Here is a 57671-nt window from a genome sequence, read left to right as displayed (position 1 = left end):
GGTTTCTTCTCCAAATCCTGTTTCAGTGCGCTTCACTCCTGTTCCGTACGCCCAAAGTGCTCTTTTTACCGTAGGTTCTGAAACTTTTACTTTCGCTTCTATTTTCTTCCCATCGGTATAATCTCCTGTTAAATAAGCTGAAATCGTGTATTCTCCAAGATCATTGAATGTAATGGTTCCGTCTCCGTTATTGGTCACTTTATCCGGTACTTCAATTTTTATGGTTTCATTTCCGGACAACGTAGCAATTCTTGCTGTTGCTGTATATTTTATTTTTGTTCCTTTTGGAATATTGGCTGCCGGAAAAGTGAATTTATCTATTACATTTTGAATCACCTCAAAATTAAAACAGTCTGAACCTGAGAATCCGGGCTGCTTTCCTGCTCCTATCGGATTAGCATAGGCTTCAAGTATATATTTCCCGAAATACTGATTACTGGCCAGTTTTGCATCGTTATACAGTAATTCTGCCACTCTTTTATTGATTGCGCCAGTTCTGAACGAAGGAGAGTTTTCAAATAAGGCAACTCTTCCCACTCCTTCTTTTTTAAGATACCAATATACAGATGTCCCGGAAGGCATATAATTAACATTGAACCTGGAAGCCTGTACTTTAATCGTATCACTGAATCTCACCAAACCGGGTTCGCCTTTGACTCCCATTACGCCCAGACTATTCTCGATTTTCACTTCTACAGACTGGGGTTTTGGATCTGTAGGATCTGTAAATGCTTCTATGGTATATTTACCTGCATTTTTAAAGGTGAGGATAACACGATCACCAGCCCCTGCCACAGAAACAAGGTGTGAAGAAGATGCACCGGAAGAACTGTTATACAGCACTGCTGTTCCCTGTTTCACAGTCCATTGAACCGTATTTACAGGCATAAAAAACCCTCGGTTCAGTATTTTTGCCTGATCTGTTGTACTGTTGAGCTTACGTTCAATAGATAATGGCAAAGGAATATTAATCAAGGTTGACGATCCCGGGCTGACAATTTTCTTTACAAAATCCTGTATGACCTCTACATTGAGAGAGCATTTGGCATCACCTGCTTTTTTACCATAAGCTTCCAGTCTGTATTTTCCTTCTGTAAGTCTGTCGAATATTTTACTCATGGATTGGCTGAAATTGCTTCCCAATCCAATAAATGTTTTTATTTTATCTTTTGTTCCTTCTCCTTTAAACAGTGCCCAGATTATCTTTTTCTCATCGCCTTTGAACAGAGCTTTCAGATCCAGATTATCTCCGCCAAAAGGATTCATAATAGGAAGAAGCGGGCCATTCATTCCTTTGATATAATAGTAAGTACCATTAAGTTTATCCGTTGGTATAGGTCTTATCATTGAAATGGATGTCACTGCTATACTTGCCTCAGAAGCAGAAGATGAAGGCCACTGTGGGGAAGTATTGGCAACAGAAAATTCATCGGCTTCTTTCACATCAATCTGTGAAACATTGTTGGCCTGCCCGGTGGTTGCAAAAGCAATAGTTCCGGGAACGCCATATCCCGGACAATTTCCTGTAGAAGCATCCAACAGTATTTTCATACTCTTGTTGAATTCTACGTTTTCATAATAGTCTTTATATTTTATGTTGCATTTACCTTTACATGGATAAGTTTTCCCGTCTGAGCCTTTACAGTTTCCAAACCCGTTGCCTCCTCCGAAGCTGTCGGCTTTGTCATCAAGATAGGTAGCAACAGGCTTGTTCTGTGCAAAATATTTGTTTTTGCCCAGCTTTTTTTTCTGGCTTTTCACTTCCATCGGAACGGCGGTTCCATTGGAGTTATTGGTTACAGAACTGCTGCAGTACGCAGTAGCTCCTTCTATAATGATGTATCCTTTATCCGCCATGTCATTTGTTCATAAAGTTTAAGTCATTGTGATCGTTTCCCGGTATACTGTTTTTTCTCCGTCTGACAATATAAAGTCAGCTTTCTTTTTGGAATACTGTTTTTTACGGGAGTTGTATTCCATTTCTATATATAATCTTACCTGGTACTGTCCCGGCTGGTACAGATATTTTTTTTCCAATTCTTCTTTTATGATAGCAGGAACTTTAATTTCGGAAATAAAAGAAGATTCAAATCCGTACTCTCTCTGTTCGGCTCTGATAATTCCGTGACATTCAATATCTCCGATTCCTTTAATATTCCATACAACGGATTCATCACTTTTTCCTCCGTTATCTACATAATAAGGAGCAAACAAGAGAAGATTCCAGAAAGGTTCTTTCAGTTTATTTTTATAAAAGCCCGTTTCATCTTCAAGAGCTGACAAATATTGGTTTCTGAAAACATCTACATTCTGATACTTTTCCTGAAGCCCAGCTGTTTTGAGTTTCCAGTTTTCTATATTTTTCTGATGATCTACAGCTCCCAGAAAGCTTCCTTTTTCATCCACTTTTATTTCCAGCGGATAAGAGCTTTGTTCCAGGATATGCAGGATTTCCATAAATTTATTTTCGGAGGGAAAAGAGGAATCTTCTACTTTTTCTATCAACCAGTTTTTGGAATGATCTTCATTTATCTTTTCCTGAACAGTAATTTTAAAGGATGAATAAAATCCTTTTTCTTCCCCGAACTGTATTTCAAGAGCATTTTCCACCTGATAATCATGGATCCCCGATGTATATTTCTGAAATGGTTTTACTCTTGTTTCTACCATACTTTGTTATTATTTATAAAAACAAGATGGTATTATTTACCACAGTTTTTGTTTGCTACAGTCTCTTCCGGCAGGTTGTAGAGATAAATTTTTTCTACAGTTCCTTTTTCACATTTACTTACCAGATAATTGGCTATATAATCCTGCTGATAGTGTGATATTTCTTCACCTAACAGCTCGCCGGCACTTTCTTTATTCGTAATAAAATATGAAGTATTGTCCGTTTTTCTATAAAAAACAAAGTTGAGTGAAGCTGTTTCCGGCTTTGCAAGTAACTTGTTGTTTTTCAATTTATTTTCTACATATTTTGTAATTTCTTTTTTCAGATTACTTTCAGTAGGTTCAGGATGATCTATAAGAATATAGTATGAAATTTTCACTGCGTTCTTATCATAAGCATTGGTAAAAGTCATATGATCAAGTGGAATAAAGTCATTCTTTTTCTTATCACAGCTCATAGCTATTAAAAGAAAACATACAATAGTGATAATTTTTACAGATGGTAAATACTTCATTTTTTATAATTATAATAAGGCTCATTAAAATGTAATGGCTATTCATTGTTAATATTCTCCAGGTCTTCTTCTTCCCATATTTCGAAGATGATCCTGTCTTTCCTTTTCTGCTCTTCTTTTACTTTGGCGTTCCGCTTTGCCGATGGTGATACTTTCTTTAAATGTTTTTTCAAACTCAACTTTAGTGATAAAAGGTTTATATCCTCTGATATGCTGCAAAATAAACCAATATCTGAAACCAAGCAGATAGTAGTATTTCTTTTCAATATCCGGCATATCCAACCCAAAATGATCATATAAAACAACTTTATAGGTTGCATCATAAGTACCGTTAGCAGATTTATTGAATTTTGTCAGCTTCACTTCATATGCCCAGGTATCATTCATACAAATGGTGAGCCCTCCCATAAAAGTATCTTTCATCGTTGAAAACTGGGGATGTCCCCATCCTCTTCTTCCAAACTTTCCTACCTCATCATCTGTAAAGTGTATTTCATCATCTTCAATGGATGCAATGCTTCCATGGTTTTTCTTAATTCTGTCCGCAATTTCATCTTCCATACTTAGGCAGAATCGTTGATTTGAAGGATGGTTCAGCACATGTTTTGTGAGAATAGAATTGGTATATTCACCTCCTTCACTTCGTTTAAATTTTTCAATCATATCAAAGGCAACCGTTTCCAGTTCTCCGACTGAAAAAAGTGTTCCCACCATACGCTTGAAACCTGCCCATAATTCTTCGTCTGTTTTATCTCTGATCTCTGATTTGATCCAAATTCCCTTGCTTTCCACATCCTGCAAGGTGTACCGTGAAGGATACTGATTGGAAACTCCCAGACCATAGCACAGATCATCCGCCATGTTAACGCCTTTCCTGTCTTTTCCTTTTATTTTAAATCGGTCAATATAAAGAGGTAATGGATTGGTTATTTTGACTTCAACACTGACCTTGTCTATCGGAGTTTTAAAATAGGCATATACACGCATATCATAACAGGGAAGTTTCACCTGAATGGTCTCCGTATTTCCGGTGATTGAAGAGTAATCGAAAAAAAAGGGTATAGAAATTCCATTTATTTTTTCCTGCCATTGAAGTTTTTTATACTCGCTCTTCGTTGCAGATCTGTTAAAAGTCGCTTTGAACCAGTATTTTTCGCCTTCTTTGGGTTTTGCTATTTTCCCTCCATTATCATCTAAAGGGCCTTCTACCTTTGTTACTAATAATGTATTGTCTTTTTTCGCCTGATACTCATCGAATTTTTTGCCTCCTTTTTTCCCGTAAAAGGTATTTTCCTGAGGAGATTTAAAATCCAAAGTCCCCTTGGAAGCATCTTTCATAATATGTTCTGCTTCCTTGTAAGATTTCCCAAAGACATTCCGTACGATATTTCCTCCTTCACCTGCCATATTACTGCATTTTTACCTGTTTACCGCTGTTAATAAGCACTTCTTTGGCACTTTCTACATTAATCGCTTCTTTGGTACTGATGTAAGAACCGGCTTCCATATTTTCCGTAATATTCTTTGCCCTGGAGCTTCTTCCAGCCTCAGCAGTTTCAATAATATTGCTTGCTGTCAGATTGTAATCATCATTGGCGGTTTCCGTGATATCTTCTCCTGCCATAATATTTACATTTCTCTGGGCAGAGGCAATGATATTTTTTCCGGCATTAATCTGCACATTTTCTCCGGCTGTGAAGGTTATATTTTTGGGTGCATTCACCACAATATTTCCTTTTCCGTCCATGAGGTAAGTATTTCCACTAGGATCTTCAATAAAAATACTTCCTTCCTGATCGTTAAAAATCACTTTATTACCACTTCTCGTTTGAATAGACTTAAGGTGGTTATTGATACTTCCTCCCAATGCTACCTGTCCATGGAACATTCCTCCCATAGCAAATGGAAAGTCGGGATGATGATATTCAAAACCAACCATAACCTGATCTCCAACTTCAGGTACCGCAACAAAACCTCTGTTTTGAGTAATCATATCTGTACCTCCGGCATCAGGACTCATCATTCTGATAAAATGGGTGGTATCCGGGTTTTTCTGCCAGTCAAATCTTACCTGTATTCTTCCCTGATTAAGGGGATCTGTATTGGAAATGACGGTAGCAACCTGTGGTTCGGCCTTGGGTTGTATAAAATCCGGTTTTGGCATAAAGCCTGTTCCTTCAGCAATCGCTTCAAAACTACCACTATAATAACCTCTGGCATTGACTTCATGGGTCACTTCGGTAACTGTAATTTTTGTAAAGTAAGAAGTCTGACTGGTATCCGGTTTCCTCATTTCAATATCAGCAAGGCATCCGGGATACAGAAACGGAACGGTGGTATTTCCCGCAACTGTAAATACTTCCACAGCAGCACTTCCTGCAGCACTTTTCTGAGAATCGCTTACATCAACAAACATATTGGCATTAATGGGTACGGGAGACAAAGAAGGTGTTTTAAAGATATTACTGTTAAGTTCATAAGCTTTCGAAGGGATTTCTCCCAGATGTCTGATATTATTCTCCGAGCCCTCCATTTTAGTGTGGCTGCTGCTGTTATATCCAAAAAACTGAGGATTGGTATGAACGGCATTCAATTCTACCTGAACATCTGTTGCGTTGCTTCCATAGACGAGCTTGATCGGTTTTTCTGAAGGCGGAAGTTTTCCAAAATGAAGTACTTCACCATCATAGTAAAACTGTTCTCCGTAGGCTTCGGCTGTTCTTGCAAGATAGTTATAATGGGTCTCGTTATATTGTGAACTATAATTGATATAGCTTTTATTCTGTGTATCTACTCTGAAATCAAATTTTTCTGTTCCCAGGGCTTCTTTAAGTATTTTGTTTGCAATAATTCCTGTATTCACAGCCTGATCACCTCCAAAACTTTGGGTATGGGGAGCGGCATCCATGAGAATAGTAGGACTTTGACCCCGCAATACTATATTTCCCAGGCTCATTTTTTCCTGGCTGAATGCGGCTTTGGTGATTACCCCTACAAAGGTTCTTTCCGGGCTTTCGCTTTCATAATCTTTATATTTGAAAACAATAGTAATCCTTTTTCCCAAAAACTGGCGGGCTTGTTCCAGGGTGTGGTTTTGAGCTTCCCCAAGAGAATCATGGGCGAGAATAAGTTCAAAATTGTGATGGCGTCTCGCACTTTGCTGTAGGCGAAAATGCTTGAAGTGTTTGATAATCTTGCCTTCAATCACAATATCCAGTTTCACCACACGGTTGATTCCGGGAATATGATTCTCTGAAATCTTATCGGAATTCGAGGCATTTTTATTCATAGTGATTAGGTGTTTTTTTCAGAACTTTATTTGGAATAAACAATCGTTCTATAAGGTTAAAAAAGGCAGAACAGCTTTCCTTGAAGGATGTACTATTCTGCCTGATATTTAAATTCTGAATATGCTTAAGAAGGCCATGCTCCGAAGTAAGAAGAATTCCCCAGATCTATCTGTTCTGCACTTACCACAAAACTGATATACATACTGTTTTCATCCACAGCATCGAAATCTACCTCATGCTGGATTACATAACCATTGTTCCACTTTAATGTTGTTAATGTTCCTTCTTCGTGAGATTTGTTGAAAGTGATCTCTCCTACAGTAGGCTTATATTTTCCGTTCAGTAAACTTTCCAGGATGTCTGATTTATCAGTAGCTTCCACTGTAATTTTGATAAGCGCGTTGGAAGGGTCTGATGCTACACGCCCTGATACGTCTGTAGCTCTTGATACGCTATAGTTAAGTTTTAATAGCTTTTGTCCTTCTCCGTTGTTGAATTTTAAAATTCCTCTTGAATTTCTTTCTGCCATGATTGTAAATTTTAATGGTTAATGTATTGTGATTGTTTGTTTTCTATATCACCAAATATAGATGTATTTATAAAAAACAAATAGCGTTTATTATTAAATTTAAAAAAGTGTAGTAATAGTACGACTAACAATCGTTAGGTTGATTATCCATTATAAATCAAGTGTTTGCTGTTTTTCATGACTAAAAATCGGATTATTTTATTGCCTGTTTAAAATTGTTTAAAGAAGCAATAATATTATTCCCAAAATAGTCTTACAGAAAATCTTCTGCTTCATCCTTTAGAAGTACAACATTTTTTTGAGAAAAATTCTAAATATCAGGACTGAAAACCTTTCAATAACCTCCTGTGGAAATTATATTCAAAAAAAACAGGAAAAAATAAAACATATCAAAACACTGATGAACAAGACATTGAAGATATAACCCAGCTGAAACAACATATTTATTCAAAAAAATTAACTGAAAAACTTGCGCGGTATTATAAAATGTTATACTTTTGCATCACTTTAAAACAACGAAGTAATAAACGAAAACATAAATGGTTTCTTAGCTCAGTTGGTAGAGCAATGGATTGAAAATCCATGTGTCCCTGGTTCGATTCCTGGAGAAACCACAGAAGTTAAACACAACTTAACTTAGTCAATCAAGAAAATCCCTTTTAAACAATGTTTAGAAGGGATTTTTGTTTTAATGATGTTTAATAATGTTTCGTCAAATTTAGTCCTTTTTTGTCCCTATGTTGTCCCTGAGGACAATTTAAAAAGATTTTCAGTTTAAACGAGGATTAATTTTGAACCAAATATTTAAACAATGAACATCGCATTTTTTTTAAAAGAACCCAAAAAGACAACCGAAACAATGATATATGTTTCGGCAACCCTAAAAGGTAAGAGATTGAAACGTTCCACAGGGGTAAAAGTAAAACCCTCACAATGGACAGGGACAAAAGTGAGACAACTCGCTCCCGAATCGGCAACTAAAAATCTGAAAATAGAAAACACCGTCAAAATCTTAAAAGAGATTGAAAGGGATTATTTATTGAAAGAACAACCCCTATCTAAAGAAATTTTAGAAAAAGAGTTTGAACACAAAATCACTCCTATCACTACAACAACCGCTAAGAAGAAAGGAGTATTAAGTGTTTTTGATGAGTTTATTGACGTTAGAAAACAATCTGCGTCAGAAAATACCATAAAGACATATAAAACGTGTAAAAACCATCTTAAAGCATTTTCAGATGAGATAAAATTTGATATGTCATTTCAAAATATTACACTTAATTTCTATGATGAATTATTAGCATACTTCATTGAAAAAAATTTCTACAATTCTACTATCGGGAAATATGTAACAATACTTAAAACATTTATGAATTGGGCAGGAGAAAGGAAGTTTCATAATAACATGGAATTTAAAAAATTTTTAGTTTTCAAGGATGATTCTGAAAAAATAAAACTTACTCCTGAAATCGTAGAAAAATTGAGAACAACTGATTTTGAAGATGATTACAGTAATGTCGTAAGGGATATTTTTATTTTTAGTTCCTATACAGGTTTGAGGTTTGTTGACATTCAAAATATGAGACCAGAGGACGTTACAGAAGACTTCTTACGCTTACATATTAAAAAAGCTAAAGAAATGCTTGATATACCTTTATTGGATGTACCAAAAGAAATAATCAAAGCTCACACAGAACGTTATGGTAGGCTAAAAGTCCCCACTAATCAATTCTGCAATAGAGAAATCAAAAAACTTTTTGAAGCGATTGGTTTTGGCGATAAAATACGATTTGTAAAATATTCAGGTAAAAATGAGATTACAGTAGAAAAAAATGCTCACGATTATTTGACAATGCACTACGGTAGGGTATTTTTCATTACCAACTCATTGATTAACGGAATGAATGAAGAATTTATTCGAGAAATTACTGGGCATAAAGATTATAAGTCTTTTAAAAAATACGTTCAGTTTTCCCGTGAAATGGTGGCTGATAGTCTGCATTCTGCATGGAAGAAATAAAACAGTATTTTATTAACAAAATAACATTTTATCTAAAAAATCAAATAACAAAAATATTCATATAGATATTTTAAAAGCCTGATTATTTGCAATTGCATAAATCAGGCTCTTTTTATGGGTATTCAAAACCTTAAAAATAGCTGAATGTTATTATTTTGAAAGATCAACAGGTAGCTAAATAGAGGACCATATTAACTATATAGAATAATAAAAGCAACTACCAAAACTCCTATAGTAAAAACAGCTCCTTTTACCTGCTTTCTGATTTGTCGATAGTGATAATTTCATTTTCTTTGAGTGGGCTACCCTCGTTTCATTTTACATATAAAACTTATAAACCCAATAAAAAAATATCTTTATATTTGGACTTATACATTATTTATATGCCCATTTCAAAACCTCAAAAAATCCAATCTAATATTCTAGATTTAGAAGCATCTCGTAATAATCAATATAACAGATATTTACTAAACAAAATTTCCGTTATTATCGAAGGACTTGTCAAATCTAAAGATAAAATTCATGGAGAACGTTATAAAGAAATACAGTTGATTTTAGCTGGTTTGCGTGAACCACATGATATTAGTACAGGAAACCTAGTTAATGCTGAGGCAAAAGCTATTATACTTGATCTTTATGATGAGTTAATTGAAATTTTAAAATCTTATTAGTAAACTTTGGAAAACATTAATCATTCAGAATGGTATGGAAGAGGGTTTAAATCCCATAAAATACAAGAATGGGAAAATCTCCTCTCTAAAAATTTGTTAGAAAATAATTATCAAAGGTATTTGACTGATAATGCAGGGATTTTTTTAAGCGATGATGATTGTCATTTAGTTATTTCCAAACTAAAACTTGGCAGTGAGCTAGAAACTGATTTTATAACTTTATCAGATGGTTTTAGTAATGGAAACATTTTTGAATTTATTGAAATCAAACAACCGTCAGCCAAATTATTTACGGATAAGGGATTAATGACTGCAGAGTTTAATAGAGCTACACAACAAATAAGAGATTGGAAAAGATGGTTAATGGATAATCGCAATTGGATGGGGAAATATTTGCCCACTGTCAATACAAGAATATCAAACCCAACCCATTTTAAATTCAAGATAATAATAGGTAGAAGACTATCAAACCATTATGAAGTCGAAAAAAGAAATCAAATAGCCGAGGAAATTGGAGCTGAAATTAGATCCTTCGACTATTTGACAGATAAAATTAAAAGGCGAGAATTTTATCCTATTGCTTGGTTACGTGATGGAACACCTGAACATTATGAAAAGGAACTTGCAAATCCATTTTACAAAGCTTTTACAGATTCTGAATGGAAAAAATTTTGCAATAGTCAAAAGGTTGCATCATCCCATTTTTATAGTGATCATTTTGAAGAAGTCTTAAAAATGAGGGAATACAGTTCTTATTAATCTATTTAATATTATTTTTGACTTTCTGCACAGTTCCAATACTGACAGAACAAATTTTTGCCGTATCTCGGATTGAATTTCCTTTTTTCAGGTTCTTAATCACTTCTTTATACTTGGATAGAAAGTCGTCTATGCTCTCCGTAGAACCTTTTTCACGCCCTTTATAAGTTCCACGAGCCTTTGCAAGAGCAATTCCCTCTCGTTGACGTTCTAAAATGGTTTCTCGCTCCATTTCAGCTATGTTAGCCATAACAGAAATAATAAGTTTGAAGGCTTGATTTTCTTTGCCTTTTATTAAGCTTTCTATTCCAAGATTATCTACTTTGAGAATAACGCCCTTTTCTTTGAAAAATTCCAGAGTCGTAAGAATGTCATACAGATTTCTTCCTAGCCTATCGATAGAACTTACAGAAACGTAATTAAACTCATTATTTTCAATTGCTTTTATCAGTTCCTTCCCTTGTTCTCTATCTTTGAAAGATGTAGAACCGCTAACAATATCAATAAAAACCTTTTCGTCTTTTGCTTGGCGTTCCTCCTGTCTTGCTGTGTTTTGTGCCCCTGTAGAAACTCTAATATATCTTGCTTTCATCATTAAAATAGTTATAAAGCACCCTGCATTTAAGCAAGGTGCAAAGGTTGCTATCTTTATTAGTTTCGGAAATAATACCCGTTAGAACTCATATAGTCGTACATTAAATGTCTGGCAGTTGCTTCCCAATCAATGTAAATGTAAGATGGTAGGTTTTCAGGTATTGAGCCGTCCTGTTCTAAAGTAATCTGAGCAAAATCTTCATCCGAATCGTACTCACCATAATAAGAATCTGAAAGACTGTCTAATAGGTCGCTTACGTCCTCATGATAATAACTCATACACTCTGCATAGGCTTCTATAACCTCGAAATCATAATCTGAATTATTAATCTCTTCGGCTATGTCATAAATTTTTACTGAAAGATGACATTCACTGATTAGCTTTTGTTTGATAAAGAACTCCGAACATTCATAATCCTGAAACATGATCTCTGCTTCGGGTTCATCAGAATGAAGCTCATACATTGCTGTAAGTAGCTCGTCATAATCTGAATAATCTGAGAGGTTTAACCATGCACCATAGATTGACCCTTCATTGTACTTTTTGTACGTTCCGACATAGATACTGAAAGTATCAAGACAATTTGTTAACTTTGCCATTGTAAATAAGTTTTAATTAGCGTTAGAATTTTTTACACTCCCCGTTCAATATTGGTAGTATTGACGGGGTTTTTTGTTGGTTTTTATCACTCGAAAACCATGCCAAATGTTATAAAAATAGGTTGATAATCAATGAAATAGCAAAAATATTTTGAATGCGTAGAAAATCTCTTGAAACCTGTTCTAACTTTGGATTGTAGTCTAAAAATGTTCAAAAAAAGTACTGAGGTTTTTAGACCGTCCGAAAACTTTTGACCAGTTTTCAAGTGGTGGGGGTACTACCAAAAACATGTCCTATGGTGGGGTACTTTTGTATAGATACCTATTCTATAGAGACATGTACACTCACTTCATTTATATCTTAATTATCCAATATAAATAGGTCTACTTTCAAAAAATTTAATTATATTTTTGCACTACTGATTATTGAAGAATGAAAAATTTAACTATACAAGAACGGGAATTTTTAATGGAATGCTTAGCCAGTGGCTCATCAATTCCTGATGATTTTAAAGAAAAAATATTTCCAACTATTCATAAAGAATATGAATTGCGTTATGCTGGGAAAATGAGGAAGGAAGACCTTTTATCTGATCAGGATGGTACTTTTGCAGTTCCATTACAAGTGGAAAAAATTTATAATGGAAAAAGAGAAAAGTTTGAAGATGATTGGAGAAACTTGCTTGTATTCGGAGATAATTTGCAATTTTTAAAAACTATATATAAAAACGAGGATCCACTAATAAAGGATAAAATTAAAAGAAACGTAAAACTTATATATATAGACCCACCATTTGCAACTGAAAATGATTTTAATACACAAAGTGGTCAAAAAGCTTATTCAGATAAAGCAAAGGGGTCGGAATTTATTGAATTTATTAGGAAAAGATTAATTGTTGCAAAAGAAATTTTGGCTGACGATGGTGTTATTTTTGTTCATTTAGATTGGAAAAAGTCACATTATATAAAAATAATTTTAGATGAAATTTTTGGTGAAAAAAACTTTAAAAATGAAATAATTTGGAATTACGATAAATGGACTAGTCCATCATCATCATCATTCCAAAAAAACCATGATACAATATTTTATTATTCAAAATCCGCAACAAACTACTTTGTACCACAGCTTGAAATAACAAAAAATTTACAAGAAAAGTATGAAAAAGGATATTCTTTAGGCGGCGGCGGCGGAAGTACAGGATTAGTAGTTTATGATGAAAATTCTCCAAAAGTTAAAGAATTAATCCAATCTGGGAAATACAAAGTAGTATATGCTGGAAAAAAGGGTAAGCCTGTGAGTGATGTTTGGAGAATTCCATTTATAAATCCAGTTGCCAGTGAAAGAACAGATTATCCAACGCAAAAACCAGAAGAATTACTTAAAAGAATAATTGAATCTACAACTGCACCAGGAGACATAGTCTTAGATTTTTTTGCAGGAAGTGGAACAACAGCAGCTGTTGCTGAGAAATTAGGACGCAGATGGATTAGTTGTGATATTGGAAAATATAGTTTTTACACAATTCAAAAACGCTTATTATCAATTCAGGATAGCAAAGATTATGAAAACCCTAAAAAGAAATACAGTAAGTTTGCAAAAACATTTGCTACTGTAAATACGGGTATATATGACCTTGCTAAAATGCAAGATCTTAATCAAGATACATATATAGAATTCGTGTTACAGTTATTTGAAGTAACCCCTAAGAAAACTGTAAAAAAAGGCTTTACATTTCATGGAGAACGTAAGGACGGTTATCCTGTTATTGTTTGGGATTATTGGAGCAATAAAGAAAGTAATATTGATATTTTCTTCTTAGAAAACTTACACAAAAATTTATCTAAGAGCATTTCTAAAAGAGTATATATTATAGCCCCAGCAAATGCAGTAGACTTTATAAGTGATTTCCATGAAATTGATGATATTAGATATTATTTTTTAAAAATACCATATCAAATAATTAAAGAACTTCATCCTAAAAGTTTTGCTAAAATTCGTCAACCTAAAAGTAAAAGCCAGGTTAATGATCTTGATAATGCAATTGGCTTTTATTTTAGTCTACAACCCGAAGTAGAGGTCGACTATAAAGATAATAAAATTATTATTCGCAAATTTATTTCAAATTTTAGAGAAGAGGAGACAAATAAAGAATTAGATAATTTTGAAAGTTTAAGTATGGTTATTATTGATGAAAACTTTGATGGATCAGACTTCATAATGACTCAATGTTTGTTCGGCGAGGACATTAAACGCTCAGAAAATATACTTACAATACCTTTATTTACTAATTCTTCACAAGTTTGCGTAATTTTTATAGATGTATATGGCAATGAATTTAAACAAGTTATCACTACAGAATAATGGCTGGAAAAAAAATATTTAATACACAGGATCTTGTCTTAAAAGTTAATGATAAAAATTTTGATCCTATAAAATTCCCCTTAGATGATTGGGAAAGATTTCTAAATATATTATGTGGTAATAGACATTATCAAAAGGAAGCGATAAAAACAGCTATTCATTATCTAATATCCACCAAGTATCAAACTATTGATGATCTAGTTAAAGAAAACTATAAGTTAAATGATCAACTAAAATTAAGATATAAAACCGAACAAGAATATCTTAATAAAATCCAAATACCTCATAAACTTTCTGCTTGTTTAGATTTAGCTACAGGTACGGGGAAAAGCTTTGTAATGTATGGAATTGCTCAAATTGCTCTTGGGTTGGGAATTATTGACAAGGTTTTGGTGTTAGGTCCACCAAGTTTAACAATTGAGAAGGAACTCACTAAAAAATTTGAAGAGCTTTCCGCAAATATAAATTTAATAAACTCCATACCAGATAGTTCAGTTAAAAGAAACCCCTCTATTATTAATGCAAATCAAACTATTACTGATGGGGTAATATGTATTGAAAATATTAATGCTGTTTATTCAAGAACAGGATCTTCAATATTTGATAGTCTAGCTTTTGGAATGGGACAAAGATGTTTAGTTTTAAATGATGAGGTTCATCATGCTTATAATAAATCGGAAGGAAGAACAACTGAAAATATAAGTATAAAGAAATGGAAAGAGTTTTTGTTAGATAATTCTTGTCAATTTAGGTATATCCTAGGATTTACGGGTACTTCTTATATTGATAATGAATATTTTAATGATGTGATTTATAGATACTCCTTACGTTCTGCAATCGAACATCGCTTTGTTAAAAGCGTTAATTATATTATTGAAAATGAAGACAGTAATGAAAATGAAAAGTTTCAAAAAATCCTTCATAATCATAAATATAATAAAGCTCTGTATTCTAATATCAAGCCTTTGACAATTCTTATTACTAAAGACATTAAGATAGCTAAGCAATTAAAAACACGATTAGTAGAGTTTTTAGCAGAAAAAGGAGAAGGAAGCGAAGAATACCTTAGTAATGAAAAAGTTTTATTAGTCACTTCAGATCGAGAACATAGACATAATGTGTTAAAACTTCCATATGTAGATAATCGAGATGAACCTGTTGAATGGATAATTTCTGTAGCTATGCTTACAGAAGGATGGGATGTTAAAAATGTTTTTCAGATAGTACCAATGGAAGAAAAAGCATTTAACTCTAAACTATTAATTGCACAAGTACTAGGTAGAGGTTTACGTATCCCTAATAATTATCCAAATGCGGAGGTTACAATATTCAATCATTATAAATGGAGTGAAAGAATAAAGGATTTAGTAGAAGAAATCCTTGAAATGGAAACAAAAATTAAGAATAGTTCAATAACGCAAGGGGATAGATCAAGTTTCAATTTTACAATTTACAACTTAGATTATACAAAAGAGAAAAAAGAGGTTCAGATTGAAAAAAATACTGAAATTTTTAACTATAGAGATCATATTAATTTTGTTTCAGAAACATTTGAACACATTACTGAAACAAAATATGTAAAATTTGGTGACAAAGAATACAAGATTTCTTACCCTATTGAAAAAGAAAGATTTTCAATCAATGATATTGCTAACAAAATTCACGACGAATTTCAAATAAGAAAATTAGAAGGAATTATTTTGAAAATGGATGAAAGTGAATATTCCAATGACAATCTTCCAAATAAAGATATTATTGAAAAACTCATAAGAAATTCAATGCAAAAAGTGGGAATGACAGGTGATTATCTTGGTAAAAAAAACAGACAAGCTATATTCTCTTCATTTAATACTTTGCTGCGAAAAAAGCCTAAAAGCATTATCCTTTCAAAAGTACCCAACTCAATTATTGAAATTAGAACAGAAAGTAAAGAACATGAAAACATCTCTGTTTTAGGTCTCAAAAATGATTCAACAATTTTTTATTCTGATGATTATCAAAATGAAATTGTAATTCCTGATTCTTTAATTGCTTTTGAAGAAATAAAGGAAGATCTGTCTTTACCTCGCTCTGCATTTTCTGATAGCCTTAATAAATTTCTATTTAAAACTCCGATAGATTTAGTGTTTACATCAAGAGAACCTGAAAGAAAGTTTATAAATGAGCTTGTTAAAAAAGACAATGCAAGTCAGATCTGTGCTTGGATTAAATCTAATAATCATAGCTTCTATTCTTTAGAATATTCCTATACCTTAGGTAGTCATACAAGCACACATTTTTTTAATCCAGACTTTTTTATTTTATTGAGAAAAGATGATTTTGATTATGTCTCAGTTATCGAAGTTAAGGCAGATAATGATAATAGTGATGAGAATAAAGCAAAAAATAAATATGCTATAGAACATTTCAATGAACTTAATAAACAATTGGAAGAAAAAAAAGTTAGGCAAAAGTATTTCTTTAATTTTTTAAGTCCTTCCAATTACAGTGATTATTTCACATATTTGAAAGATGGAAGATTACTTGATGGAAATTATACAAGTAACTTAGATACTGAATTATTGAAATAATAGGCACAAATTTTGTATTTTTGGACTCAGACATCAACGGAAAAATAAAAGTGTAAAACTTTTGCTTTTGTCTTGTGAATCGGCAAAATTCTTAATACTACAAAATGCAAACAGTTTAGCGCACTTGTCATATGGGCAAGTGGCTTATCCTGTTTTTATGTAGTATAGGCTTTGCCGAGCCTTCAAGACTAAAAGCAAGTGAGAACCACTTGCTTTTTTGTTGCCAAAAACTAAACAAAATTTATAAAAATATGAGCAACACAAATGACGGCGGATGCCTACCTGTATTAGCATTTATTCTTTATGCAGTCGTAATTATCGGTTCAGGAGTTCTCTCATGGAACTGGACAGAACCAGAATCTTTTGTCGGAGCAATCGGCTTTATGATTCTTTGGGGGATTCTCTCCTACATCGGTCACTTCATTCTACTTGGAATCATAGCATTACTGTCTGAAAAATAGCCGATGAGAAGGATTTACCTATTAATGGCTTTTTACGCAGTAACTGGCTGTAAAAGGCAAGACACTTTGCAGGGGACTTATACAGATATAGATTCTACAAGCATAGATTCTACTGCTTATAAGGCTTCCACACCTACTTTTAGCGATTCCACAAGTCACATTCAGGACACTGTATCAAATATTTCATTAAAGCCAAAGTACGCCATTATACTGGCAGTAATAGCTCCCGATACTGATTCAGCACTTGTTAGAGAGAATATTTCCCGATATCAAAGTATAGGAAGTGATATTATTGAAATGATGGATGTAAGCGAAGATGCAAAGTACAGGAAAATGGATGAGTTTGAGAAGACACTCTATAAGGACGGTGCAGTTCCTTCAGGAATGAGCGTAAGAAAAAGAAAGATTCTTGTATTTGATTCTTACGCCGAAGCCTCAAAACAAAGAGAAGAATTTATTAAATAATAACAATCAAATAATTTACAATGAAAAAATTGATTTTTACTGTACTGCTTGCAGTACCAACACTTTATTTTGCGCAGGAAACACAAAAAGACAAAAAGTGTGATTTACCCGCAAACTATCAAGAACCACAACCGGATAGAAAAATCCAATCTTTTTTGAAAAAAGTTGATGCAACAATCGAAGACCTGAGAAAACACGTTGCCATAGACAATGATTGTAACGAAAGTGATGTTGTTTTTTTGCGAATTTCAGAGCAGAAAGGAAATGGAATTTACGATTTATGTGCCAACGGTAAGCCCATGAAGTATAAAAGGATGGGATCTGTGTTTATGAAAAATAACGAAAACCCTTTTGATGTAGCAAAATGATACTGCAATTACATACGCAAACAACTTGTTTTCCAGCAATCAAATTTAAACCATACAGCATTTGGGATGATATCCTATTTTTATTGATAGTGTCCGCACTGCTTATATTATACGCAGGCAGTAGCTATTACTTCATGTATATTTTAAAACTTCTCACAACTAGAATTAAAAGCTTATTTAATAAAAATAATTTATAACACGTCAAGTTTTGACGCTTTCAGAGTATATCTTTGAAAACAAAGAAAGATCAATAATAATATCTTTATATTTGCGCAATTTTTTAAATTAACATTAAACAACAAAGGATGACAAAACTGTACTTCAGTGCATTTACCTTATGCACCTCCCTCACAATGTCCGCCCAACAAACTCTCTGGCAACGGGACATCAAATCCACCACCCAGGATTTTTTAAGCCAGATTACAACCACTATTGATGGTCAGTACCTGATCACAGGAAGCTCTATACAGCCACCCAAAGCAGGGAGTAAGCAGAACAACGGCTATGATTTTCACTTGATTAAACTTAACCAAGAAGGAAACCCCATATGGGAAAAGTACTTTTCTGGAAACAATCACGACTACCTGTCTTCAACAGTTACCACCCAGGACGGAGGATTCCTTATTTCAGGCACTTCCTATTCAGGCAAGGGACTGGATAAAAAAGATGATTCCAAAGGCGGTGCGGACATTTGGCTCATAAGAATTAACGAATTTGGAGACGAGCTCTTTCAAAAGACCATAGGAACTTCAGCAGATGAAGAGGCAAGAGCAGTGATTCAAACAACAGACCAGGGATTTATTGTAGCAGGGACTATCCAGACCCTTCGACAGGCTCAGGATTCTAAAGGCTACGGCTCTAAAGATGTGCTTGTCATAAGGCTAGACAAAGACGGAAAGGTTCTGTCCGAGCAAACATTTGGAGGACGTGGGCAAGACGAAGTAGAGAAGATGATTCCAACCCGTGATGGCGGGGCAATATTGGGAATATATTCCAGAAGTTCTATAAGTGGTTCTAAGAAAACAGAAAACTACGGTGAAGGAGATTACTGGATCGTAAAACTCTCAAAAGACGGAAAAGTTCAGTGGGAGAAAAACTTCGGAGGCAAAGGCGATGATCATGTAAGAACTTTGGCTTTAACTTCATCTGGATACCTCATAGGTGGAGAATCAAGATCCGAAAGATCAGGTAATAAAACGGTAGGAATTGAAGAAGGTACAGACCTATGGCTCATATCTTTAAATAACAAAGGTGAGGAAATCTGGCAGAAATCCTACAGCTTTGGAAACAGGGATATTCTGATGGGAATGAGCGTGATTCAGTCTTCGGATGATAAGTTATCTAAAGGCGTATTATTAGGTGGCTACACTCAGGCTGAAGGCAGAATACAAACCGATGATGAAACCTTCTGGATGCTATACCTTGACCAGAATGGAAATGAACAGTGGAGAAAGCATATAACAGGAGAATCCAGAAAAAAAGAAGAGAGATTATCTGACCTGAAGCTTAATAAAGACGGTTCGATTTTAATTGCAGGTACGAGCGCAGAAGAACTGGGAAAAGAAAACTGGAAGATTGTAAAGCTTGGAGATAAGCAGGTAAATGATCTGATTGAAAAGTCTGACATCAAGATCTATCCGAATCCAGTATCTGATTATGCTTATGTAGAAATAGGATATGAATTCAAAAATGCAGATATTCTATTGTATGATATGTCTGGAAGACAGCTACAAAGCCTTACAACTAAAAACAGAGTTACCAAAATCAATACCCAAAACCTAGTCCAGGGAGCTTATCTGGTGACCATTAAAACTGATACTAATAAAACCGCCAATGCCAAACTAATTAAGAAATAACTATGAAGAAAGAAAAAATAAAAGTTGCATTAATTTTATCATTTTTATCTGCAAGCACTATCCAATTTAATGCGCAGACCTATTGGCTTGACATGCAAACCATTAATGCTAACAGACCTAATGTAAGCAAACCAGAGACCAGCGGACTAACTCAATTCAAAATTTCTGATCAGCAGGTTGATTTGAGTACAGGAATTGTAAGACCATCAATAGCTATTGCTGATATCTCAACAAAGTCATTAAGTGAAAATGTATCCTTAATATATGACAAAGGTAAAGGAATAAGAGTAAATGATATCGCTTCAGATGCAGGATTGGGATGGGAAATTGAAGCTGGTGGATATATTAGCCGTAAAGTCAATGGTTTTCCTGATGATATTACTATATACACGAATGCAGCCGTAGGGGTCGCAGGCACCATAAGTACTCCAATGCCCAATAACCAGAAAAGTATTAATGGCTGGCTGGACTATGCCAACTGGAACCCTAAAATTTTTGCAACACCTTATAACGGAACTTTCATTATGGCTGAAAAGCCTTATAATAATCAATCACTTGGTGGTGCATTGCAAGGGCTTGCTATAAATATTAAAAATGGTATTAATGTCGATAAATTCCGTTCACTTCTCGCTCAGCCCGTTGGTGGGCCTGCTCCCAATATATCAGATGGATACCTTATTGCTGATTTAGCGGCTATGCTTGGAGTAGGCTGGCAGATTCTTAATGTTGATGGTGAACCTGATGAATTCTATTTTAAGGTAGGAAAATACTCAGGCAAATTTATTTTTGATGGAGACAGAAACCCCGTTACCATACCACACATACCAGGATTAAAAATAAAAGCACCTTTTGGCTCTACAGACAACAAATGGGTGATCACTACCCCCGAAGGGATCGTTTACACACTTCCAAATACCCCTGAATATACAGAAAGGCTGTATAGCGAAACGGAAACAACCCCAGAACATGATGACAGTTGGGGGCTAAATACCCCTGACAGAAATGAAGGGATTGACGCTAATGAATACACTTCTAAATGGTATGTAAGTAAAATGGAAGGTATAAGTGGAGATTATATGAACTATGCCTATGAAACTTTACCAGATCTTATTTACAATGAAAAATCTTTTATAAAGCAAAAATTCTTTCCTGGAGGTAGTTATACAGCAAATCCCCCAAACTATTTTATATTTTCAGGAGATCCAGGCTTTACAGAACGTGAAGTTCCAAGAAATACAGACTTTAGACTCAAGTCACCAAAAAGAATTTCTGTAATCACAACGTCAGATCAAAATAAGATCAGTCTTTTTTACAATGGTCTTGAAAGACAGGATATTGACCAAAGCCAGAATGGAAACAGCAAGAGAAAAAGTCTATCATCGGTAGAAAAGTATGATTTTAATAACAATAGAATCTCAAAAATGGAATTTGTTCAGTCTTATTTTACGGGATCATGCAATGATTATAAATGTAAAAGATTAAAACTTGGTAGTCTTAAATCTATCGGAACGTCAAATGATCAGATTGCTTCGACAGATTTTGAATACAACATGACAGAGAGCCTTCCTTCACGAAACGCTTTTCAGCAGGATTTCTGGGGATACTTCAATGATAATACTGCTATGACCTTAGTTCCCGAGGTAATAAGCGCATCCTATGGCTGGAATTATGCTGGCGCCAATAGAAGACCTTCTGAAAACAGATCAAAAGCAGCAGTATTAACCAAGATTGTTTATCCCACAAAAGGCAGTATATCTTACGAATATGAACTGAACGACTTTAATACAGGTGGAGCATCTTATATTACCAATAATAAAACAGGCGGACTTCGTATTAAGAATATCGTTAAAAAAGAAAATAGCCAATCCCAAGCAATTACTACTACTTATAAGTACCTCCTTGCTAATGGACAGACCAGTGGAGAAATTCATCCAGAACTTCTGCAAGTAGCTGCATCCTTCAATAATAATGGAGCAGGAAGGCTGTCTGAAATTCAAAAGATCACAGTAAATGAAAATAATGGGAACAGAAGCCGATATATGGTTATATATTCTAGTCCCAAATACATGTACACAGATGATCTGATCAGATATTCAAGAGTAGTGGCTGAGACTGATGGAAAAGGTATAAAAGAATATACATTAAGTGCATTCTCCACTCATCCTGATGATAACAAAGTAGGAAAAACATGGAAAAATGCAGGTACAAGTAATGGAGGTTTTACTCTCGATCCTCTGTATTTTTCTCCATATTTTTCAAAATATGATACATGGTCTGCTCCTACTATTCATCATCCAGACAAAAGTTATCTAAGAGGACTTATTCTAAATGTTAAAGAGAAAGATAATAACGGAATACTTCTAAAAGAAATAGATAACCATTACCAGATCAATCCTTCGGGATTTACTCCTGCTACTGTCTACTCTTTGGGAGTTAATTCAAAAGATGTATTCCTTGCAGAAAACTCTGAAGTTAGTGAGATCAGCTATGAGGTCAGCAAGTTTACTGGAGATTATGTGTTTATGAATGATTCGACAGTAAAGGACTATATGAATAACACGACAGTAAGTTCGCTGGAAAACAATGCATTTAACAGCCTTTGTTTCCTGGCAAATAAGAATATAAAATATTCTGATAATGAACTCATGGAGGTTAACTTTAAATACCCTACAGATAAACAAATCAATAAACTGATCCTTGCTAATATTATTAGTGAGCCAGTAGAAACTCAAGTGAAGAAAAATGGAAAGATCATCAGTAAGCATGAAATAAAATATGACAATCCTTCTCACTTATATCCAAGTTCAATTATAAAAGAGGATCTTCTAGGAATTGCCACAACTGAAATTACATATGATCAGTATGATAGTGGAAACCTAACTCAGTATACAGATAAAAATGGATTAACTACGTCCATTATCTGGGGTTATAAAAATACCCAGCCCATAGCCAAGATAGAAGGAGCTAAATTAACAGATATTTCACAGTCGCTGATTGATTCCATTGTTACAGCTTCCAATACAGATGCTTCTGCTATGGCTAACAATGATGAGTCCGCATTTTTATCAGTGCTGAATACCTTTAAAAACGCTCTGCCAAACTATCAGATTACTACCTATACCTATGATCCTTTAATTGGAGTAAGAAGTATTACCCCACCGTCAGGAATCAGAGAAAACTACATTTATGATTCTGCAGGTAGGCTTCAGAAAGTAGTTGATGTAAATGGTCAGATAGTGAAGGAAATGAAGTATAACTATAAAAACTAAACACAATGAGAAAAATAATAATACCAATAAGTGCTTTGTTTATAGCAAGTACTCTGCAGGCACAGCTAACAACCCTTCCTAATACAGAAAACTATATCCAGAGTAAAACATATCTTGATTATAATGGCACTACCGCTACAAAATCCATGGAAACTGTCCAGTATTTTGACGGGCTGGGAAGAGCTAAGCAAATAGTCAATGTAAAAGCATCACCATTAGGAAAAGATGTGGTGACTCCTATTGAATATGACCCTTTTGGAAGACAGGTAAAAGACTATCTTCCTGTTCCACAAGGGAGCACTTTAAACGGAGCTATTACTCCTAACCCTTTAAGTAATCTATCCAGTAGCCTTTATGGCAATGAAAAGATCTATTCTGAAAAAGTCTTGGAAAACTCACCTTTGGACAGGATTCTGGAACAGAAACAGGTAGGTAATGAGTGGAATGGAAAATCTGTAAAGTTTGGATATGATGTCAATTCTACATTAGACAAGGTTAAAAAGTTTACCGTTACTACAACCTGGGTCAATAACGCTACATTATCAGAGATCAGTAACATTACAATGTATGAAGAAGCCAAATTGTATAAAAATACACTAACTGATGAAGATAACAATAAAACCATAGAATTTAAAAATGGTAAAGGACAGTTGCTGTTGGTAAGAAAAGTAATGAGTGCTACAGAGAATGCAGATACCTATTACCTTTATAATGAATATGATCAGCTGGCATTTGTTATTCCTCCTAAAGCATCAATAGAGACTAATCCCAATACTGTACTTAATGACTTATGCTATCAGTATAAATATGATGGCAAAAACCGCCAGGTAGAAAAAAAAATTCCAGGTAAAGGCTGGGAATACATGGTGTATGATAAAGCAGACAGGCTGGTTGGAACTCAGGATGCTGAATTAAGAGTAAAAGGACAATGGCTGTATACCAAATATGATCAGTTTGGAAGAGTTGCTGTGACAGGACTTTCTACAGGAGGAGAAAGAAATACAGAACAGCTATTGGCTAATGATTCAGGAAATATGACACGGACAAATTCTGTGGTCTTTAACAGACAGGGAATGGATGTTTTTTATGATCCAGGTGTTTCTTATCCTCATGCCTCTAAATGGGTGGCTTTATTATCTGTAAATTATTACGACTCTTATCCTGTCTACAGCTTTAATCCTGCATTCCCTTTGGCTATTCAGGGAGAACCTGTACTTACTGAAACTCCTACAGCTGACGGAAGGAGCACCAAAGGTATGCCCGTCATGAGTTTTGTAAAAAACATTGAAGACGACAGCTGGACAAAAGACTATACCTATTATGACAGGAAAGGAAGAGCTATTGGAAGCCACTCTATCAATTATGTGGGAGGATATACCCACACAGAATCCAAACTGGATTTTGCAGGGGTTACCAAGCTGGCTATTACCAGACATAAAAGATTAGATACTGATACGGAAAAAGTAATTACAGAAACATTTGAGTATGATCACCAGAACAGACTACTTTCTCATAAGCATCAGGTAGATAGCAATCCAACAGAAATTCTTACGCAAAATACATATAACGAAATTTCCCAGATTACCAATAAAAAAGTGGGAGGAACAGATCTGGCAAATCCTCTGCAATCTATAGATTACAAGTACAATATCCGTGGATGGCTTACCAAAATCAATGATCCAGCTTCTTTAAACGGAAAACTCTTTGGGTATGAAATCAGGTATACTAACCCCCAGTACACCAACTTAGCTCCAGGAAGGTATAATGGAAATATTGCAGAAGTAGATTGGAGAAATGCTTCAGAAGATGTTTTGAAAAGATATTCTTACACTTATGATCCTCTTAACAGGCTGAAAGATGCTATTTATACAGAACCAGGAACTACCACCCCGTTTAATAACAACTTTAATGAACATCTGACTTATGATCTGAATGGAAATATCATGACCCTGAAAAGAAATGCTTATCCTGTATCAGGAACTACAGCCACTCAGGTAGATGATCTTGAATACAAGTACACAGGAAACCGTCTGAACCAGGTGATAGAACACTCAAAAAATAATGCTGGATATGAAGGAGGAAACAATATCATTGCTTATGATCTTAATGGCAATATGACTGATATGAAGGATAAAGGGATTCAATCCATTGCTTACAATTACCTTAATCTGCCTAACAGTATTTCAATCCAGAATTTCGATTATATGGACAGACCTATCAATACAGGAATATCACATCTGTACCGTGCTGATGGGGTAAAGCTTCGTAAAACAGTTTTACAGCAGTTTTATATGGGACTTCCTACAAGCCGTATGACAGACTATCTGGATGGCTTCCAATATTCATATGATGATAACGGAGGAACATGTCTGACCTGTAAAACAGAAACTGCATTTGAAGTACAGGCTTATTCCAAAAGACCACCACTGTTTCCTCCTACAGCTGAGTGGAAATTAGAATTTGTGCCTACCGCAGAAGGATTTTACAGTTTCGCAGAAAACCGCTATATTTACAACTACAAGGATCATTTAGGAAACGTAAGAGTAAGTTTTGCTAAAAGTAATGCAGGAGTGCTGGAATCTATAGATACCAATAATTATTATCCATTTGGATTAAACCATATAGGAGGATCTTCACGTTCAAACTTTGGAGGCTATTATAACTATAAATTCGGAGGTAAAGAACTACAGGAAACTGGATGGAGCGATTTTGGAGCAAGAATGTATATGAGTGATCTTGGTAGATGGGGAGTAATTGATCCACTGGCGGAAAAAATGACAAGACATAGCCCCTATAATTATGCCTTTAGTAACCCTGTTAATTTTATAGATCCTGATGGAAGGCAGGCAACTGATTGGATTAGACAGGATGGAGTCTGGAGATATGATGCAAATGTAACTACTGTAGAACAGGCGCAAAAAATAAAAGGTGTAGATGGATTTGCTAAAAATGGGACAGTCCTTGCAAATGTGAGCGTTGACGGGGGAGCAGAATCTGCTTATGCACAATTAAATGAGGGTGGTACTATAACAAAGCTTGGCGCAGATGATCTAGCTTCAATGAATGCAATTGTAGATGCACTGCCAATGTCTATAGGTGGTTCCTGGACAACATGGACTCAAGAGACATTCCAGATTTTTACAGGTGGTGCCAATGAAACAGATCCTAACACTATGAAAAAAGTTTTACCTGGAGATAAGCTGGAAACTAACGATATGTTCCAACAGATATTTATGTTTTATGGCAGAAATACAAGGCTTGATCGTAAAAGTCTTGGAGATGCAGCTATCCAATTTGGTCTTGATGTAGAAGGCATTGGAAATCCTATTGGAACTTTATCAGGATCAGAGCCTGTAAAATCAGATACATTTGGCATTTGGGATAGGCAAGCTACTGGAGTTTTACGTCATAATGATGGATCTCCATTTGGTTTAAAATATAAAAATGTAAGAGGAGAAGGACTGAGTAAAGGAACAGTAGATTCATTAAATAAAGCAATTAAAGACTCTAATAATTACTGGAATAAGCAATTAAGGAAATAGATTATGAAATATATTATTTTATGTAGTTTGTTCATTTTTTTTGGGTGTAAAAAAGAAGTATCTCAAAAAATATATTATCCAAACGGAAAGCTTAATTATGTTTTAAATAAAAAAACAGATACTACTAAAATTACGTTTTTTGATAAAAATGAAAAGGCTGTAATGAATTTGAATTTTTATAAAGATTATTTTACAGGAGCTATTGTTTATAACAAAAATCCAAATCTTCCATTTAAAGATTCTATTAGTATAGACAGCATGAAAGGTTCTTATTTTTATGGAACAGAATACATTATTTTTGAAAGAGGAGCTAAGCTTATGGGATCATATAGATATAAAAGAAACTCGGATTTTAGAAAAGCATTACAGAGCATACAACCATTCGGTATTCATAATACCTTTGATATGACAGGAACTATTATTGAAAAGACAGAATATATTATTGTAAATGATACTGTATATAACACTAAAATTGCATTGTAGAATGAATTATCAAGTACGTTTTTTATTACTAATGTTTTCTATTTTTCTTATAAAATCCTGCACAAAAGAGAGCGATTTATCTTATAGTATTTATGATAAAAATGGCTTTATTAAAGCAGATGGAAAGTTTAAAAGAGATCAGTTTATAGATACAATTTACGTTTATAAAGAAAAAAACAACGATATTTATAATGACCATTTTGACACCTTTATAATAATAGATAGTTCAAAAAGTAATTATTTTTATGGTACTGAAATTGTAGAAGAGAAAAAAACACATAAACTTTTTTCTAAAGGAGTATATAGATTTAAAAAATCTTATGATCCACAAGAATGTTATCAAAGTAAACTAAAAACTGGATATTTTGAATTTCATAATATTGATGGTAGCCTACATTCAAAAAAACTCTATCAAATAAAAGGAGATTCTTCTTATGTAATAAATTCAGGAGAAAATATTGAATAAAACACTAACATAGAAGACTTTAGTTTAGCTAACAATAACATACCCATCGCAATTGCGGTGGGTTTTGTGTTTTTAACAAGGTACAGAAGCTTGCAAAAGTGATACTACTAATTGTATTCCTGACGAAATTGACCACCTATGACTTATTGTTGAAATTTCATGCTCGATTTAAGGTAATTCTAAATATTCATATCTCCATTACAAATTCTTTAAAATAATATTTCAGTGTTTTTTTGTAAATTCCAGTGATATTGTGTAAATTGGTAAGATTAGTATATTCAAAAACTCCTTCTGATTCTGTAATGAAAAGGATTTAAGGCAAATTCTGCAACATAAAGGACTCATTCAAACTTATGTACTACTTCATCATATACTACATATTCTATACAATCTACATGAAAGTATACAGGTATGAGTAAAATACGCTTGTGTTTTTTTCAATTCAATAAGCGCTTTTTTTCAATCATATCTTCTGGCAAATTAAGACTCATACAAGTCCTTTATTTTACAGAATTATCGGAAAATGACCCCATATACCATTCAAACAATAAACATTATTAAAACAGCTCTTTACAGCCTCTAAATGCCTGTTTGTAGCTATAATATCGCCACTAAGAATCTCACTCCTGCACTCTTTGCTGATTATTTTGCCAATAAATTCCTAGAGAGAAGCACTAATCAAAACTTTAAGCCTCCTTTTACTTCGAATCTGCCCCATTTTTTGAAGATTTTACAAGTTGATTTAACATCACCACAAACCCTTACTAGAAAGGCTTTTCCAGATTTTCTGCAACATAAAGGAATAAATTACTATTTTACTATTAATACATTTATATATTATTACTATACATTATTAATTATTATATCAATTATAGATCTGGTTTTATAGCAATTATTACTAAAAAAAATGCTGTTTTCACTTTTTCAATAAAAATTACTGACATTTTTAATAAAAAAAGTTATGTATTTCTTTTTTTGCTGTAATTAGATTGATAAATTCTGGTATTATTAATCAAACGCCATAAAATAAACCTTTTTAAACACCTTAAAAATGACTTTGAATTAAATCGGGATATAAGTTAGCATAAAACCCTTAAAAGTCTTAAAAATAGCCTTAAAAGACGTTTTAAAGCGATTTTTCCGTAAGCTAGCCTGGGTAATTTTAGGATAGGTTTCATAATTCCAATTTTCAAGGTATTTTAAAAGCTCCTGACGTATTTTTTCAATTCTCTCATTTGCTAAAACCTCATTAGCCAGTCTTTTCTTTTCTGAAGCTGACATTTTTGGATCTTCAAAATAAAATCTTCTCGATTTATTTTCTACTGGCTCAATTGTTCCTCTTAGCTTATAATTTTTCATTGCTATTTCTTCTACCACACACTCACCTAGAGGTGTGGCAAAGTACTGATTGTTATAGCTCTGTAAATAATGATGTAGTAATTCAAAAGCTATATGTGAGTTTATTGATATAATACGCCGTCAAATAAACCTTTTTAAATGCCTTAAAAATGGCTTTAAATCAAATCGAGGTATAAATTACTACAAAGCCCCCAAAAGTCTTAAAAACAGCCTTAAAAAACGCTTTAAGACGCCTTTAAAATACAAATCTCAATTTGCTTTATCATTAAAGTTTATAAAAGCACATACTTCATCTACATAAGTGAATGGACTCTTATTTTTTCCCCCATTTCGGTAGTATATATTACTATGTCCATCGAATTGGGGGAAAAAATTGGGTTGCAAGTCTATTTTAGCTTCGAGGTTTTTTGTTTCAAAAGATAATGCTGTCGCATCATCATTGCAATGCGCCTGCATATCATGACAAACAGGTACTGCTTCCATCAAATTGGTGTTTAAATAGTCTGTCTCGTCCTGAATTTACCTTACAAGATTTAACATTAATTCTATTTTTACTTTACAGTATTGTTTAGTTATTTGCAAATTCATTATACAATAATAAGCAATAAATGATGTTTTTTCCGACTATTTTGCAGCTGGATTTCTTTTATACTGTTTCCATCGCTTTTTTAGCGCTCCAATAGCATCATGGGCTTTATTCGGTGTCAAATAATCCAAACTTGAATGTGGGCGGCTATTATTATAGATGTATACTATTCTGTCAATAGCTTTCTTTGCTTCCTTATGATTCTGATAAATCCGTTTGGGAAAAAACTCATTTTTTATGATTCCATTCATTCTCTCTGCTAAAGCGTTTTCATAAGGACTTCCTGTTTGTGTCATGCTGATGGCAATATTTTCACTCTGAAGAATTTCAATATATCCACTGGAACAATACTGTATGCCCCTGTCAGAATGATGGATAAGGGTAAAGTTAGATTCCATTTTTCTCTCTGCTACAGCCATTATTAGTGCTTCTATACATCCTGCTGCTTCCAGTGTTGGATGTAGTGCATGACCAACAATTTTCCTGGAATAAGCATCTGTAATTAAGCTTAAATAGCTAAATCCTTCCAAAGTTCGGATGTAAGTTATATCACTCACCCATAATTGTTCTGAAGCCTGTAAAGCAAGGTCTTTAACTAGGTTTGGATACTTTTTTAGCCAATGGTGTGAATCTGTTGTTTTTACCATCCTCTTACGTCTTCGAATGAGCAGACCGTGGAATCGTAATAATGCAAACAATTGATCCCGACCCATTTTTATTCCGTGTTCTTCAAGATGAGGAGAAAGCTTAGATAAAAGTTTTCTTGTACCCAGCATAGGCATCTCATCACGAAATTCTTTCACCAAACATAGCACAATCATATGGGCTATACTGGTTTGTTTCTCTCTTTGCTGAGCCTCGTAATAGGCTTGTCGTGTGACACCAAACAGCGCACAAATCTCCCCGAGAGACTTATTGGGATAAATTTGCCTTAATCTTTTGGCGGTTTGGTACCAGACTTTTTTCCTATTTTGATTTTCAAATCTTCTTCTGCAACTTTAATCATTGTTTCCAAACCTGCAATTTTCAGTTTTGCATATTCCAAAGATTTGGATAATTCATGAATCCTTTTCTCAAGAGCCTTATTCTTGCTGTTTTCGTCCATTTCAGTAAAGAATGTATTAGGGATTTTACCCTCTAAGGTACGAATGGATAGTTTGGTGATCCAAAGGCGTAATGTATTCCTGTTGAGCCCATACTTTTTACAGGCTCCAAGTTTGCTGATAAGACCTTTGTCTATTTCTGTAAGTATCCTGATGATCTCCGATTCTTCCCGTCTTTTATAAGGCTCCTTGCTTAATGGACTGGAACGTGGTGTCAGTTTTGATTTTTTTGTCATTTTAAGTAGCTTAATGTAAAGCTATTTCAGGACAAGACAGTCTTTTTCTGGTACTCCAACCTTACCCGCCACCCATTTATATGCATTTTCCAGTTCTTCTTCAGGGATATTCTCTACTTCCACCAAAATACAGCATCCTTTTCCATTAATGGTACTCCAAAATGCTTTAACATGGGTAACATCATAGTCAAAATCATTGCTATCTTTTATCTCATAATAAAAGTATCCGCTTAGAAATGTGCCACCCTCATTTTTGTTTGAAACTGGATTCAAGGAATTAAAATTACACACTTCCAATTTATCACGCAACCTATGTAAGACTGCTTCTGAATCACATTTCCTCAATTCTTCAATGAATTTCGCATTTCTTCTGTCTGGATTCTGAATATAATCCAGCAATTCTCCTACATCGGAAAACTCTGCTACCACATTTTTATCAGCTGAATTATTGTATATTTTAAACATGCTCACATTTTTAACAATGGAAATCCCTATAACCTAAAAAAAAGGAATTTCCATTGTGGATTAATATTTTTATTGCTGATCTTTCCAGTGTTCAAGATCTTTACTTAGGCATGACTCACTAATTTCAAGCTTTTCATATTGCTCTCTAGTCCATTCATTGAATAGAAAATCACGGAGTTTCTTTTCAATTTTCTTAAATGTAACATTAGAATAAGGGTTAATATTTATTGTAACATTAATTTTGTTTTCCCATTCTCCATCATTATAAATATCAGCTACTATTTTAGAGTCTTTATATACCCATATTTGCTCTTCGCAGTCCATTTCAAAATACAAGTCTTTTGCTTCACTCTTCTGCTTTTTCTCAAATTCAAGCTGATAGGCGATTTCAGCCAGTATTAACTCTTGTTTAAGTTTTTTGTTATCAACTGTGTTCATGTTTTTGTTGTTGTTTTTAATTTTGTTGTTGTTAAAATCTTTCATGATAAAATATTTATTTGTTAAAGTTTAGACGTGACAATACCACCCTAGGTTTTTACCTACGACGTATTTGGGGATACTCAAAATGATTTATGAGATTATTTCAATTACAGCTATTCTGAATTAATTGAAATAGCAGACAAGATTATATTTTTCATTTTTTAATATTTTTAATTTGGTTTCTAATGCTTTGATTTTCTTACTAAAGAAAAACACTACCTCATCTAACAGAGATAGTGTTTATTCAAGCTGTTTAATACACATCAAAAATCATGCCAAAGTTCCAGAATGACAATACACCACCTGACACAATAAAACACGCTAAAAACCATCTTAAAACACTTAATACAACCTCCTAAGCAAAGGCACATATTTTAATCAACTGAAATTCTTGGCGTATTCCCGAAATTACTGTAAAACACAGACTCTATTTGCTCTATGACAACGGGAATATTTTCCTCCGTGGTAGCTATGCAGTCGTGGACACTAAAAACAGGTATCTTCCTTTTGTAATTTTTGACAAGCGGTTTAGCCACTTGGTCAATCATAAGGCTAGCCTCTAAGTCAAAAAGTGATTTTGCCACTGCTTTATAATTTTGTCTTTTCTTTGTGGTCACAATATCGTACAATATAGGAAACCTCTCCGCAAATACTTGTTGAACCTCTGTAAATTGACTAATTCTACCAAATAGCATCATGATAAACAATTGCTTAGCTAAAGCTCTGTCATGCTCGTAACTTTCAACATATCTTTTACCAAAATACATCATAAACATTTCACACCATCTTTCAGAATATTTTTCCTTCAAAGGCTCAATAAATACATTGTAGACAGTGCCTTCAATGCATAAAATTTTGAAGTCTTCAACCTCCCTATCCATAAGGGTTTTCAAGTCTTCTGAACACATATAAATAGAAAGACTATCTTGTAAACGGTTAACCCTCTTGGAGGTCATCCTAATGTTGGTTACACTGAAAAGATTAGAGAGAAGGTATGGTACACAATTCTTCAAATCAATTTCAATTAGTTTTCCCCCTTTGTAGATAAGGTTTTGCCTGATCTCCTTATTGAGAAAAGAAAAAGAAGTATATAGTCTACCTTTTGTTTTATAATCTTTTTTTCCTGTTTTCTTGTTTTTCAAGCTGGTTGTACCTCTGGAAAAAATATATTCTCCATTCATGAATTGAGCCATCTTCTTCAAAGCCATAAGATAACTGCTGTACGACTTCAAATCAATCGCAATAGGTTTTTCGTGCGACTTTTTAAGCGGATAATTAGCTAACTCAAAATACCTATCAAACAAATCGGCTTCGGTCTTATCGCTATCAATTGCAAAATCAGTGTTAACAAAAAAATCGCTCAACGGCTTTTCATATTTCTTCGTGTAACTTGAATTGAACTTTTTATTTTGATATTCATGAATACCTTTTATTTGAATCACTTCTACATTGATTCTGGAATAACGATACGGAACAATCAAACCATAGCCAAAGCATTTATTTTCTTGATAAGGGGTTCGATAGATTATTTTTTCGTCTCTTAAAAGGTTAATATATTTAGAATAACCCGTATCAATTGCTTCAACCCAATAGTCACGGGATAGATAACTTTGATCAAAATAATTAATAACTTCCGTATTACCTTTAAAAGCAACGGATTTAAAGACAATTGAATGCAAAATAAATTTAATAATATTCATGTCAAATTTTTCAATCTTCTCTCTTCCAGAGTTTTCGATATGCTCATAGTTGACAGAGCTTGGCAAAAGTGCCATCATTTCATCTTTTTTAATACTATGTATCATTTATATAGATTTAATCCTCAAACCATTACAGGAATAAGGAAAGGTTAATAAATAGACTTCAAGCAATAGCAACAACCGACACAGGTGTTGCCAATGCTTAAAATCGTTCGATAAAATTTTTAGGTATTTGTAGGAAGGTGCAGAAAAAGAAAATCTTCTTTCAAGATATTACATTTTTTCTTTCTCTTTTAATTGATAAAATTACTGTTTACTCTGTTTTTTCAGAATTATAAATATAATTCAAGACATCACTTTTCCTGTAAATAGGACTTTTGCCAGATTGACCAACTGGTGTTAATAACCCCTTTTTACGCCAAAGCCAAATGGTTGTTCTTTTCTTTTTAGTAAGTTCGCAGACCTCAGAAATTAAAAGATGTTCGTCTTTTTCTGATTCCACAGAATTTTTGTCTTTACTTTCCAATTTTGAAAGTAATAAATCTAATTTCTCATCTGTTTTGTTTTCTGACGGAAAGGCACTCGCTAATTGAGTGATAATCTCTAAAAATTTTTGTTGTTGCATAATATTGTCGTTTTTAAATTATAGCACAAAAATACTTTAGTCGATTATCCTCAATCAATGCCTGTACTTAAATAGGGACAAAAAAGGGACATCAAAAAATTAAATTAGATACTTAATCTCTTTTTTGGGAGGCTTACAATCTCTCATTAAAGTTTTTTGAATAGTATCTTTTTTAAACTTTTTATAATCTTCTACATCGTAAAACATAAAATTTTTGATTATCCATTCCGAAACCTGCTCTTTACTATCAGCAATTAGATGACCATCATCATAACGTTGTTTAAAAAAATACACAAGCATATTAGAACTTCCTCTAAAAGCAATTTCTTTGTCTACATTAGTCAATTCACCAAAAATTAGTTTTCTAAAGGATTCATTAAATTCTTCGTGAATATATGGAGAGAGCGAATCAAAAACATTTTCTGGATGGAGAAGTTTTATAGGCTCTTGACCTCTAACAATTTTTTTCGCAAATATTCCTTCACTACGTAAAAAATCAGGATATTCAAATCTCAGATTCATCACCAATTTTGTGATATTGTCTTTGTAGTTTGCAAGTTCTTCTAATTTTGAATAATATTCACCAGCTAACTTTTCCAATTCTTTATTTACAATGCTATTATCAGACATTTGGAGTTCAACAACTTCAAGTTGAAAATCATTTTTTGCGTAAATGTATTTCATATAATTTTCTAACATTTCAAAATTAAGAGAAAAGTAATTTTGAATTTTTTGCATAGCACCATCTTCAGATAAGTCGGGGATTCTCTTACTATAATCATCTAAAAATCTTACTGTAATCTTTTCTTTTTCACCCCTATTTTTATTTTTCCTACCATAATACCAATAGTAGATACGGGAAACATAGGCAAAATAGTTATATGATAGAAGTTTACTGTGATAGAATAGGTTTTGAAATTTTTCAGGGAAATCTGGATTTTTAAAATATTGATAATCTAATTCTATAAACTGCTCGTAATTGTAGTAAGATTCTTTGAGTTTGTCCCAAAAAATCAATTCCATTTTATCGGGATTTTCTGTGTATAATCCCTCAAAGACGGTTTTAATATCAAATGGAAATTGCTCTTTATTGAATGAATATATGGATTCCAGAACAGAAATATCTTCATTGAGGCTTTCAGGATTTGACATTAAAATGTTTTGAAACCTATATCGAAGTTCATTAAGAAAATTGTAAAAATTGTTTATCTTTGCTTTCATAGTTTACTAAACAGAGTTAAACAAATATCGGCAAAAAAGATTTTATTTATTAATTTCTGTCTCTACTTTGTCCCTCCTACAAGTAAACAAAGTTTTAAATCATTGAAAATCAGAATAAAGGAATATTCCTGGAGAAACCACTTCAAAACCTCTAATTTATTTTAGAGGTTTTTTTGTTTTTAATACATAACTTATTTTCAGTAATTTCTAAGCCTGGGATTTATAAACTGTTATACCTAATTGGATATTAATAAACTGAGAATTTGTATATAGTTGAATGTTTATATACATCTTTAGGAGTTAGTATTGGTGATGGAAAATGGGATTGGTTAATTGCATCTGGAAAATTCTGTGTTTCCAAACAAAATGCCTCTCTTTCCTGGTACAGGTGATCTTCTTTTCCTTTTATATTTTTTATCCAATTGGCAGTATATAACTGCAAACCCTGCATAGTGGTAAATACTTCCATTTTTCTACCGGACCGTGGCTCTATAACAGTAGCTACTAAATCTAAATGATGCATACGGTGCTTTAAAACAAAATTATGATCATATCCTTTTCCAATCGTAAGTTGATCATGATCCATATCAATTCTGTCTCCAATACCTGTTAAGGAGGTAAAATCAAACGGGGTATTTTTTACAGTTAAAATTTCACCTGTCGGTTCAAGGTTTTTTGTAAGAGGAGTATAAAAATCAGCCTCAATCTGCAATTGATGGTTATTTATTGTTCCACTGCCCTCCCCTGCCAAGTTAAAATAAGAATGGTTCACCAGATTGAGTATAGTTTCCTGGTCTGTTGTCCCTGAATAATCTAACTGTAATTCATTATTTTCACTAATGGAATAAGTTACCGTTACAGATACAGTACCAGGGTAGCCTTCTTCCCCGTCAGGAGAAGTGTATTGAAAACTCACTTTCGAGGCAGAAGACTCTTTAACATCCCATACTTTTTTATCAAAACCCTTCAGTCCACCATGCAAATGATTATCCTCATTATTAACTGTTAATGAGTATTCTTTTCTGTTTAATGTGAATTTTCCTTTCCTGATACGATTAGCACATCTCCCACAAATGGCCCCTTGATAAAATTCATTATTGTCTATGTATTCTTGTGCTGTTTCATATCCCTGCACTACATCTGCCAGTTTTCCGTCTTTATCTTTAACATTAATACTCACTATAATTGCCCCATAATTAGTTACTTGTACAATCATCCCATTATTATTTTTCAACGTGAATAACCGGACTTTTTGATGGTTGTGAACTGTATTAAAAGTCACTTCATTGATAACACCCATTTTTTAAAGGTCTAATTTAACAACTCCTTTTTGTCTTATGAATAAAGGATGACAAGAACCCACTCCAAATAAATGATTTAAAGTTGTGGTATATTTTTCAAGCAAATTTTCAGGGACAAAAGCTTGTATTGTTCCTGCAAATCCTCCACCATGCACACGCCATGCTCCAGCACCTTTCAGTACTAATTCGCTGTAAGCCAACCCTAATGAAACGGCTTGTTCATGTATATTATTTGATACATAAACATTTTGATTGTACATATACGAACTATGTCCTGAATCTATTACCAAGTGTAAAAATTTTTGGAAATCATTATTCTCTAATGCTGTTACTTCATCTACTACGCGTTCATTTTCACATTCAAAATGAATGGCTCTTAAAATAGCCCGATCTCCTACTTTTTTACGGATAGAAGGAGCAATATCCATTACTTTTTCCAGAGTCGTTTCTCTCAGTACACTACATCCTAAATGGGCTGCAACGTCTTTCATCTCTTTAGGTAAAACAGCATATTCATCATTCAAATTGGTATGATCACCCCGAGTATCTGTAATCACTAAAGAAAAACCAGTAGATTCAAAATCAAAATCTACTTTTTTAACAATAGGATTGGTTACGTCTGCAAAGTCAATGATTACCAAACCTCCTACTGCACAAGCTACCTGATCCATTAACCCGCAAGGTTTTCCAAAGAAAACATTTTCTGCATATTGTCCAATCCGGGCATTTAATATGGGATCTATATTACCATCATTGAATAAATGACTTACAATTGCACCAATTAAAACCTCAAATGATGCTGATGAACTTAATCCGGAACCTTTAGGAACACACCCATCAATTACAGCATCGAATCCTCCTATTTTATAGCCCAATTCTTTTAATCGAGCATTAATTCCACGAACAAGGGCATTTGAGGTTAAAAATTCCTTCTCATTGGGAATAAGGTGGTCCAAATCTATTTCAAATGATTGATAACCTGAAGATTCAATCCTGATTATATTGGAGTTATTTTTAGCAGCAACGGCTATATTATCTAAGTTTATGGCACTCGCTAATACGCGACCATGATTATGATCTGTGTGATTACCTCCAATTTCGGTTCGTCCTGGTGAACTAAAAACAGAAACCTCTTTTTCTCCAAAAATTTCTCTGAAACGAGATAATGCTTTGGTATACCGAACTGCTTGCTGATGTAATAATTCTGAATTTTGTCCGTACAACTCTCTAAATTGAGGAATATCACCTTCATTAATTAAAGAATCAATATATTTATTATTTGACATGTATTGGTACCTAATTTATAAAACAGCCTATTTTATTAAGAGCCATTTTATTTATTTTTATAATGAATTGTTGAACTTTTTTTAAGAATCTCGGCACTTTGTTCCGGAGTAATATCTCTTTGGGCTTCTGCTAACATTTCGTATCCTACCATGAATTTTTTCACACTAGCTGAACGAAGCAAAGGAGGATAAAAATGCATATGAAAATGCCATTCTTCATGAGATTCTGAATCTGTAGGAGCCTGATGTATTCCGGCAGAATAAGGGAAAGAAATTGAGAAAATATTATCGTATTTTGTGGTCAGATCTTTCAACATTTGAGCAAATAAAACCTGATCTTCATCTGAAAAGGCTAATAGACTATTTAGAGGTTTTTTACTAATAATCATTGTTTCATAGGGCCAGGTTGCCCAAAATGGAACCAAAGCCACAAAAGCTTTATTTTCTAAAACAATTCGCTCCTTACTTTCAATTTCTTTCTGAAGATAATCATACAAAAGAGTTGTTCCGTGTTGATAATAATATTTTTTCAAATTTTGCTGTGTTCTGACCACTTGAGAAGGAATGGATGCCTGCGCCCAAATCTGACCATGAGGATGAGGATTACTACAGCCCATAACAGACCCTTTGTTTTCAAAAATCTGAACATGATTAATATAATCTAGTTTCCCAAGACTCTGATATTCATCTTTCCAGACAGACACCACTTTTGTAATCGCTTCTACAGACATTTCAGGAAGAGTCAATGAATGATCGTGTGAAAAACAGATTACCCGGTTAATTCCTCTTTCAGGTTCCATTTTAAATAACTCACCCAGTTCACCTTCCGTTTTATCTGGGGCTATTTCTCCTTTCAATAAAGCTCCAAAATCATTATCGAATACATATACACCTTCATAGCGAGGGTTTTGGGTCTCGTTAGCTCTTGAATTTCCGGGACATAAATAGCATTTCGGATCATATTGATTTTGAGCGCTTATTAATGGTTCTTCCTGTTGCCCTTGCCATGGCCGTTTTGCCCTTTGTGGTGATACCAAAACCCATTCATCCAATAAAGGATTAAATCTTCTATGTGGATGATTTTTGCTGTTAAATGAAGTACTCATGTTGAGCTTATTATTTATATCAGTTTGACCCGTTTTCAGGGTTTAATTTGTCCAAAATAGGTTCAGATAATGTGTTTAATTCTTTTTGAAGTTTATTATTTTTCTGTTCAAAAATAACAATCTCATTATTACCCTTTCTTAAGTAACATCCCGGTAAATACAGAGTTTGTTGTGGTCCTACCGACCAATACCTTCCCAGATTAATTCCATTGACAAATACAATCCCTTTTCCGAAAGGTCGCATATCTAAAAAAGTGTCTCCCACCTGTGATACATTAAAATTTCCTTTATAGATAACTGGTCTGTTCTCTTTTACATCAGATTTTTGTTTTGTATCAATTACCGGAGCCTTTTCAAAAGGAAGCCCATACATTTCCCAATCTCCAGCTATTTTTCGGTCATTAATAAATACAGGAGAAATAATTCCTTTTGTATTCTTATTAATCTCAGAGCCATAGTTAATTCTCCCCATATTTTCTACTATAATGTCTAATTTTCCATTGAAGGGTATGTTAACATTACATTCATATTTTTTATAATAGCGGTTAAGCTCTCCTACTTTTTCTCCATTTACATACACAATTGCATAATCTCTTAATCCATCAATTTTTAAGATCCCCTTAATTGGCTGATTAAAATTTTTGCTATACCAAACATAGCCATGCCCTTGATTTAAATGCTCAAAAGTCAAAGGATTGTCATTAACTATTGGTTTTACATTCTTTTTTAAATCTTCCAAATCAATTGCCTGAGATAGTTGAATAGCCGGAATCTTAATAACTGGAATTCTTGAAGGAACAGGAGGTGTAGAAGGATTTTTTAATAATTCTCTTAATTTCATATACTTTTCGGTTTCCCAACCTGCCTCAGTAATAGGAGCATCGTAATCATAACTGGTCATACTTGGCTGTATATGGTGATCTTTATCGTAATTAGCTCCAGAGGTAAATCCGAAGTTAGTTCCTCCATGCACCATATAAATATTAAAGGAAATATCATTATTCATAAATTTTTCAATGTGGCCTTTTACTCTTTCCGCAGCTTTACGGGGAAAAGGTTCTGCCCAATGATCTAACCATCCGGGATAGTATTCTGCTACCATAAAAGGACCTTTCCCATTATGGTATTTTTTCACCTCTTTCTTAATATTTTCCGGGTCTTCATCTCCATTTGCAGTTGGCAAAGCACCAGGCAAAGCGCCTCCTTCAAATAACCAGTCTCCATCTGAAGTAAAAAACTCCATTCCTTTGAAACCAACTTCTTTTAATTGATCAAATACTGAAGAACTGTATTTTTTATGATCTTCCAGCTTAATGTCTTCTCGTTGACTAACAAAAGATCCGAATTCATTTTCTCCCTGAACCATAACAATCGGGCCTCCATTAACAATCAGATAAGGTTTTACTACCTTGTAAAGTTCTGTGAAATATGCTTTTGTCGAATTTAAAAAAGGAGTATTATATTCTCTGATTTTCATATCCTTGTCATTTTGTAAAAACCAGGGATAGCCTCCGAACTCCCATTCTGCACATACATAAGGGCCAGGGCGAAGGATTACCATTAAACCTTCTTCTTTTGCTATTTTTAAAAATTCAGGTAAGTTTTTGTTTCCATTTTGAAAATCCCATTTTCCAGGAGCTATTTCATGATAATTCCAAAAAACATAAGTCGCTATCGTATTTAAACCCATAGCTTTAACCATTTTCAACCGATGTCTCCAATAAGCCTGAGGAATTCTGGCGTAATGAATCTCTCCTGAATGCAATTTAATTGGCTGCCCGTTCAATTTAAATTCTCCATTTTCAATTTTGAAAGACTCATATTTAATAGGTTTTTGCTGGGCATTTACCACAGTTGTTCCTACTAAAAAAAAGGCTAAAATTATGTTTTTAATAAACTTCATTGTATATGTTGTATTAGCTATTAAAGTTAATTATGTATTAAAACAAATTTATAAATTTACCTGATGCTGCCATACTGGCTACCACCGGTTTTTTCAACTTTACCACCAGTTGAAAAAATATTTAAATATTATGAAACTTGTTAAAATTTTTCAAATGCAAAACTCAAAATTATTTCTATTACCAAAAACGTACATAAACAGCAGTCAGAAGTAATAAAATAATGACGATCAGGAATAATGTTCTATTGTCCACATTGAACATATTTTTGTCTGTAACAAAAGCTTTTGGATTTACTTTTGGACCAAAGACACTTAAGAGAACCATTACAACTACAGTAATGAAAAATGACCACCCCATATTGATCAGGAAAGGAATCTCTGTAATGGTTTTCACCACACCATTTTCCAATTTTTCATAAGTAAATGCTGTATACATCCATGTTTCTTTTCCAAATAGTTCAACTGCAAAACTGTTAAAAAATATAGATAATAAAAAACCAAGAATAACTCCAACTATAGCAGCGGTTCCGGTAGTTCTTTTCCAAAACATCCCTAAAATAAACATAGCAAATACACCCGGACTAATAAAACCCGTATATTTTTGTATAAATGTGAAACCGCCTTCGCCACCAATTCCCAAAATATCTGTCCATGTAAATACCAAAGCAATAAGCATTGCCACTATAATTGCCCAACGTCCTGTTCTTACCAATTGCGTTTCAGATGTATTCGTTTTTAAATATTTTTTATAAATATCTAAAGTAAAAATGGTTGATATACTGTTTACTTTTCCGGCAAGTGATGCTACTATTGCAGCTGTTAAAGCCGCAACCGCAAGACCTTTAAGTCCAGATGGCAGCAAGCCTAGTATTGCAGAATAAGCACCATCTTTTACTCCATTAAAATTTGACAAATGGCCTTTTGTATAGAGTACATAAGCCGCAATCCCAGGAAGCACAACAATTACTGGCATAAAAAGTTTTAAAAATCCTGCAAATAAAATTCCTGTTCTTGCTGTTTTTAAATCTGCCCCTAATGCCCTTTGGGTAATGTATTGGTTACATCCCCAATAATTAAGTTGTACAATCCATTGTCCAGCAAAATACATTGCTAAACCTGGCAAAACTACATATTTCCGTACCGCTAAATTTTCTGACATTGATAAAGTAGTTGTGGTAATTTGTGGTTTATTTAGAATGAGGTTGAAATGTTCCGGAGCTTCTTTCAAAAGGGTATTTAAGCCCGTTAAAGCATTTCCAACAGCAGCACCATTAATTCTTTGATCCACAACCTGTAATGCCATATAAACTGTAGCAAAGCCACCAATAATAAGAACTGCCACTTGAATAACATCCGTGTAACCAATGACTTTCATTCCACCTAATCCAATAACCAAAGCCGTTAGTAAAAGGGCAACCATAATGATATGCAGATGGCCTCCACCAAGCAGTGAATCAATAGCTACAGCTCCTAAATAAAGAATGGAAGTAAGATTAACAATTACATATAAAAATAGCCAAAAGACTGCCATAATAAGAGAAACAGCCTTATTATATCTTGTTTCCAAAAACTGAGGCATCGTATAAATCTTATTTTTGAGATAAATAGGAATAAACCATACTGCAATAATTATAAGTGCAATTGCAGCCAGCCATTCGTAAGCGGCAACAGCTACTCCTGTGAAAAAACCTTCTCCACTCATCCCAATAAATTGTTCTGCTGAAATATTAGATGCGATCAAACTCGCTCCGATTGCCCACCATGTTAGTGAACCTTCTGCAAGGAAATAATCTTTACTTCCTGTAGTTTTTGATTTTTTCCGATTGTATATCCATAGGCCATATACTGTTACAACAAAAAAATAAATTAGAAATATAACAAAATCAAGTGTCGATAGTTTTCCCACGCTTAAAAATTTTTATAGTAAGTTTATCATAGATTTCTATACTTTTTCAGCACTTACATGTACCATAAAGTATTTAACAGGTTAGTAATCCTGATATATCATTTAGAATGAAATTTGTTTTTTTACACCAAAATCACATAAAAGAAACCCTTATATTATCAAATGTATAAATTTAGAAAACACAACCATACTTGTTCCTACCAGTTTTTGTATATTTACTACTAGTTTAAAAAATTGGCAATGTTATGAAGATTATTAAAATAATCCCTGATTCAGTTATTCCTAAATACCAACAGATTATAAATTCCATTGAACAAGCTCTTGCCCAACAACTATTAAAAAAAAATGACAAGTTACCTTCCATCAATAAAGTGTGTATGGAATTCGGTGTTTCTAGAGATACTGTCTTATATGCCTACGAAATACTGAAAAAGAAAGGAATAGTAAATGCTATTTTGGGCAAAGGATACTATATAAAAAGTACTGATTGGAATTTTGAAGAGCGCATCTTTTTACTGTTTGATGAACTGAATGCTTTCAAAGAAAACCTTTATTATTCCTTTTTGGAGGAGATACAGCAAAGAGCGAATGTTCATGTATTTTTCCACTACTTCAATATTGATGTCTTCAAAAAATTAATAGAAGAAAACAATGGAAATTACACAAAATATATAATTATGCCTGGGAATATGAATGATACAGCTCCCATTATTAAGATGCTTCCAAAGAAGGATGTTTACATATTGGATCAAACCAATATATCTTTAAGAGAATATTCATCAGTACATCAGAATTTCGCAAAGGACATGTACAGCGGATTATTAAAAGCGAAAACTAAGCTTGAAGCCTATCACAGATTAATTCTTATCTTCCCAGGACAAAAAGAGCCTGTAGGTATGGTAGAAGGATTTACCAGTTTTTGTGAACAGTATAAAATGAAGCATGAGATTATCTGTAATTTCACGGATGGGGAAATACTGAATGGAGATGTATTCATCATTCCGGATGACAAGCATTTAGTAAACGTCATTAAGCAATCTAAAAAGCAGAAACTAAAGATCAGAAAGGATTTCGGTATTATCTCCTACAACGAAACACCTCTTAAAGGTATTGTAGAAAATGGCATTACTACAATTTCTACAGATTTTTGGCAAATGGGAAAGATTTTGGCAGAAATGGTTCTTAATACAAAAGAAGGGAGAATTGAAAATGCTTCTAATTTAATCATAAGGAATTCTCTATAATTATTTTTGAACAAAGGCTCAGATTATAAAATCCGAGCCTTTATTTTTTAGCTTTAAACTTCGTAATTAGAAATCTATAGAATTCAGTGTTTTATCAACCAGCAAACCGTTAGAAGCTTTTATATTAAATGATCCGTTTCGTTTTGCTTTAAATTTAATGATGAACAAATCCGTTGTACCTTCTAAAGGACGTTTTTGTCCTACATTAACCAGCGTAGGATATAATATCTTCTCTTTGTTGGTATGTAATCTATCATAAGTTAAGTTTTCCATTTGTTCAAAATGTAATGGTGTAATGCCTATATATTCCAGTTCCTGCTGGTTATATGGAATGGCAAAACTCAGTGCATTTACAGATTGCAGATTACTACCTTTTACCACTACTTCTATAATATCATTCTTAGCATATTGCTGTTTGGAAGCAGAGACCGTAATGCTTCCCTGCAGTGGTTTCAATTCTTCATCGCTTACTCCTCCATCTATTTTTGTAGCGACGTTAGAAATATCAAATGCATCAATAAAACCGTTTTTATTAACATCTCCGTTACTAATATATCCTTCAAAATCAGAGTCACCCTTTTTCAGACCTGTATAATTCATATACGAAGTAAAATCATTCCTATCAATTTTCTGATCATTATTGATATCGCCAGGAAGTAAGCTTACAGAACCTGGTACTTTAAAGACGTATAGCTCATTTCCAGAAGCAATGTTTCTGAAAGCACTGCTGACTTCAATTTTAATGAATCTTGTAGTAGGATGTGTAGTAAAATCTAAAGATTTGGTTTTGTTATTTCTATCCCAGGTAAAAGAGTCAAGTTCTGTCCAATCTTTTTTATTATCACTATACGCAATTTTACCCTTCAGCCATATTCCGCTGTAACCACTACTTCTAGGGATATATTCTAGTTTGTTTATTGTATTAATAGAGCCTAAATCTAGAATTATTTCAAAAGGGACTTTACTCTTTTCATAATCTGAAAACCAGCTAGTGTTCACATCCTGGTCAAAAAGGTTTTCGATGCCTTCTCCTTCCTGGCTTGGAATTGTAGCGGTGGCTTTTATACCTTTAATTGCAAATTCATAAGGATTTTTATTGGTTTGGGAGGAAAAAGAAACCCAATCAGAAGTATTGGTTTTATTTACAGCCCTTAATTTAAAATCATATTTTGTTTCAGGTATAAGTCCTTCAAACAAGAAAGAGTTATCTTTTATATTACTGTATACCATATTATTATATAGTATTTCGTAGTAATCTGCATTAGGTATTTTATTCCACGATGGCACTATTGAATAGGCGGTGTTTGTATTTTCTGAAGTGACTGGTTTTAAAGTTTCTGCAAATGCTCCGGAATTGTTTTTCAATTGATTAGAACTGATAAATTGGTAATCTTTAATGACAAGTTCTACCTTGTTTTTGCTTATATCTGTAATTTCTGTTTTTACCCAAAGTTGCGGGTTTCGGGTAATCGAAACTTTTGAAAATCCAGAATCTTTTGTAGAGTAATTATTGAATTCCGGTTGGGTGTTGTAAAAATATACGTTTGTGGCACTATTGAATTCATCTAACGTATTTACTGTTTTCAGCTTCATATTTTTTCCTCCAATAGAAAGTTTTACACCGGATGGTTTTTTAGTGACATTAATTCTGAATTCTGTCATTTTTTCTTTTTCAAAACCATTAAAATTACCTTGAACAGGAGAAATGCTTATTGTTGCAGTATTTTTTACAACATTACTTTCTATAAGAGTGTTTACAGATTCTTTTTTCTTATAGTTTTCGGTTACGCCATCGTCATCATATTCTATAAAACTGGATTTTTCTGAAGGATACACTTCATAAATTCTTATTTTTTTATTGATTTGATGAACATTATTATTAGCATTTACCATCGGAATAATAGCGCCTGGTTTCACAAATAGAGGAAGCTTCCAAATGGGTGCATCGAAATGATTTAAAATAATTTCTCCTTCATACGTTTGTCCTGTGAAGTAATCAATCCAATTTCCTTTTGGGAGGTAAATATTATTTCTGATATCATTCCCTTCTTTATCCATTTTTGTAGCTTGATATATGGGTGCCACTAAAAAATAGGGACCATACAAATACTGGTACTGAGTAGATTTTCCGAGGGTATAATCATTAGCCTGTTGTAAAAACATTGCTCTGATGATTGGCAATCCATCTACAGCTTCATTAGCCACACTATAAGTATAAGGAAGTAAACTCGACTTTAATTTTAAATAATTCCTATTGATAGAAGTAGCTGGTTCACCTAAAGCCTGAGGATATTTTTCATTGGCTCCCCAGCCATCCATATTGAGCTGCATAGGAGTGAAGGTTTTCCATTGAAAATCTCTGGTATTGATAATTGGCTTTTCTCCACCAAAAATGCCATCCATATCCGAAGTAATGTTAGGCTGGCCAGACAAACCAGAACCTATATAAGTAGGAATATGGAATCTTATGTATTCCCACTCTCCACCTGTTTGGTCGCCTGTCCAAATACCTGCATATCGTTGTGACCCCGCCCATCCGTCCAGTGAAATGATAAAAGGACGACTTCCCTTACCATAGCGTGGCATTATTTGAGCGACATCTGAAATCCCATTCAGCCCGAATGAGTATCCAGGGCCTACCCAGGCAACATCTGTTTTTAGTACTCTTACGCCTGCATCTCCCACTTCTTTTATAATATCTCTCTGCAAAAGAGCAGCTACTCCTTCTTTTGGATGTAAATCTGACTGTGTCCACAATCCTATTTCTACTCCATTTTTTCTGGCATAATCTCCAAATGATTTTAAATTGGCGATGTTACCTTCCAAAGTTTCGGTTTGTCCATATCCTGCACCATAACCATCATTGGGCAATATCCATCCTAACGGCATATCTGTATCTTTATACCGGTCTATAACAGCTCTGGCAGAAAACTGATAATTGTTTTTTTCGCCATTTAACGATTCTTTAACTCCTCCATTGTCTTTTTGACTCTCTTTATATCTTTTTCCGTCTTCAAATGGTATTCCTTTATCGTCTTCCTTCCAATAATCTCTGTTGTAGGCATTAAGATGTCCTTCATAAAAACCAAACTTGGGCAAAAGTACAGGATTTCCTGTTAGTTGGTAAAAATCATTCAACAAAGATTTAGGGTTATCATCTACCATAAAGAAAACGTCCAGATAATTAGTCTCATGGGCCAATTTTACCTCATCTTTTTTTTGTTTACCAAAATCATAATATCCTTTTTTGAAAGTATGCCACATAAAACCATATCCATTTGTAGACCAATAATAAGGATTTGGAGACGCTACACCACCATCGGTCCAGTTATTTTGATTCACGATAAAAATAGTATTTCCTTTATGAGAGAATCTCCCATTCTGTACACCTCCTCCATAGAAATATTCATTTTTTCCCTGAGATAAAGTGAGTACTACTTCTTTAGAGTTAACCTCAATAGGAGCAATAAAAGAAAAGATCTCTTTATTAAGGTTCAGGTCAAATACTTTAAATAAAGAGGTTGCTTTTTCAATTTCAATTTTAATTTTATGGGTAGAAACAGAAACAGTTTGTGATAAATTATTGATTTCAATTTCTTTTACTTTTTTTCTAGGTTGATCTGCTAAAATCTGAGCAGGAGGTATCGCTTCCGGATTTCTTATTTCTCCGCCTTTGGGATCTAAAAACAATCTGAAAATATTTTCCCCATAAAAATCTATTATTATTTTTTTGTTGCCGGAAAGCAAAACTTCTACAGAAGTTCCTCCTTTCTTAGAAACATTCTCAATATTTTGAGCCTGAGCTTTTCCAATCGGGAGAAAAAGAAAGGAACTCAGGAGTAAAATCTTTTGAATTTTTGAATTTAAAACTGTATTCATTTACGTCGACTTTAATTATTAATTTACATTTTAAGATAAAATAAGCTGTAATCTTTTGTAATATTAAGACTTTCAAAAAATAGTTTTGTGTCAAAAGGGCAGCCTCTTTAAAAAAAATATAAATAACTTATTTCTGTATCTGTTTCTAGAGTTGTTAGTATCCTTTTGCTGCTTGGGCTTCTTTTAATTTTGGATTTAAATCCACCGCAGTTTGAGGGTAAGGGAATCTGTAAAATTTATCATTCCAAACTCTTGTTGCAACCTGTGCATTTGTTATATCATAAACTGTTTTCATTACATTGGGTGCAATTTTCCATCTTCTGATATCATAGAATCTATGTCCCTCATTAGCTAATTCTATTCTTCTTTCATTTCTAATAATATTCCTCAATGTCTCCTTTGTCTGAGTTCTGCTAACTCCGGTCATACCCACTCTATTTCTGATTTTGTCTAATGCATCATAAATAGAGGCATCTGGCCCATAAAATTCATTTTTTGCTTCAGCATAAGTAAGCAATACTTCTGCATAGCGAATCAGCATAAAATTATTACTTGCATATAAGTTTTCATCTAATGAGTTATAGTCTGCCATTTTTTTATAGTTATAGCCAATTTTTGATGTATTGTTTCCTCCCTTGCCCCATGTGAACAGATGGTTCGTTCCAAAGCCTTTTAGATAGGACCAAGGACCATTTGGGTGCATAATACTTGCATATAAACGGGTGTCTCTGTTTTTGAATTCGTCCAGATAGGTACCATTTGGATTTCCATTGTTATAGTTTACCGCTCTTGTATCATTAGAAGGAGGTGTAAATGTTGTTCCATCTTTTTTCCAATATGCATTTACCAAATCAATTGTTGGAGTGATAGAGCTCCATCCACTTTCTTCATTGGGCAATAGAAAAAGGGTCATGTAGTTGCTATATGTTCCTTTTGAATCTGGTACATACTGAGCTTCTAAAATTGATTCTATACTGCCCTCATTTTTAGCCCAGAATAATGCCTGATAATTACTTAAGCCTTTGTAAAAATTATCTTTATCCGTGGTAGAAGTAAAGGTAACAAAGCTATCGTAGTCTGTACTTGTATCTACTGAAGCTGTATTGAAAAGCCCGTAAGTTCCAGAATTCATTATGAGTTGAGCAGCTTCATAAGCTTCTTTATATTTTCCTGTGTATAAATAGACCCTTGCCTTAAATGCTAATACGGCTCCTTTTGTTATTCTACCTTTATCTTGACCGGAGGTATAGATAGCTGGTAAATCATTTTCAATAGCATTTAATTCACTGGTTACAAAATTATCAATTTCAGTTTCAGAAACTGGTGTAAGAGAAGCCCCATCCAGTTCACCTGATTTCTGCACTAATGGAAGAGCTCCGAAACGCTGAGATAAATCAAAATAATTAAAAGCTTTTATAAATCTTGCTTCTGCAATATATCTTTTAGCAAGATCTTTGTCCATTGGAATTTTATCAATATTTTCTAAAAAGGTATTTACTCTTCTAATTGTCGTAAAATCATATCCGAAATCTGTAGAAGGGAGTATGTCTCCTGCAGAAGCATTTACTGCAGTTGTTTCCCAAGGATATTGAGCATATGAATTATCGGTATAACTATCGTTGTACAAACTGCTAAAAGCCGCGGAAGACATGTATGCATAAATACCATTGAGTGCCATGGTAGCATCTTTTTCAGTTTTCCAAAAGGTATCTTGCGATATTTTGTCTTCCGGAAACCTATCTAAATTACAAGAACCAGTAACAATAGATAGAGTAATTGATAGCAATATAATTTTTATTTTTTTCATTTTTAGATATTTCATGTTAAGTTAAAAGGTTGCATTTATACCAAACGATACGGTTTTTAAATTCGGATATGTGGCACGGGCACTAGCCATTTCAGGATCAAAATCTTTCACCCTTTTGTCTCCTCTCAGCGTAAAGTAATTTTCTAAGTTTGTATATATTCTGAATTTTTTCAATCCTATGCGGTTAACTACTTCCTGAGGAAGAGAATATCCTAAAGTAACAGACTTGATTCTGAAGTAACTTGCATTAAAAAGCCAAAAATCTGAAGTAACACCTATATTCTGAGTTCCTCCTCCAGCCGGCAACACTCTATGGTACAAAGCATTAGGGTTTGGGTTTTCAGGAGTCCATCTGTTATCTAAAACATATTGCTTTACCCCTGCACCATTGAAAAATGCCTGAGAGGATTCTTTATCCAGATATACCTGAACATTCGCTACCCCTTGCCCCACTACACTGAGATCAAAATTTTTATATCTACCTCCTATGCTTAAACCATACGTAAAACTGGGAACATCATTTCCTATTACCGTTCTATCGTTTTCATTAACAACTCCATCTCCATTAATATCTACATACTTTATATCGCCAGGCTGAGAGGAACTGTATAATTTGGGATAATTATTATTAATATCTTCCTGGGTCAAGAGACCAGCAGTTTTATATCCGTAGAAATCACCAATTGAACCTCCTACCTGTGCTATCCAATAGTCATTGTATAGAGGTTTGCTATTGACAAGAGAAAGGATATTATTTTGGTTTTTAGCAAAATTAGCATTGATGTAAAAGTCTCCGTTTTCAAAATTTTTATTGTAACCCAAAGTAACTTCTATCCCTTTATTTTGTACGTCACCCGCATTAATTGGTGGTGTTTCGTTTTTGTCTGGATCACTGTCTATGAGTACACCTGTTTCATATGGTAATTGATTTTTCATTAAAGCACCTTTTGTAAGGCGGTTATATAAATCTACTGAGAAAGTGAAAGTATTGCTGAATAAAGATCCGTCCAGACCTATATTTTTGGCAACAATTTTTTCCCAACCTATATCAGAAAAACCAAGTCTGCCTGGTACCACTATCCCTACTATAGCATTTCCCAGAACTGAAGAACCATTATTCATATAGGTCTGACTATCATAATAACCAATAGTATTAATAGATCCGGCACTACCATAAGAACCTCTCAATTTCAGGGTATTAATAAAATTCAGGCTTTTAATAAAATTTTCTTTATCTAACCTCCAGGAAGCCATAACTGCCGGAAAATAGCCCCACCTGTTTTCTTTAGCAAAACGCGAAGATGCATCTGCCCTTATAATACCTTCTAGAAAATATTTTTCCTGATAATTATAATTGATACGGGCGAAAGCAGACTGGAAAGCATATTGCTGAGTATTAGATTTCAGTTCATCTAAGGTTCCGTCAAGAGTACTTAGAGCACTTAAAGAATGCAATCCATCTTTTGGTATATTAGATTTTTTACCTTCTATTGTTCTATTGGTATAGTCCTCATAAGAAGCACCTCCCAAAACTTTAAAATAATGTGATGATATATTTTTTTCATAGCTAATCAGGACCTGAGTATTGAGTAATTCATCAGTTTCCCATTTTTCTTGATAGTTGTTAACTGCTCTCGCAGTTGCACTAATAGGAGCTTTCGTTAAAAAATTGTACACAGGGTTTAGTGTATTTATAAAAGAACCTGAGCGGTAATTCCAGTTGGAATAGCTGATTTGAGCATCTATATTTAATCCTTTTACAGGAACGTAGTTTGCAGATAATGCTCCCATAAATTTTTGATCATTTGATTTAGAATCTCCACCTTCTATGTTATTTCTTACGGGGTTGGTATTTGCAAATGTATTATCTACTTTACCCGCATTCATAGATCCCCACCATCCATTGGATTGTCTTACCGCCATGGTAGGGGATATCCTTGCCAATTCTATCGTATTAATACCACCTCCCTGATCATTGATCATTTGTTTAATAAATGATATATTAGAATTTACTGTAAGTTTATCACTTAATTTAGAGGATGTATTTGTTCTAAAAGAATACCTCTCCATACCTTTTGTAGGGGACAGAGATTCCTGTTTCAAATACCCTAAACTTGCGAAATAACGAGTTTTATCTCCACCAGCTACATTAATCTCATTATTAAGCACATTGGCCATTTTTCTGTAAGTTTCTTTATACCAGTCTGTGTTAGGGTATCTGTCTAAATCTGTACCTGCAGCTGTAAGGTCTATTTGCTCTTGCTTGTACTGAGAAAAATGACCAACATTATTATTAGCATTATAATATGCTTCATTTTTTAGTTTCATATATCCAACAGCATCTACGTATTTAGGTAAATAAGTGGGAGTCTGATAGGCATTATACATATTATAACTTATACTCATCTTACCTCCACCACCTTTTTTGGTCTCGACAAGAACTACTCCGTAGCCAGCTCTTGTACCATAGATAGCTGCTGAAGCATCTTTTAATATGCTTATATTTTCTACATCAGCCGGACTTAGCCTGGAAAAGTCTGCAGCACTTGAGAGAATACCATCTATAATATAAAGTGGTGAATTACCTGCAACACTCCTTCCCCTTACATTTAAGTTTGGAACAGACCCTACATCTCCTAAAGAAGATTTAATTGTAACTCCGGGTAAAGCACCTTGTATACTGGCGGTTAAACTTGTTGTTGGGCGATCCTGTAGTATCCTTTTGTCAACAGAAGCTATAGATCCGGAAACAGTTCCTTTTTTCTGTTTTCCATATCCTACTAAAACAACTTCTTCCACGTTTTTTACTTTCTTCATGATAGTGTCCGAAGGTTTGTTTTTAGTTTCTTGTGCATGTACTAATGATACAGAGGACATTAGGACTGCACTCAAAATAATCTTTTTTTTCTTCATGTTTTTAACTTTTATGGGAATATTATTCTATCTAAGGGGAAATTATTTTCTAACTAGTTGTTTGTTTTATTTTCCTTTGCATGAGGGAAACCATCTGTTACTAAAACATTAACTATTTGTTACCCAAATGTATATTTTTACTTTACACCTCCATACTGGTAACCACCAGTTTTTAACCCTTTACCACCAGTTTGGAAATGATTAGAATATGTCTTGTTAAAAAGACTTCTGTAAATTGATGATGGTTGACAAACTTAATTCCTGCTTTTTACTTAAAAAAAACAAACCCAACACATTGATAACCTAAACAATAACAGTGTTCTTATTTTATTTTCAGTAGATCAACGATCAAATATTAATGCTAATTTTTAAAGGTTAAAAAATGTCCATTAAACAAGTTTTGGAATTAATTTTCAAACTTTTCAGGCAACATTTCTCACGCAAAAAATATGTTTTACTAGCTTCTGTTTTGTGTTTTAATAATGAATAATACGCCAAAGAACGTTGAAGGATATCTTCAGCATCAGTAGCTTTACAACTTTTTTGGATTGCAAGAAAAAGAATTGTGAATAAGTTTAGAAAGGCCAAGACCATCATTAATTACTTCAATAAGATATACAACAAGGTGTATCTAAATTAGATTTATAGATTTTGTATTGGTGAAGAATTACTTCCTATCAAAGCATGGAATAGAGTGCAAAGAATTTCGATTATAACTACCCAATAACTTTGCAAATTGTCTAAAACTTCTGCAATATATCCTTGAAATATAGACGTAATGACTCCTTTCACAAACCTTTAGGAAGTGAAACTTGTTATGCATCATTTACGGTATTTACCAGAACTTGTGTTTTTCTGTTTACCCTGTTTATTGAATTTTAATTTTTTAGAATTTCCACCTTACAAAAGCTTCCATGGCAGCATAAGTAGCAAGCCCCATTTTATGATAGGTCTCTGCTGTTTCTTTGTTTCTTTCTTCAGCTCTTTGCCAGAATTCTCTCATGTCTGTTCCCTGGAATACAACTCCGTCTTTTTGAGACTGATGCTTGAAAATTCCATAGCGTTTCTCCAAAATCTGGTCCGGGCTTAATGGAACTGCCATTTCTATTTCTTCTATAGACCATTCTTTCCATGCTCCTCTATATAGCCATAACCAACAATCTTTCATGTATTCCTTTGATTTTAAATTTTTAACAGATTCAAAAACAGCATCTAAACATACTTTGTGTGTTCCATGAGGATCTGCTAAATCACCAGCTGCATATATTTGATGTGGTTTTACCCGGTCGATTATATCTGTTACAATTTCTATATCTTCTGTACTCAATGGTTTTTTTTCTATTCTGCCTGTCTCATAGAAGGGCATTTCCAAAAAATGAATCTGGCTGTCTGGTATTCCCACGTAATAACAAGTGGATTTTGCTTCTCCTTTTCTTATTAACCCCTTTATATGTCTTACTTCAGGAATGTCTACATCACTATTTTTCTTATTTTGCAAAAACTTGATGGCTTTGTCAAAAATCTTTTGGGCTGCATTATTTTCAATACCAAACATTTCGTTGTAATCACATACAAAATTTGCAAACCGCAATGCTTCAGAATCTGCTACGGCTATATTTCCGGAGGTTTGATAAGCAACGTGAACCTCGTGCCCTTGTTGATGCAGCCTTATGAAAGTTCCGCCCATACTAATAATATCATCATCCGGATGTGGACTGAATATAAGAACTCTTTTCTTCGCCGGAGCTTTCCTTTCTGGCCTATTGCTATCATCTGCTCCTGGTTTACCTCCTGGCCATCCCGTTATGGTATGTTGTAATTTATTGAAAATTTGAATATTGATATTGTAGGCTGGTCCTTTATCTGCCAACAGATCGCTCATTCCGTTTTCTATATAATCCGAATCGGTAAGCATCAATATTGGTTTTTTTATTTTTTGGGCTAACCCCAAAACTGCTTTTCGGATTAATGTATCAGTCCATTCTATTTTTTCCACCAGCCATGGAGTATTAATTCGGGTAAGTTTATGAGCTGCTGCCTGATCTAATACAAAAGTAGCGTTTTTGTGTTCCTGCAAATAAGAGGCTGGTACCAGATTGGTAACTGGGCCTTCTACAGACTCTTTTATAATATTTGATTTAGATTCACCCCAGGCTAGTAGTATTACTCTTTTCGCTTCCATTATTTTCTTCACCCCCAATGTAATAGCTGTTCTGGGAGTATTTGACAGTCCTAAAAATTCATTGCTTGCTGCTACTCTTGTGATATGGTCTAAAGCTACAAGACGGGTTTTGGAATTTTGTAGGGACCCCGATTCATTAAATCCAATATGACCATTACCACCAATACCCAGAATCTGCAAATCTATCCCTCCCAAGGCTTCTATTTTAAGTTCATATTCTGTACAATAATCTGCTATTTCTTCTTTGGATAATATTCCGTCAGGAATGTGATAATTTTCAGGAAGAATATCTACTTTATCAAACAATAACTCTTTCATAAAACGAACATAACTATGTACAGAATCTGGTTCCATAGGATAATATTCGTCAAGGTTGAAAGTAATTACGTTTTTGAAACTCAGACCTTCTTCTCTGTGCATTCGCACCAGTTCGGCGTATAAACTCTTGGGTGAGGAACCTGTAGCCAACCCTAAAATACAAGGCTGCTTTTGAGACTGTTTTACACGTATAAGGTCAGAAATTTCTTTTGCTACAGATTTTGAAGCAGAAAGCGAATCTGTGAAGATAACTGTTTCTATCTTTTCAAATCTTTTTTCAAATCCTGTGGAGAAATCTATTGTGCTTTTCAACATATTGATTTGGTTTTGGTAAGTATTAAAATTAAATTTTTATATAGAATTTTTATTTCTAAATTTTCAATTATTTATTTTTTTTAGTTAAAAGACTACTATTCTTACCCTTCACTATTTCTTCTATCATAATATTCTATTGTTTCTAATAATGCCTGGTCTAAAGAATAAAGAGGTTTAAATCCTAATTGTTGAAATTTGGAAGGATCAGCTGTAGAATGCTTAATATCTCCTGCCCGTTCTTCGAAAAAAACAATTGGTGATTTTGAATTAATAATTTCAATAATCTTTATAGCAAGCTCAATAATAGAAGTACTCTGTCCTAAAGCAATATTATAAACGGAAACTCCTTTTTCTGATGCAAAAATATTAGCACGAACTATATCTTTTACATAAATGAAATCTCTGGTTTGATGTCCATCTCCATAAATAATAATCGGTTCATTTTTTAATGCTTTATTTATAAAAATGGGAACGGCAGCTGCATAGGCAGAATCAGGGTTTTGTCTCGAACCAAAAACATTAAAATATCTCAATGAAACAGTGGGTATTTGCCATTGTTTTTGATACATGTCCAGGTAATATTCTCCATCCAATTTAGTAATGGCATAAGGAGTCATAGGTTTTGGAACCATGCTTTCTATTTTAGGAAGAATAGGATCATCTCCATAATTAGCAGCAGAGCTTGATAAAATAACCTTACAGCCATAATTATTTTTAGCAGCTTCCAAAACATTAATTGTTCCATGTGTATTGATATCTATACACTCTGAAATATTGATTAAAGACTCTGGTACGCTTACTAATGCTGCAAGATGAAAAATAGCTGTGGTTTCCTGTGCACATTTAAAAAGAAGGTTTTTATCTCTTATATCTCCATTGATAAATTCAACATCTAATCCTTCCAGATTTTTTTTAATTCCTGTTCTTAAATTATCTAATACGATAACATGATGCCCATTTTTTGATAGTTCCTCAGCAATATGGCTTCCGATGAATCCTGCTCCACCTGTAATGAGATATTTTTTCATAAATCAAATAATCATTTCATTATATTATTGCTCTGAGCTATCTATAGGTTTTAACTAACTGTTTTTGGTATAGGATAGCGTAGGCCATTTCTAATAAGTACTCGTTAAGGAAATAGGATAAAAGGACTGGTTACAATGCCAGATTATTCCCATAAATTCTCTGGATACAGCTTCTTCATTCTTAATTCTGAAATCCTTTTTTGTACAATTTCTTTATCTTCAGGATAGGTAACTCCAAACCACCTGTCATTAGATTTCAATAATTTTACGTTAACTTTTCCGGATGCTATACTGTCGGCAACCAAAGTTGGCAAATAGTATTCTGCTTTTAAACTCTCTTTATTTTTCTCTAAAAAACGCTTAAAAGAATCATTGCCAAATTCAAAACACCTGGGTGTGAACCCCCAAAAATTCATAGATACTGTTACCTCCTCTTCAATTATTGTAAAACTCTCGTCTTCTTCTTTGTACCTTAGCCCGTTTTCACTTTTCTCTATATATGTTCTTTCAGTTACATTTAATAAGTTTCCATTACAATCTACATCACATACTCCTCGGGAAACATAACCATGATCAGAAACTGTATTCTTCAGTAAATAGCCTATCATACTAAAATTATAAGAGTTAATGTCTGTTTTTTTAAGAAAATCATACATCACCATAAAGGCATCTCTTCCATAAAAATCATCAGCATTAATAATGGCGAAGTTTTCGTGTACCACATCTTTAGTAAGCAGTAAGGCATGCCCTGTTCCCCAGGGTTTGATACGTTCTGCATTTAGATATTTCAGAGGGACACTATCAATCTCCTGATACACATATTCTATCTCAGCTTTTCCTTTTATTTTTTTTTCTATTAATGACTTAAATTCAATTTCAAAACTTTTACGAATAATGAAAACAAACTTCTTAAAACCAGCCTGCAATGCATCATATAAAGAAAAATCTATAATTGTATCTCCCTGTGGAGTAAATATATCTAACTGTTTAAGACCTCCATATCTGCTGCCCATTCCGGCTGCTAAAACGATGAGTGTAGGATGGTGATTTGTATTCATTTCTTTAATAAATTTATTTTTGAGTAAGTATCTTGAAAATTATAATCCCTATTCCGGGATTTTCTTATGCAATCTTAAAGTTTCATACAAAAATCACTACAAATTCATAAAATGAAACCTTATACAAAACTTATATATTTTCAATAAAAAACAAAAATAA

General features: G+C 33.7%; 42 protein-coding genes and 1 tRNA gene (1 of these 43 only partly in view). 15 read left to right on the top strand and 28 right to left on the bottom strand.

What is annotated here, in order from left to right; translation table 11 throughout:
* The 6 genes from REB14_RS10620 to tssD all read right to left on the bottom strand — a co-directional run.
* On the bottom strand, positions 1 to 1857 hold the 5' end (the start) of the coding sequence (locus REB14_RS10620; protein WP_309522150.1) for a hypothetical protein. It extends 2376 nt beyond the left edge of the window; only the first 1857 of its 4233 coding nucleotides appear in the window; it begins with the start codon at positions 1855 to 1857; its stop codon lies beyond the left edge, outside the window.
* A gap of 18 nt (positions 1858 to 1875) precedes the next feature.
* Positions 1876 to 2670, bottom strand: coding sequence for a hypothetical protein (locus REB14_RS10615; protein ID WP_079242742.1), 795 nt, complete (start codon positions 2668 to 2670; stop codon positions 1876 to 1878).
* 32 nt (positions 2671 to 2702) lie between these two features.
* Entirely contained in the window at positions 2703 to 3185 is a 483-nt protein-coding gene (locus tag REB14_RS10610; RefSeq protein WP_079242743.1) for a hypothetical protein, read from the bottom strand.
* A gap of 48 nt (positions 3186 to 3233) precedes the next feature.
* A complete protein-coding gene (locus tag REB14_RS10605) occupies positions 3234 to 4592 on the bottom strand; it encodes a DUF3289 family protein (protein WP_099049856.1) in 1359 nt (452 codons plus the stop codon).
* 1 nt (position 4593) lies between these two features.
* Entirely contained in the window at positions 4594 to 6474 is a 1881-nt protein-coding gene (locus tag REB14_RS10600; RefSeq protein ID WP_079242744.1) for a type VI secretion system Vgr family protein, read from the bottom strand.
* 125 nt (positions 6475 to 6599) lie between these two features.
* On the bottom strand, positions 6600 to 7004 hold the full coding sequence (tssD, locus tag REB14_RS10595) for a type VI secretion system tube protein TssD (protein ID WP_079242745.1): 405 nt from the start codon (positions 7002 to 7004) through the stop codon (positions 6600 to 6602).
* A 541-nt stretch (positions 7005 to 7545) separates the two neighbouring features.
* Between tssD and REB14_RS10590 the strand changes: the two genes are divergently transcribed.
* The 4 genes from REB14_RS10590 to REB14_RS10575 all read left to right on the top strand — a co-directional run bounded on the left by REB14_RS10590 (position 7546) and on the right by REB14_RS10575 (position 10454).
* Positions 7546 to 7618: transfer RNA gene (locus REB14_RS10590), tRNA-Phe, on the top strand.
* A 197-nt stretch (positions 7619 to 7815) separates the two neighbouring features.
* Positions 7816 to 9024, top strand: a complete 1209-nt coding sequence (locus REB14_RS10585) for a tyrosine-type recombinase/integrase (RefSeq protein WP_309522149.1) — start codon at positions 7816 to 7818, stop codon at positions 9022 to 9024.
* Between the two features lie 383 nt (positions 9025 to 9407).
* Positions 9408 to 9695 (top strand): hypothetical protein, encoded by a 288-nt coding sequence (locus tag REB14_RS10580; RefSeq protein WP_257190714.1) that lies wholly within the window; start codon positions 9408 to 9410, stop codon positions 9693 to 9695.
* Positions 9696 to 9701: 6 nt separating this feature from the next.
* Complete coding sequence (locus tag REB14_RS10575; protein ID WP_309522148.1) at positions 9702 to 10454, top strand: Shedu anti-phage system protein SduA domain-containing protein; 753 nt, start codon at positions 9702 to 9704, stop codon at positions 10452 to 10454.
* A 1-nt stretch (position 10455) separates the two neighbouring features.
* Here REB14_RS10575 and REB14_RS10570 read toward each other — a convergent pair whose 3' ends face one another.
* Together REB14_RS10570 and REB14_RS10565 are read right to left on the bottom strand one after the other, a co-directional pair.
* Complete coding sequence (locus tag REB14_RS10570) at positions 10456 to 11049, bottom strand: recombinase family protein (protein WP_309522147.1); 594 nt, start codon at positions 11047 to 11049, stop codon at positions 10456 to 10458.
* A gap of 56 nt (positions 11050 to 11105) precedes the next feature.
* Entirely contained in the window at positions 11106 to 11648 is a 543-nt protein-coding gene (locus tag REB14_RS10565; RefSeq protein ID WP_309522146.1) for an antirestriction protein ArdA, read from the bottom strand.
* A 433-nt stretch (positions 11649 to 12081) separates the two neighbouring features.
* On the opposite strand from REB14_RS10565, the gene REB14_RS10560 reads away from it, so the two are divergent.
* The 10 genes from REB14_RS10560 (at position 12082) to REB14_RS10515 (ending at position 27490) form a co-directional block, all read left to right on the top strand.
* Positions 12082 to 14010, top strand: coding sequence for a site-specific DNA-methyltransferase (locus tag REB14_RS10560; RefSeq protein WP_309522145.1), 1929 nt, complete (start codon positions 12082 to 12084; stop codon positions 14008 to 14010).
* Positions 14010 to 16580: a DEAD/DEAH box helicase gene (locus REB14_RS10555; RefSeq protein ID WP_309522144.1), complete on the top strand. Its 2571-nt coding sequence runs from the start codon at positions 14010 to 14012 to the stop codon at positions 16578 to 16580. Before REB14_RS10560 ends, REB14_RS10555 begins: the two co-directional genes overlap by 1 nt.
* Positions 16581 to 16831: 251 nt before the next feature.
* Positions 16832 to 17041, top strand: a complete 210-nt coding sequence (locus tag REB14_RS10550) for a hypothetical protein (protein ID WP_309522143.1) — start codon at positions 16832 to 16834, stop codon at positions 17039 to 17041.
* 24 nt (positions 17042 to 17065) lie between these two features.
* Positions 17066 to 17506 (top strand): hypothetical protein, encoded by a 441-nt coding sequence (locus tag REB14_RS10545; protein WP_309522142.1) that lies wholly within the window; start codon positions 17066 to 17068, stop codon positions 17504 to 17506.
* 20 nt (positions 17507 to 17526) lie between these two features.
* A complete protein-coding gene (locus tag REB14_RS10540) occupies positions 17527 to 17874 on the top strand; it encodes a hypothetical protein (RefSeq protein WP_309522141.1) in 348 nt (115 codons plus the stop codon).
* Between the two features lie 305 nt (positions 17875 to 18179).
* Entirely contained in the window at positions 18180 to 19730 is a 1551-nt protein-coding gene (locus tag REB14_RS10535; RefSeq protein ID WP_309522140.1) for a T9SS type A sorting domain-containing protein, read from the top strand.
* Positions 19731 to 19732: 2 nt separating this feature from the next.
* The gene (locus REB14_RS10530) at positions 19733 to 22999 is read left to right on the top strand and encodes a hypothetical protein (protein ID WP_309522139.1); all 3267 of its coding nucleotides are present in this window, start codon (positions 19733 to 19735) and stop codon (positions 22997 to 22999) included.
* Positions 23000 to 23004: 5 nt separating this feature from the next.
* Entirely contained in the window at positions 23005 to 26541 is a 3537-nt protein-coding gene (locus tag REB14_RS10525; protein WP_309522138.1) for a DUF6443 domain-containing protein, read from the top strand.
* Between the two features lie 3 nt (positions 26542 to 26544).
* Entirely contained in the window at positions 26545 to 27024 is a 480-nt protein-coding gene (locus tag REB14_RS10520) for a hypothetical protein (RefSeq protein ID WP_309522137.1), read from the top strand.
* 1 nt (position 27025) lies between these two features.
* Positions 27026 to 27490, top strand: coding sequence for a hypothetical protein (locus tag REB14_RS10515; protein WP_309522136.1), 465 nt, complete (start codon positions 27026 to 27028; stop codon positions 27488 to 27490).
* 1062 nt (positions 27491 to 28552) lie between these two features.
* Here REB14_RS10515 and REB14_RS10510 read toward each other — a convergent pair.
* The 14 genes from REB14_RS10510 to REB14_RS10445 all read right to left on the bottom strand — a co-directional run bounded on the left by REB14_RS10510 (position 28553) and on the right by REB14_RS10445 (position 42767).
* Entirely contained in the window at positions 28553 to 28849 is a 297-nt protein-coding gene (locus REB14_RS10510) for a hypothetical protein (protein WP_309522135.1), read from the bottom strand.
* 249 nt (positions 28850 to 29098) lie between these two features.
* Entirely contained in the window at positions 29099 to 29332 is a 234-nt protein-coding gene (locus REB14_RS10505) for a hypothetical protein (RefSeq protein ID WP_309522134.1), read from the bottom strand.
* A gap of 141 nt (positions 29333 to 29473) precedes the next feature.
* Complete coding sequence (locus REB14_RS10500) at positions 29474 to 30361, bottom strand: IS3 family transposase (protein ID WP_309522255.1); 888 nt, start codon at positions 30359 to 30361, stop codon at positions 29474 to 29476.
* A 5-nt stretch (positions 30362 to 30366) separates the two neighbouring features.
* A complete protein-coding gene (locus REB14_RS10495; RefSeq protein ID WP_309522133.1) occupies positions 30367 to 30774 on the bottom strand; it encodes a hypothetical protein in 408 nt (135 codons plus the stop codon).
* 21 nt (positions 30775 to 30795) lie between these two features.
* On the bottom strand, positions 30796 to 31239 hold the full coding sequence (locus REB14_RS10490) for a hypothetical protein (RefSeq protein WP_309522132.1): 444 nt from the start codon (positions 31237 to 31239) through the stop codon (positions 30796 to 30798).
* Positions 31240 to 31308: 69 nt separating this feature from the next.
* Positions 31309 to 31722 carry a hypothetical protein gene (locus REB14_RS10485; protein WP_309522131.1) on the bottom strand — a complete coding sequence of 138 codons (414 nt, stop codon included), beginning with the start codon at positions 31720 to 31722 and terminating at the stop codon, positions 31309 to 31311.
* 371 nt (positions 31723 to 32093) lie between these two features.
* Positions 32094 to 33524 (bottom strand): hypothetical protein, encoded by a 1431-nt coding sequence (locus REB14_RS10480; protein WP_309522130.1) that lies wholly within the window; start codon positions 33522 to 33524, stop codon positions 32094 to 32096.
* A gap of 208 nt (positions 33525 to 33732) precedes the next feature.
* Positions 33733 to 34044 (bottom strand): helix-turn-helix transcriptional regulator, encoded by a 312-nt coding sequence (locus tag REB14_RS10475; RefSeq protein WP_309522129.1) that lies wholly within the window; start codon positions 34042 to 34044, stop codon positions 33733 to 33735.
* Positions 34045 to 34143: 99 nt separating this feature from the next.
* Positions 34144 to 35196 (bottom strand): hypothetical protein, encoded by a 1053-nt coding sequence (locus tag REB14_RS10470; RefSeq protein WP_309522128.1) that lies wholly within the window; start codon positions 35194 to 35196, stop codon positions 34144 to 34146.
* A 316-nt stretch (positions 35197 to 35512) separates the two neighbouring features.
* Positions 35513 to 36565 (bottom strand): aldose epimerase family protein, encoded by a 1053-nt coding sequence (locus REB14_RS10465; protein WP_309522127.1) that lies wholly within the window; start codon positions 36563 to 36565, stop codon positions 35513 to 35515.
* 3 nt (positions 36566 to 36568) lie between these two features.
* On the bottom strand, positions 36569 to 37852 hold the full coding sequence (locus REB14_RS10460) for a galactokinase (protein ID WP_079242747.1): 1284 nt from the start codon (positions 37850 to 37852) through the stop codon (positions 36569 to 36571).
* A 47-nt stretch (positions 37853 to 37899) separates the two neighbouring features.
* Positions 37900 to 38958 carry a UDP-glucose--hexose-1-phosphate uridylyltransferase gene (locus tag REB14_RS10455; RefSeq protein ID WP_079242748.1) on the bottom strand — a complete coding sequence of 353 codons (1059 nt, stop codon included), beginning with the start codon at positions 38956 to 38958 and terminating at the stop codon, positions 37900 to 37902.
* A 19-nt stretch (positions 38959 to 38977) separates the two neighbouring features.
* Positions 38978 to 40861 carry a beta-galactosidase gene (locus tag REB14_RS10450; protein WP_309522126.1) on the bottom strand — a complete coding sequence of 628 codons (1884 nt, stop codon included), beginning with the start codon at positions 40859 to 40861 and terminating at the stop codon, positions 38978 to 38980.
* 178 nt (positions 40862 to 41039) lie between these two features.
* Positions 41040 to 42767 carry a sodium:solute symporter family transporter gene (locus REB14_RS10445; protein ID WP_079242750.1) on the bottom strand — a complete coding sequence of 576 codons (1728 nt, stop codon included), beginning with the start codon at positions 42765 to 42767 and terminating at the stop codon, positions 41040 to 41042.
* Between the two features lie 245 nt (positions 42768 to 43012).
* On the opposite strand from REB14_RS10445, the gene REB14_RS10440 reads away from it, so the two are divergent.
* Positions 43013 to 44011, top strand: a complete 999-nt coding sequence (locus REB14_RS10440; protein WP_079242751.1) for a GntR family transcriptional regulator — start codon at positions 43013 to 43015, stop codon at positions 44009 to 44011.
* Between the two features lie 66 nt (positions 44012 to 44077).
* On the opposite strand, the gene REB14_RS10435 is transcribed toward REB14_RS10440, so the two are convergent.
* The 6 genes from REB14_RS10435 to REB14_RS10410 form a co-directional block, all read right to left on the bottom strand.
* Positions 44078 to 47890 carry a TIM-barrel domain-containing protein gene (locus REB14_RS10435; RefSeq protein WP_309522125.1) on the bottom strand — a complete coding sequence of 1271 codons (3813 nt, stop codon included), beginning with the start codon at positions 47888 to 47890 and terminating at the stop codon, positions 44078 to 44080.
* Positions 47891 to 48044: 154 nt separating this feature from the next.
* On the bottom strand, positions 48045 to 49697 hold the full coding sequence (locus REB14_RS10430) for a RagB/SusD family nutrient uptake outer membrane protein (RefSeq protein WP_079242753.1): 1653 nt from the start codon (positions 49695 to 49697) through the stop codon (positions 48045 to 48047).
* 21 nt (positions 49698 to 49718) lie between these two features.
* Entirely contained in the window at positions 49719 to 52610 is a 2892-nt protein-coding gene (locus REB14_RS10425) for a SusC/RagA family TonB-linked outer membrane protein (RefSeq protein ID WP_309522124.1), read from the bottom strand.
* Positions 52611 to 53496: 886 nt separating this feature from the next.
* A complete protein-coding gene (nagB, locus tag REB14_RS10420) occupies positions 53497 to 55425 on the bottom strand; it encodes a glucosamine-6-phosphate deaminase (RefSeq protein WP_079242755.1) in 1929 nt (642 codons plus the stop codon).
* A 101-nt stretch (positions 55426 to 55526) separates the two neighbouring features.
* Complete coding sequence (locus REB14_RS10415; protein WP_309522123.1) at positions 55527 to 56453, bottom strand: NAD-dependent epimerase/dehydratase family protein; 927 nt, start codon at positions 56451 to 56453, stop codon at positions 55527 to 55529.
* A 143-nt stretch (positions 56454 to 56596) separates the two neighbouring features.
* Positions 56597 to 57511 (bottom strand): nucleotidyltransferase family protein, encoded by a 915-nt coding sequence (locus REB14_RS10410; protein WP_309522122.1) that lies wholly within the window; start codon positions 57509 to 57511, stop codon positions 56597 to 56599.
* Positions 57512 to 57671 lie beyond the last annotated feature (160 nt).

Source organism: Chryseobacterium metallicongregator, assembly GCF_031324065.1.
Classification (GTDB): domain Bacteria; phylum Bacteroidota; class Bacteroidia; order Flavobacteriales; family Weeksellaceae; genus Chryseobacterium; species Chryseobacterium metallicongregator.
The sequence above is the reverse complement of the archived record's forward strand: the minus strand, read 5'-3'. Positions and strand labels throughout refer to the sequence as shown.

Coding starts and splice junctions, on each gene's coding strand:
- REB14_RS10505 (WP_309522134.1), bottom strand. CDS start 29,332: ATGGAAGCAGTACCTGTTTGTCATGATATGCAGGCGCATTGCAATGAT.
- REB14_RS10550 (WP_309522143.1), top strand. CDS start 16,832: ATGAGCAACACAAATGACGGCGGATGCCTACCTGTATTAGCATTTATT.
- REB14_RS10455 (WP_079242748.1), bottom strand. CDS start 38,958: ATGAGTACTTCATTTAACAGCAAAAATCATCCACATAGAAGATTTAAT.
- REB14_RS10585 (WP_309522149.1), top strand. CDS start 7,816: ATGAACATCGCATTTTTTTTAAAAGAACCCAAAAAGACAACCGAAACA.
- REB14_RS10580 (WP_257190714.1), top strand. CDS start 9,408: ATGCCCATTTCAAAACCTCAAAAAATCCAATCTAATATTCTAGATTTA.
- REB14_RS10450 (WP_309522126.1), bottom strand. CDS start 40,861: ATGAAGTTTATTAAAAACATAATTTTAGCCTTTTTTTTAGTAGGAACA.
- REB14_RS10530 (WP_309522139.1), top strand. CDS start 19,733: ATGAAGAAAGAAAAAATAAAAGTTGCATTAATTTTATCATTTTTATCT.
- REB14_RS10520 (WP_309522137.1), top strand. CDS start 26,545: ATGAAATATATTATTTTATGTAGTTTGTTCATTTTTTTTGGGTGTAAA.
- REB14_RS10540 (WP_309522141.1), top strand. CDS start 17,527: ATGAAAAAATTGATTTTTACTGTACTGCTTGCAGTACCAACACTTTAT.
- REB14_RS10555 (WP_309522144.1), top strand. CDS start 14,010: ATGGCTGGAAAAAAAATATTTAATACACAGGATCTTGTCTTAAAAGTT.
- REB14_RS10460 (WP_079242747.1), bottom strand. CDS start 37,852: ATGTCAAATAATAAATATATTGATTCTTTAATTAATGAAGGTGATATT.
- REB14_RS10600 (WP_079242744.1), bottom strand. CDS start 6,474: ATGAATAAAAATGCCTCGAATTCCGATAAGATTTCAGAGAATCATATT.
- REB14_RS10570 (WP_309522147.1), bottom strand. CDS start 11,049: ATGATGAAAGCAAGATATATTAGAGTTTCTACAGGGGCACAAAACACA.
- REB14_RS10480 (WP_309522130.1), bottom strand. CDS start 33,524: ATGATACATAGTATTAAAAAAGATGAAATGATGGCACTTTTGCCAAGC.
- REB14_RS10415 (WP_309522123.1), bottom strand. CDS start 56,453: ATGAAAAAATATCTCATTACAGGTGGAGCAGGATTCATCGGAAGCCAT.
- REB14_RS10610 (WP_079242743.1), bottom strand. CDS start 3,185: ATGAAGTATTTACCATCTGTAAAAATTATCACTATTGTATGTTTTCTT.
- REB14_RS10485 (WP_309522131.1), bottom strand. CDS start 31,722: ATGAAAGATTTTAACAACAACAAAATTAAAAACAACAACAAAAACATG.
- REB14_RS10545 (WP_309522142.1), top strand. CDS start 17,066: ATGGCTTTTTACGCAGTAACTGGCTGTAAAAGGCAAGACACTTTGCAG.
- REB14_RS10430 (WP_079242753.1), bottom strand. CDS start 49,697: ATGAAAAAAATAAAAATTATATTGCTATCAATTACTCTATCTATTGTT.
- REB14_RS10535 (WP_309522140.1), top strand. CDS start 18,180: ATGACAAAACTGTACTTCAGTGCATTTACCTTATGCACCTCCCTCACA.
- tssD (WP_079242745.1), bottom strand. CDS start 7,004: ATGGCAGAAAGAAATTCAAGAGGAATTTTAAAATTCAACAACGGAGAA.
- REB14_RS10410 (WP_309522122.1), bottom strand. CDS start 57,511: ATGAATACAAATCACCATCCTACACTCATCGTTTTAGCAGCCGGAATG.
- REB14_RS10515 (WP_309522136.1), top strand. CDS start 27,026: ATGAATTATCAAGTACGTTTTTTATTACTAATGTTTTCTATTTTTCTT.
- REB14_RS10435 (WP_309522125.1), bottom strand. CDS start 47,890: ATGAATACAGTTTTAAATTCAAAAATTCAAAAGATTTTACTCCTGAGT.
- REB14_RS10605 (WP_099049856.1), bottom strand. CDS start 4,592: ATGGCAGGTGAAGGAGGAAATATCGTACGGAATGTCTTTGGGAAATCT.
- REB14_RS10495 (WP_309522133.1), bottom strand. CDS start 30,774: ATGACAAAAAAATCAAAACTGACACCACGTTCCAGTCCATTAAGCAAG.
- REB14_RS10525 (WP_309522138.1), top strand. CDS start 23,005: ATGAGAAAAATAATAATACCAATAAGTGCTTTGTTTATAGCAAGTACT.
- REB14_RS10475 (WP_309522129.1), bottom strand. CDS start 34,044: ATGCAACAACAAAAATTTTTAGAGATTATCACTCAATTAGCGAGTGCC.
- REB14_RS10510 (WP_309522135.1), bottom strand. CDS start 28,849: ATGAAAAATTATAAGCTAAGAGGAACAATTGAGCCAGTAGAAAATAAA.
- REB14_RS10560 (WP_309522145.1), top strand. CDS start 12,082: ATGAAAAATTTAACTATACAAGAACGGGAATTTTTAATGGAATGCTTA.
- REB14_RS10425 (WP_309522124.1), bottom strand. CDS start 52,610: ATGAAGAAAAAAAAGATTATTTTGAGTGCAGTCCTAATGTCCTCTGTA.
- REB14_RS10440 (WP_079242751.1), top strand. CDS start 43,013: ATGAAGATTATTAAAATAATCCCTGATTCAGTTATTCCTAAATACCAA.
- REB14_RS10565 (WP_309522146.1), bottom strand. CDS start 11,648: ATGGCAAAGTTAACAAATTGTCTTGATACTTTCAGTATCTATGTCGGA.
- REB14_RS10615 (WP_079242742.1), bottom strand. CDS start 2,670: ATGGTAGAAACAAGAGTAAAACCATTTCAGAAATATACATCGGGGATC.
- REB14_RS10490 (WP_309522132.1), bottom strand. CDS start 31,239: ATGTTTAAAATATACAATAATTCAGCTGATAAAAATGTGGTAGCAGAG.
- nagB (WP_079242755.1), bottom strand. CDS start 55,425: ATGTTGAAAAGCACAATAGATTTCTCCACAGGATTTGAAAAAAGATTT.
- REB14_RS10465 (WP_309522127.1), bottom strand. CDS start 36,565: ATGGGTGTTATCAATGAAGTGACTTTTAATACAGTTCACAACCATCAA.
- REB14_RS10470 (WP_309522128.1), bottom strand. CDS start 35,196: ATGTCAAATCCTGAAAGCCTCAATGAAGATATTTCTGTTCTGGAATCC.